Below are 57,671 nucleotides of genomic sequence, written 5' to 3' on the forward strand. Positions count from 1 at the left end.
ATTGATAGTGTTTTCTTTTTTAACATAATATTTCCCCTCTCATTTAATAGATAAAACTTTTCGAAAATTTCATCTAACCCTGTTGTAAAGGGGATACAAAACGAAATAGCTATCCCCATTATTTTCCTCTGCGTTACTTAGATTAAGATTTATTTTTCAATAATAAAAAAAGAAATTTCATTACGAAATGTAAACCTAATTTTAAAAATTATATTTAAATTATGATGAAAAAAGAAAACTTTAAAGAATGTAAGAGAAAGTTTTTTAGAAGTTCAATAAGCATGTTTTAGTAAGTGGAATCCTATGGATAACGTATAAGATATCATTCCTATACTTAAAGGAATTAACAAAATATTTTCAAAAATTAAAAATGTTAATATAATATGTACGTCAAAAATCTGAAAAAGACCTGCAGTATAATTACTGCAGGTCTTTTCTTATAGCTTACTGAGAATATGCAATTTCTAAGAAGTAAGGTGAATTATTATTTACTCAATCCTATCCAAAAATAATATAGAATTTTTTTCATCAGTACATGGTAATCATTAGTTAAATAAATGTGAATTTTTTTCTCTAACGAAGTTGATCTTATCTTCTCCTTTACTTATAGGAGATTAATACGCTTTTATACTTTTAAGTGATACATAAAGTTATAGCAGAGTATTCTTTGATTCATATTTATTCAAGTTATCTTAAGACTTCTACCTGCTATTTTATTCCAACTGCATCAAATGCTTGACCAACTATTTTATACTCACGGCTATCTTTTCCATAAAGGTCTGAAGCTGCTTGAAGAGTAGATATTCTAGCTTGCGCAAAGTTAGTTGTACTTGTAAAATAGTGGTTAGCTCTATAGAAAAGTCTACCCATTTCTCTCATGCCTATTTGAGAGCCTATATTGTAAGCGGCCTTTAGGATTATACCTGAATATTTATGAACTCCACCATAATCATTGTATTGACTTGGATATCTCACATCACCTGGGTATGCACTAAAATGATCAGGTTGTCCACATCTTGTTGGATCCTCCATATCTCTTAAAGCATCTCCAGGAGTATTAGGTGTATACACGTCTTCTCCAATTTGCCAATCACCAGGTTCATTTTCACATGAAACTCCCATTATATCTGCAAGAGCTTCATTTAATGCACCAGATTGATTTTGATACAAAAGCTTTGAACTGGAATCTATTACGCCATGAGTAGTTTCATGAGCTGTAACGTCAAGAGCTTCTGCAAGGGAACTGAAAATTCTGCCATCTCCATCACCAAAAACCATAGCTTTTACGCTTGGATCCCAAAAAGCATTGTTATATTTATTGTCTAGATGAACACCTATCTTTACATCAGAACCACGACCATCAATACCATCACGGTTAAATTCAGTTTTATAGTAATCAACAACCTTCGCAACATTATTATGAGCACTTACTGCAGCTTTCATTCTTTCAGTATTAAATGCATTATTAGCACTTGAAACTACAGTTCCATTAAAATTACCATATCTTGAAGAGTTAAAATAAGAGTTTTCACTTATATTATTTAAGTCAAAGGTTATTATTGAACCATTTGAAAGCCTTGTAGTATCTTTTAGGTAGTATTTTCCATTATCTTCGTAAGTGTTTATTGATACATTTTTACCTTTTAAATCAACACCAGTTCCTTGCGCTGGAGCTGCATTTTGAACAAAGCTTAACTTATTTACAATTTGTCCATTTTCTGCATTAACGAAAACTTGCCAACTGGTTGGTTCATTTTCTAGAGTAAGCAATTGAACAAGATATACAACATGGAATTCTCCTTCATGTTCATAAATATAAAGTTCAGGATTAATATTTGCATCCTTTGGTAGATCTTTAATGTTTAAAAGATCTTTAGCTATTTTAAGAGCATCTTCTTGAGATATTTTTACAAGATCTGACCATTCTATATTCATAACATTTTCATTTATAGTACCATTAACTGCATATACCTTATTATTTTTATCTACGTGAACAACTACGTCAGAACCATATACAGGTATTCCATCTCCAGTCATTACGCTTCTAAAATGTGTATATCCAATTTCATCTTTTTCAGTATCTACAACTTCAAAGGTTCCTGTAGTTTTTCCTAAAAGCTCTTTATTGTTCATAAGAAAAGCTTGAGCTTCTATCTCGTTAGCTACTACTTCTTTAAATTCCTTATTTATAAATGTAAACTTATCTTCAGTAGGATTTTCAATTGTAGTAACCTTGTCATTTGGCCCCTCAACAGGTTTAGCTAGGACTGCTGAAGAAGCAGTATTTAATAACATTGAACTTAATATAATAATTGATAGTGTTTTCTTTTTTAACATAATATTTCCCCTCTCATTTAATAGATAAAATTTTTCGAAAATTTCATCTAACCCTGTTGTAAAGGGGATACAAAGAAAAAATAACTATCCCTATTATTTTCCTCTGCTTTACTTAGGTTAAGATTTAGTTTTCAATAATAAAAAAAGAAATTTCATTGCGAAATGTAAACCTAATTTTAAAAAAATTATGGAGATTTTATATTATATTAATATGTAGATGAATAATCAGATAGCTTTTATATAAAGTCTAAATATTATAATAAAATAAAAAATTTATATTTAAGCTATGATGAAAAGAAAAGAACCTTAAAGAATGTAAATTAAAGTTTTTAAAGGGGCAAAAAGTATTCAAGATTATCCGAATGCTAAAATAGAAATTTCCATCGCTAAAAAGCTTTAATACTTTTAGACAGACCTACATTAGTCTTAGATAACAGAACAGCTTACAGCATAGAAATTTTAAATTTTTTACATTGATGAATTTCACATTATCTAGATAACATATGAGATATCATTGCTATACTTAAAAGAATTAACATAAAAACCCTCTGCTAAAAAACAGAGGGTTTTTATTAAATTGAAGGGTGGACAATTAATTTATACATCCTTCCTTATATAATTTTAAACTTCTAATAAGAATGCTTCATATGCTCTACAAGCTTCATATATATCTGCTTTGCTCGCAATTTCATATGGAGCGTGCATATTGTGCAGAGCAACTCCTGAGTCTATAACTTCCATTCCGTACTCAGCTAAAATATAAGCGATTGTACCACCGCCACCTTGATCTACTTTTCCAAGTTCTGAAGTTTGCCATGAAACGTTATGTTTATCCATTACTTTTCTTAATTCAGCAATAAATTCTGGATTAGCATCATTACATCCACCTTTACCTCTAGCTCCAGTGTATTTGTTAAAAACAACTCCTTTTCCAAAGAATGCATTGTTTTGTTTTTCACTTACAGATGGATAATTTGGATCAAATGCAGCACTTACATCTGAAGATAGCATTTTTGAATTAGCTAACGATCTTCTAACTTTAAGATCACTATAATCCCCCATTAAATTCACTAGTTCTGCAACAGTATTCTCAAAGAATCTTGATTGCATACCTGTAGCACCCATGCTTCCTACTTCTTCTTTATCAACTAAAAGAGTTATACAAGTCTTATCAGTTTCATTTAAATTCATCATAGCTTCAAATGAAGTATAAGCACACACTCTGTCATCATGACCATAAGCCATAACCATTGAGCTATCTAATCCATAACTTCTAGCTCTTCCTGCTGGAACTACTTCAAGTTCAGCTGATACAAAATCTTCTTCTGTAATTCCATACTTATCATTTAATAATCTTAACACATTTAATTTAACTCTATTTTTAGCTTCTTTATCTTCAACTGGTATACTTCCGATAAATACATTTAATTGTTCACCTTCAACAGCTTTAGCTAAAGTTTTTTGCATTTGATCTCCAGCTAAATGAATTAATAAATCAGATATTCCTACTACTGGTTCATTATCATTTTCACCTATTACAACATTAACGGTTGAACCATCTTTTTTGCAAACAACTCCATGAATAGCTAGTGGAATAGTTGTCCATTGATACTTCTTAACTCCACCATAATAATGAGTTTTTAATAATGCTAAATCAGAATCTTCATATAGTGGATTTTGTTTTAAGTCTAATCTTGGTGAATCAACATGTGCTCCTAATATTTTGAAGCCTTTTTCAACTGGTTCTGAACCAATTAAAAACAGTGCTAAAGTTTTTCCCATACAATTTGCATATACTTTATCTCCAGCTTTTAATGTTTTTCCTTCAGCAATGTATGTGTTAATATCTTTATATCCTTTTTTTTCAGCAAGAGCTATAAATTCTGTAACACACTCTCTTTCTGTTTTGCATTTTGACATAAAGTTTATATATCTATCAGATAATGCGAAAACTTTTTCTAAATCTTCTTTAGAATACTTGTCCCAAGCTAGTTCATACTTTTTAACTAAATCTGTCATTGCACGATCCCCTTTCAACACTTTATATACTTATATTCTACATTCTACTAAATAATTCTATAAATTACAAATATATTTTTAGCGGTTTAAAGCAAAATAATCAGCAAATTTTTCTTTGTATATTTTGCTTCAAATAAATAATCGGATTCTAAAGATATTTATGCTATCTTTTAGTTTTTATTATGTATTGTAGTATAAAATATACCCTATATACTTTCATATTAAAAATCCGAATTATTTAATTCATTCATTCTTTTTTCTATAGTATCTACTGCAGTAATATTTGAAGTATAACTATATCTATAGTTGGCAGCTGCGGCTTCAATTATTACTGCTATGTTCCTTCCAGGTCTTACAGGTAAAGTTAATTTTTCTACTTCTGTGTTTAAAATTTCTATATAGTCTTTATCTATCCCTAATCTCTCATAATTTTCATTACTACTCCAATTTTCTATTGAAATTACTAAATTGATTTGTTTCTTAGATTTTACTGAACTCATACCATATATTGCAGGTACATCAATAATTCCCATTCCTCTAACCTCAAGCATACCTTGAGTTATATAAGGACAACTACCATATAAAAATCCATCAATTTCTTTAATATCTACTGCATCATCAGCAATTAACCTATGTCCCCTCTTTATAAGTTCTAATGCTGTTTCACTTTTACCTATACCACTTTCTCCAATAATAAGTATTCCTATACCATATACATCTACTAATACTCCATGAATTCTTGTTTCAGGTGCTAACTCAATATCAAGAAAATTAGTTAACTTACTAACAAATCGCGTAGCCTTCATATCTGTTCTCAATACCCATGAATTATGTTTTTCAGCAGCTTCTAAGACTTCTTTATGAATTTCTAATGAGCGGGTTATAATGGTACAAGGAGCATCATAAGAAAAAAATTTATTCATTCTTTCCTTTCTAATTTCAGGAGATAAAGATTCTAAATAGCTATATTCAGTTTTTCCTATTATCTGAACCCTTTTTTCATCAAAATAATCATAAAAACCAGTTAGTTGAAGTCCCGGTCTATTAATACCTCCTAATATTATATTCTTATTATCCTCCCCCTTTAACATTATCTCTAGATTAAAATTATTTATTAACTTTTCAACGTTTACTATCATAATATTTTACCCTCACTTTATGACAATTTTAATTTGCATTTTTTGGTGGTACTCTCTCTATTCCATCTAATTGGGCTCTAAAATTTCTCTTTACATTATCTATATATCTTTGTCTTAATTCCTGTTGTTCTACTTTTTCTTCATCAGTTAAACCTTCATTTTGACTTTTTTTATATAAAAAATTGATTCTTTCAATGATTTTGTCAATATTCATTTTATTATTCCTTCTTTCTAAATAAATATTTTATAATTTGACATTTTTGTATTTTACATTTTTTTCCACACATCTATAAATCAACATTTTGTTTTCTTTTCCAAAAAATGTATATATCATTTATTGGAAATTATTTATGATTTTATGTATAATTTGTAATAAAATACATAAAAATGGCAAATTAAAATGATTAACATTTCTTGTCTAATTTGTTAAAATTAAAGTATAAATTAAATGATAGTAATTATAGATTATTTAATTATGTGGGAGATAAAGTATGTTTGTTAAAGTAAAAATTTTAAAACAAAAAATTAATTCTTTCAAGACTTTATTACATTTACTTCTTATGTTTAAAAAGCCTACAGATAAAATTGTTGTAAGTTGTTCTCAACATTTAGACGAATATATAGTTGAATATCAAAAACTAAAAAAATTCGGAGCATAACTTCTTATTAAATTGTACAAGCTTCAGAAACTTAATAAGTTCCTGAAGTCTTGTATGTTTTATTTTTCATCTAAATATAAAATTATATCATCAATATTATTTATTTCATCTTTAGAAAAAACAACTACAAAATTATTAGAATTATATTTCTTCTCTGTAAGTTCATAGGCTATGAACTCATAATTCATATCGTATTCTTCAGCACACTCATCTAGTATATCCTCCACATTATCTAATGCAAAATCACTTAAATAAGGTAAAAAATATTCATAGTACCAATTTTCATCCTTTATTTTTCCTTCATATTCTTCATTGGCATATTCATTAGCGGCTTCAATCTCAATATCATCAAAATAATATTTAAAAGCTATAATCAATTCTTTACTTTCATAAGATACTTCATTTACATCCGATAATTCGTTTTCTTCTAAAAAATTAAGTATTTCTTTCTTGTTCAATATATTACCTCCTTAAAGTATTATAACTATTTATTATTCTACATACAAATAATAAATCCTTTAATATAGTATTGACTTAAAATTCTATATTTTATTAATAATTTTAATAATACACTTTTTGAAAAAAGACTTATATTTTGTTGAAATTTGTTATATAATTTAAAATCGCAAAGGATACAATGCAAAGGAGGAATTAATTATGAATATTAACTTAATTGGAGTACCAATATTTTTTGGCTGCGACAAAAAAGGTGTTGATTTAGCACCAAATAAACTAAGAGAGAAAAACATAGCTCAAATTATTAGAAATAATAATCACACTGTATATGATTTGGGAAACTTATATGTTCCAGAAAAAAAAGAGTGTGATAAGTTCTCAGCTCATAAAAACATGAAGTATGTTGACTGTATCATAGATGTAAATACAAATTTAGCTCATACTGTTTACAGTTCATTAAAGTCTGAAAGTTTTCCATTAACTATAGGAGGAGACCACTCCTTAGGATTAGGTAGTATTTCAGGTGCTAGTAAATATTACAATAATCTTGCAGTTATTTGGGTAGATGCTCATGGTGATATTAATACCCATGAAACATCACCGTCTGGCAATGTGCATGGAATGCCTTTAGCCGCTGCCATGGGGATAGGTCACGATACTTTAACAAAGCTTTATTTTGAAGATAGAAAAGTAAATCCTAAGAATGTATTTATAATAGGTGCTAGAGATTTAGATACTGGAGAACTTCAATTAATAGAAAATCATAAATTAAATGTTTATACTACTGAAGAAGTTCAAAAAAGAGGGGTAGAGGATATTTTAAATGATATTAAAGAGATTTTAATTCAAAATAACGTTGATGCAGTGCATTTAAGCTTTGATATTGACTCTATAGACCCTAAGTTTCTTCCTGGAACTGGAACTCCAGTTGAGAATGGATTAACTGTTAACGAGGCTAAATTTATATTAAAATATCTACTAGAAACTAGATTAATAAAATCTATGGATTTTGTAGAGCTGAATACAGAACTTGATAAAGGCAATGATACCATTGAATTTTGTGTTGAAATCATTGATTATATATCTAAATATTTGTAAAAGTAAAACCGTGATTAAATCACGGTTTTTTAATACGCTTTTCATACTTTAGTTTTTCATCCTAATTGTAAATAAAACAATTATATATATTTTTTTACTAAATATAAAGGAATTAAAACTAATTTTCCAAATTAGAATAGTAATCTCTAATACTATGATAAAAAATATTAAAATAATTTAATTGTGATAAATCTAAATTTCTTTTTAATTCATTGTGTTTTATCTTATTATTTAACTAATTGTAAGAAATTCTCCACGAAAGATTCTGCTGCTGTGAAATCTTCTTTACTTGGAACAAAATTAAACTTTAATCCTTCTGGTAACGTTTTAAATTTAAGTTCCTTTAATCTACTATTTAGCATTGGAACTGCTTCTCCACTCCATCCATAGGATCCAAATGCTGAAGCAACTTTTCCCCTATTTACTATAGCACTTACATGAGCTAATAAGTTCCATGTTGGTTCTACCGCATCTTGATTAATGGTTGGAGAACCTATAATAATGCCACTTGACTTATCTACAAGTTCAATCATTTTATTAAAATCAGTAGTAGTTATTTCATGAGCTTCTGCTTTAATTTGCTTATCTTCAATAGTCTTAGCTAAAAATTTCGCCATTGACTCAGTATTTCCATAAGCTGAAACATAAAATATTTGAATATTCTTTTCATCTACAGTAGTTTCTTTAGCCCATTCTCTATATAATTTTGTAAATTTCTCTATGTCATCAATGTGAACTGGACCATGACTTGGTGCAATCATATTTTTTTCAAGATTTTCTATTTTATCTAACCCTGCATTAACAAATTTTTTAAATGGGCCCATTATCACATCAAAATAATATTTCATTTCTTCAGTATAATCTCCACTACAACTATCTGTTATACAATTCGCAGGACAATAATGGCATCCCATAACGTCACAAGTAAATAGAACTTTATTAATTTTATCATATGTGAATATTGTATCTGGCCAATGTAAGTTTGGTGCAGAAATAAATTCTAAAACTCTACTACCTATATTTAACTCGCCTTCAGCAACTTGATTATAGAAATTTGAATTCAATATTCCACCTAAATATTTTATAGCAGCTCTAGATCCAACTATTTTAGCATTAGGATAATATTCTAACAACTTTATTAAGGAACCACTATGATCGAGTTCAGTATGTTGTACAATTATGTAATCGATATCTCTATTTCCTATAACACTTCTTATATTCTTTAAATATTGATCGAAAAACTTATCTTTAACAGTATCTACAATCACAACCTTTTCATCATCAATTAAATAAGAATTATAGGTTGTCCCTTTTTTGGTTTCCATTATAATATCAAATACTCTTAATTCTGGGTCATTAACACCTATCCAATATAATTTATCTTTTAATTCAACTGGTTTCATATACAAGACCTCCACTATAAGATATTTTCCCTTAAATAATACCCTTTATATGGTAACATATAAAATGGCCATTTTCAAGTAATAACAGTTATCAATATATAAAATTATAACAATTTTGATAGACTTTTTTTATACATTATATACTCTCTATGCAATGCCCTTGTTAAATTGACATAGAGTAATTTTTTATCAAGATTATTCTCACCATAATTCTCTTTATCACAATTATAAACTATCGTAGCGTCAAACTCTAACCCCTTTGTCATATAACTAGGAATTATTATTCTATTCCCTTTAATGCCACTATCATTTTCATCAACCATACTCCACTGATAGTTACTTTGCTTTTTTAACTCCTTTAAAACATCTGTACATTGTTTATAAGTCTTACATATAATTGCAACAGTTTTTTTATTTATATCTTCAACTTCTTCAACAATTTTATCTATTTTATTTATTCCATCTAAAGTATTTTCAATTTTTATAATCTTAGGCTTATGCCCATGTCTTAAAACTGGTTTTGCAGGAATTAAATTTAATTCTTGTTTATCTAGTACTATATTAGCAAAATCTATAATTTCCACCGTGGATCTATAACTTTGTGTTAGAGAAACATAAGTTGCATCATTTTCAAATACAGTTGCTATAAGCTTTTCCCATGAATCGATACCTTTATGACTATAAATTCCTTGCCCTAAGTCTCCTACTATGGTCAAAGAGTTTTGTTTTGATAATAGCTTCAATATAAGCATTTCAAAGTAACTATAGTCTTGAGCTTCATCTACAATTACATGTATATATTTACTATGTATGCCCTCTAAGGCCATTTTCAAATAAACTATATGTGGTAAATCTTCACTATCGATAATTTTGTCTCTAATATTTTTTTCAGCACTATTAACTATGTATTTTACAAGCTTTAAAGGAATTTTATTATCAGTAATCTCATTAAAAATCTCTTCATTTGAATATAAATTATAATAAGTAGATATCAATTTTTCATTCTGCCAACTATTAAAAAAGTCTTTTAAAGCTTTATTTCCCTTTTGCTTTAATTCTTTAATAAACTTATCTCGTTCATCATAAAGTTCTATAATGATTTTTCTTTTCTCTTCATCGTTTAAATTTTCTTTAGATTTAATGTCTTTTATCTTAAAACTATAGTTATCTTCAATCTGATTTTGCACATTTTCAAGTTTATCTTTTAATTTTTGTTTAAAATATCGGTTAATTTCATCTTTACGTTTTACAATTGGTAGATGCTTTAAATCTCTTATATATAGTTTTTTAATTTCCTTTGCACTATATAAAACATACCCATCTATCTTTATATCATCAACTTCAACATCTTTTCTTTCTAGATATTTTATATATCTATCTAATATAACTTTAAAACTTAAAGAACCTTTTATTTTACTTACAGCGGTTAAATATTTTTTATCTTCCTCATCACTATCTTCCATTAAATAAGATAATTTTTTATCTTTAGTATAAATTCTACCTTTGTAATTTATTAGTGATGCACATAAACTTTCAAAAGTACTTTGAGTAACTGTATACACACCTAAATTAGGTAATACTTCAGAAATATAATCTAAAAATATTTCATTAGGCGCTACCACAAGTATTTCTTCATGTTCTAAAACTTCATTGTATGTATACACTAAATAAGCTAATCTATGTAGTGCAACAGTAGTTTTTCCAGAACCAGCAGATCCTTGTATTATCATAGCTTTATTTTTATATGCTCTTATTATCTCATTTTGTTCCTTTTGTATAGTGGCAACTACATCTTTAAGCTTGCTACTTATACTTTGTTCAAGATTTATCTTTAAAAATTCATCTATTAATTCATTACCTTCTACACTACTCTTTAATATGATTTCATTTATTCCTTCATCAAAAGCATCTATAAGCTTCTCATCTCTAACTAAAAATTTTCTTTTAAGCTTTAATTCTCCTTCGATTATCCCCTCTGGAGATATATAATGTGATTCGCCGTAGGTTCCACTATAATATAAGTTAGCAATAGGTGCTCTCCAATCGATTACAATTTCTTCATTTTTTAATTCGTCATTTAATCCGAATTTTCCAATATAAAAAGTTTCTGTATCATATCGTTTTTCTCTAAAATCGATTCTCGCAAAATAAGGTTGCTTACTTGCTTCCTTATATTTATTTAAATTCTTTTCTGTAAATTGAAAAATTCTCTCTGCTAATATTAAATCATTACTAAAACTTCCACCACTAGACTTTTTCAAAGCAGAAATCTTTTCTTCATACTCTTTATATTTCTTTGAGGTCTTATTTTCTTCTATAATAACCCAATCTCTAACTTCTTCAAATTTTTTAAGTTCTAAGTTCAGTTCACTTTTTTCTATGGCCATATTAACACCTCAATTTCTTATAAACCTTATAATAGTAAAAATATTATAAATTTTTTCTGCATCTTATATGGTATAATGTTATCATTAATTATTGGAGTTGATAATATGATTTATATTGAAGATAATGCATACAATTACGCATTAAAAAATAATTATTCTTTTGTTATTAAAATCATCAATGTAAATTTATGTTGAGGAAATACCCCCTCTAAAGCACTTTGGGTAGAGTGTAAAAATTTTTATGATGATATTACTAATTATACATCATTTGAATATAAAAATGTTAAAATCTATGTAGAAAAATCACTAAAACTTTCCTCTAATATAAAAATATACAAAAATAAAAAAAGCTATTTTAGAAATAATAGTTTTGGAGTATATGGGGTTGGGATTTCTAAAAATAAAAGTTAATTATTTTAGCTTTAAAATATTTCGTATGCATTAAAAAGACGTGAAATAATCACGTCTTTACTCTTCGTCAACAAGTTCATACATCTCAGTAGCCTTTGACATATATAATATTCCATCTAAATGATCGATTTCATGACAAAATGCTCTAGCTAAAAAATCTACTGCTTCATATTGAACTTTCTGTCCATCTACATTCATACCTTCTACAATTACTCTAGTAGGTCTTACTACTAAGCCTTCATGCTCTTCGTAGCTTAAGCATCCTTCATAATCTTCTTCGCTTCCTGAGCTTTCAATTATTTTAGGATTCAATAGCACTATTGAATCAGATCCATCTCTCAGATCTATTAATATAGCTCTTTTTAATATACCTATTTGTGGTGCTGCTAAACCAACTCCACTACAATTGTACAAAGTATCCTTTAAATCCTGTACTAACGCTAGTACTTCTTCATCAATTTTAGTAATAGGTTCACATACTTTATTCAGTTTTTTATCACCATACTGAAGTATCTTTCTTATCGTCATAAATATATATTAAGACATATCTTTGCCTTAAATCCTCCTTTCACAAGGTATTATTCCTTTTAAATTATATAATAGTTAACTATATTACTCAAATATTTTTTAATAAAAATCATTTATTAATTTCTTTCTAACAGAATCTCATCTTTTTAACTAAATCAGCTAAATTTTATAAAGATAAATGTTGTATTCTTTAAACATTAAAAAACTGAGACAAATAAGTCTCAGTTTTGTTATTGTGCTCTTTGTGCTTCTTCCATCATACTTTTAACTTTCATTAATCTAGTTAAAGCGCCTCTTTCATTCTCATCAAGCTTCATCTTTATATATTTTATAGTTTCTTGAAGCTGAGGTATTGTCATATATTCAAGGGCATTAACTCTTCTTCTAGTCTTTTCAATCTCATCAGCCATCAATTGACAAGCTTTTTCTACTTCTGCTAATTCTAAAAGCTTAGGTAATATTAAATATAACTTTTCAATTGCTTCATCTAATTCTATAGTAGTAGATGCAAATCCATAAGGATAGATACTTCCCGGATCACTTTCAAGCTTCCTAATGAAATTCATTACTGGAACATTAACACTCATCACATTTTTAGTTTCAACTTCTACAGATATACTTTCTTTAGGACAGGATAATGCAGCCTCTAAGAATTGAGGCGGCATAGCAGCACTGGCCATAAAGAAATTTTTAAAAACTTCTTGGAGCTTTTCTTCAACTTCACTTCTTAATTTATTATTATATTTAATTAAATCAATGAATCTCCTCATAAGCTCATCTTGCTTATCTTTTAATAATTTATGCCCTCTAGTAGCAGTGGCTAATCTTTTTTTAAGCTTGGTGAGCTCCATTCTGGTAGGATTAACATTTAGTTTTGCCATAGTTAATCATCCTCTCTTAGAGGTAGATACTTCTCTAAATATTCGTCTCTAATTCTTTTAAGCTCCGTTCTAGGTAATATAGTTAGTAAATCCCAGCCTAATTTTAATGTTTCTTCTACAGTTCTATTTGCTTCAAAACCTTGAGAAACATATTTTTTTTCAAAAGCCTCTGCAAATTTAGCATACTTTTTATCTGCTTCAGAAAGAGCAGATTCTCCTAATATTGCTGCAAGTTCTTTTGCTTGTTTACCTTGTGCATAAGCTGAGAATAATTGGTTCATAGTATCTGCATGGTCTTCTCTTGTTTTACCCTTTCCTATACCTTTATCTTTAAGTCTTGATAATGATGGTAAAACATCTATTGGAGGCATTATTCCTTTCTTATATAGCTCTCTTGAAAGGATTATTTGTCCCTCTGTTATATACCCAGTAAGGTCTGGAATTGGATGCGTTTTATCATCTTCTGGCATTGTTAAAATAGGAATTTGAGTAATAGAGCCCTCTTTTCCTCTTAATCTTCCAGCTCTTTCATATAGTGTTGAAAGGTCAGTATATAAATAACCTGGATATCCTCTTCTACCTGGAACTTCTTTTCTAGCTGCAGAAACTTCACGTAATGCTTCAGCATAGTTAGTTATATCTGTCATTATAACTAACACGTGCATTCCTTTTTCATAGGCAAGAAATTCAGCTGTTGTTAATGCCATTCTTGGAGTAGCTATTCTCTCTATAGCGGGATCATTAGCTAGGTTCATAAATAGAACTGATCTATCTATAGCTCCTGTTTTTGTAAATTCATCAACAAAGAATTCTGCTTCTTCAAATGTAATACCTATAGCTGCAAAAACAACAGCAAATTTTGAATCAGAATTTAAAACTTTTGCCTGCCTTGCTATCTGTGCAGCAAGTTGAGCATGTGGAAGACCTGATCCTGAAAACACGGGAAGTTTTTGTCCTCTAACTAAAGTATTAAGTCCATCTATAGCAGAAATACCTGTCTGAATAAATTCTGATGGATAATTTCTTGCTACAGGATTTATAGCTTCTCCATTTATATCTAGTCTCTTCTCTGGTATAATTTTAGGACCATTATCTTTTGGTCTACCCATACCATCAAAGACTCTTCCTAGCATATCTTCTGATACTCCAAGTTCTAGAGGTCTTCCTAGGAACTTAACTTTAGTTCCTTTTAGATTTATTCCAGTTGAACCTTCGAAAAGCTGAACCATGGCATTGCTTCCATTAATCTCAAGAACCTTACCTCTTCTCTTTTCTCCAGTCTGTAATTCTATATCAACTAACTCGTCGAATTTTACACCTTCAACACCTTCAACAACCATCAAAGGCCCAACTACTTCTGCAACTGTTCTATATTCTTTAAGCATCTAGAACACCTCCTTCGATGATTAGTTTTTGAATTTCACTCTCTAATTCTTCTTCAATTTCTTTCATTTTATCTATTTCAGTTTCTGGTATATACTTACTTCTTGCAATCTTATCTCTTACTGATACGTTAAGTATTTTTTCTAAATAAACTCCAGCATCAAGAGCTTTATTGGCTTCTTTCATAAATTTTAAAACAAGCTTTAACATCTTGTATTGTTTATCTAATGAAGCATAAGTATCAACTTCATGGAAAGCATTTTGTTGTAAATAGTCTTCTCTTATAGATTTAGAAACTTCTAGTTTTAACCTGTCTCTTTCAGATAGTGCGTCTATACCAACAAGTCTCACTATTTCTTCTAAGTTTGCTTCCTCTTGAAGAAGTGCCATTGCTTCTATTCTTAAATCAGACCAGTCTGAAGATATATTTTCATTCATCCAACTTCCCATCTTATCTAGATATAAGGAATATGAATCCAGCCAATTAATTGATGGGAAATGTCTTCTATAAGCAAGATTTGCATCTAATCCCCAGAATACCTTAACTATTCTTAAGGTAGCCTGTGTAACTGGTTCTGATAAGTCTCCTCCTGGTGGTGAAACAGCTCCTATTGCAGTTACTGCACCTTCCCTACCATCTGAACCTAATGCTATAACTTTACCAGCTCTTTCATAATAATCAGCAAGTCTTGAACCTAAGTATGCTGGATATCCTTCATCCCCTGGCATCTCTTCAAGTCTTCCTGACATTTCTCTTAGAGCTTCAGCCCAACGTGAAGTAGAGTCTGCCATTATTGAAACAGAATATCCCATATCTCTAAAATACTCTGCAATTGTTATACCAGTATAAATTGAAGCTTCTCTCGCTGCAACTGGCATATTGGAAGTATTAGCTATAAGTACTGTTCTTTTCATTAGACTTTCCCCTGTTTTTGGATCTTTAAGTTCAGGGAATTCGTTTAGAACGTCAGTCATTTCATTTCCACGCTCTCCACATCCAACATAAACAACTATTTCTGCATCTCCCCATTTTGCTATTTGATGTTGAACAACAGTTTTACCGGCTCCGAATGGTCCTGGAACTGCTGCTGCTCCACCTTTTGCTACTGGGAAGAAAGTATCAATAACTCTTTGTCCTGTTATCATTGGCTCTACAGGATTCAATTTTCTAGAGTATGGTCTACCACGTCTTACAGGCCATTTTTGAATTAAATTTAATTCTTTATCACCTTTTTCTGAAGAAACTATACAAACAGTTTCTTCAATAGTAAATTCTCCTGATTTTATATCCTTAACTGTCCCTTCTACTCCATACGGTACCATTATTTTATGAAGTACCACTGGTGTTTCTTGAACAGTTCCTATTATATCTCCTGCTACAATTGCATCTCCAACTTTAACAGTAGGTTTAAATTCCCATTTTCTATCTCTGTTTAGAGATTTTACAGATACACCCTTTGATAAAAAGGATGATTTTGCAGCCTCCATGAATGCATCTAAAGGTCTTTGTATTCCGTCAAACATTGACTCTATAAGTCCAGGTCCAAGCTCAACACTTAAAGGTTCTCCTGTAGTTGTAACAGGATCTCCTGGTCCTAAACCTGAAGTTTCTTCATAAACTTGTATAGAAGCTTTATCGCCTCTCATCTCAATTATTTCACCGATAAGACCTTTTTCCCCAACTTTTACAACGTCATATATATTGGCTTCATCCATGTCCTTAGCAACAACTAGCGGACCTGAAACCTTAACAATTTTACCGTTCTTCAAGTTACATACCTACCTTTCTATAAGATATTCACACCTACAGCCTTCTCAACATTATCACTAATTCTTTTCTTACCAATGTTTAGAGTTCCTTGATTACTTGGAATTAATATAATGGAAGGAAGCAACTTTTTATTATATCTTTCTATAGTTTCATCTAAGTGCTGTGCTAATTGCTCAGTTACAAATATTACCGCATAATCGTTATAGGCCATTTTATCTATTGCTCTTCTAGCTTCTTCTGCTTCTACCACTGGAAAAACATCTATTCCTATAGCTTTAAATGCCAATACAGAATCCTTATCCCCTACAACTCCAATTTTATGCATATATATCACGCAACCTTTCTCTAATAATATTACTGTCAACTTTATTAAGCTTACCAGCTAATATTATTCTGATTATTTTTATTTCAGTTTCTTTAGCCATTATATATGCAATTATAGGTTCTGGACCAAAATTAATTCTCTTAGCATTTTTTATAAAACTCATTAAATAATTATCTGAATAAACTTCAAGAGAATTATATTTGCCACTGCTTAAATATTCTTCCATCAGAGCTTTTAAAACAGTCTCATATCCATATTTAGATATCCTATTGCTAAAACTTTCTAAACTATCATTTAGTCCTTGTATAAAAAACTCTTTAGGTATATTGCCATTATCTAACAATACACTTTCTAAAAATCTAATATCTTTGTTTTGCATTTTAACTCTTATCATTGTTTTTATATTAGTCAAATCTATTGATTTTCTTATAAAATCTACAATGAAATCAAAGTTGGATTCCTTAGCTTTTTCAATTGTAGCTTTATACATATAATTATCTAAAATTATATCTACACTTTGAGAATCCTTATTTTCTTCGTAGTTCTTTTGAACTTCTACAATAGCTTCTCTCATTATAGGTTCCAACTCTTTTAACTCATTAGTAACCATAGAATTTTTTAACTTATCAATTTCCACAGTACCAATAGGAATTAATAAAGAAGATAAATCTCCTCCTAAAATTTCAGACTTCTTTAAAACTTTANNAAACTTTAATATTATGATAATCATATTTAATACTCATAATATCAACAATTAATTTTTCAGGAGAAATTTCATACATAAGAGAGTAAAGCCTTTTTAACTCCTCATTTAACAATAGCTCATAGTCCTCATTTCTTTTCAATATGGATATATTATCTCCATATTGAGTTTCTTGAAGAATTTTAATAGCTTCTTCCAAAGAACTACTTTCTATCATTCTTTCTATTTTCATTTTATCAAGGAGCCTTTTTTCTATAACTCTTAGCCTAGCCACAGCATGAGTAAAGTTCATTCTATCCATATGGCTATCCTCCTTAAAAATTAATCAAATAACATCATTGCTACTTCATTCTCTATTTCATATCTTAAAGAATTTACTAAAGCATCATAGGAATAGTTAAATTCTATACCATTTTTAGCTACAATAAATCCTCCATTCATTTGTCTAGTCTTTTTACTTAATATGATGTTCGCTTTTTCAACATCTTTAGCAATTGTTCTATTTAATTCCTTTATAAATTCTTCACCTATTTTATCTTTATCATTTTCGGAAACTATTATTTCTTCATGTCCTTGAAGTTTAATTGATTTAAGATTATTTCTTATATAATTTAAATAATCCTCAGAGCTCATATTATTAAGCTCTTTTATAGCTTCATCAAAAACTCTATCAATTATTTGTTGCTTTGCAACTAATTTTTCATTTCTTACTTTTAATTCACTTTTTGATATAGCTCTATCAAAAAGATTCTTACCTTCCATATTTGCTTTTTCTATTATATTCTTTGCAAGTTTCTCAGCTTCTTCTTTCTTTTTAGCTATTAGCTCTTTTTCTTTTACTTTAGCATCATTGATTATACCAGTAGCCTTTTCATTAGCATCACTTATAATCTTTGAAGTTAAATTTTCTAAATTTGACATTGTCATCACTCCCTTAATTAAAAGTTAGCGTTGATTATTAATAATAGTGACATAACAAAGCCTAATAACGCATATGTCTCAACCATAACTGTTAAGATAATACCTTTTGTGTTATGTTCTGGTCTTTTAGCTAATATTTGAATTGCTGCTGCTGCTGTTCTTGCTTGTGCTATTGCTGATTTCCATCCTGCAAAAGCTATTGGTAAACAAGCTGCGAATAAATATAAACCATTTGCTAAAGTAATATCTGGTTTTATTTGGAATAATACCATAAGAGCTATAACGAAACCATAAAGCCCTTGCGTACCTGGTAATAATTCTAATATAAGTGCCTTACCGAACTTTTCTGGTTCCTCTGTAATTAATCCTGAAGCGGCTTCACCAACCATTCCTACACCTCTAGCTGAACCTATCCCTGGCATAATTGCAGCTAATGCAACACCCATTGCTGCAAAAACTATTCCTCCATTGTCTACTAAAAATCCCATTAAGTTTGTCATGAAAATTCCTCCTTAATCCTTAACAACTTTTACATATTTTGAACTAAATTTTAATGGTCTAAATGTTTTACCTCCGCCTTCATAAAACTTATTAAAATACTCAAGATATTGTAATCTACAAGTATGAACATAAGCTCCTAAGGCATTTATGAATAAATTAAATAAGTGACCTACTACAAATATTAGTGATCCAGCTAAAATTTTCGCTATTGGATTTCCTAGCATTCCAATCATTAAGTTAAATGCTGATCCAATAAATCCTGTTGCAAGTCCAAGTGCTGCAAGCCTAGTATAAGATACTAAATCTCCTACATAACCTGTTATTCCATATAATGAATACAAACCTGCACCAAGTTTTGCGCCTATTCCCTTTTCACTTCTTCCGTGAGTTAATAAAATTAATATCATGCCACCAAATGTAGCATATTTTGCAATTGTAGGAATATTCCCACTTGAAGATAAACTACTTAATGCACCTGAAGCTGATAATAACCACAGAATGCTTCCTGTTAAAGTTAAATACCATAACCCTACATCTAATAGTGCGTCTAATGGTTTTCCATCTCTAACCAGCATATATGCTTTAATTCCTAAGCCAACATATATTTGAATTAATCCCAAAGCCACTGAAACTATCATCAATAAAATTACATTACTATCTGGCTTCATCCATATTGGACTAATTTTAATTGCATCTCCGAAGTAACTACCATACATTACTCCCCAAAAAATTGTGGATATACTTAAATAGAAGAACATTTTGACGGATTTTCTTTTATCTTCATCTAGATTGAAGAATTTTAACGCTACCAAAGAACCTATGAACATAAGAAATCCATATCCAGCATCTGATAGCATCATACCAAAGAAGATAAAATAGAAAGGCATAAATAATGGTGTTGGATCTATCTCATTGTATCTAGGCATACTATACATTTCTGTAATTGGTTCAAAAGCCTCTGATACTGTTCCATTTTTTAATAGTATAGGAACCTCTTCACCCTTTGCATCTTCTAATTCTAAATAATATTCACTATTTAGACTTTTACTTATTGTTTCTTCAAATTCATCTATAGCTTCTTCTGGTAACCATCCTTCTATTGTTAGAATATTTTTGCTTCTTAAAAAATTATTACAACTCTCTAATCTCAGTAAATGATTTTCGTTATACTCATATATAAGCTTAAAATCACTTATATATTTCACATGTTCTTCAATCTCTTTTTTTATATTTTCTAACTCATTTTTTAATTCTTTTATTTTGGTTTTAAAATTTCTAATAACTTCCTTTGGCGGTACTTCATAATCATAATTTACCTTACTAAAACTATATCTCTTTAGTAAAGTTTCTATTTCACTTTGTAACTCTTTATGGAAAATTATTAGAATATTACCGTCTCTATTATCTTCATTTACAACCTCAATATAACAATTATTATATTGAAAACTTATATCTTCCCTTAAATTTTCTATGAAATTCTTAGGAACTACCCCTAAATAGGCAATGCAATTTTTAAAATTATTTACTTCATTCATGGATATATCTAAATTGCTCCATTTACCTATTTCTTCAATCTCACTAGATAGTTTTGAGATATGCTGTTTTTTCTTGTTGATAGTGTTTTCTTTTTCTTTTAAATAATTATATTGTTTTTCCCATTGTAAATCTTCAACTGCTTTTTCAAGTTCATAATAGGTAACAGTGTTTTTTCCCTCTTTTAAGCTCTGAATCGTCCCTTTTTTTTCTTCATACTGGCTTAAAAAATCAATAGCAAACTTGATCTTTGCTTGCTCTTCTTCAATTTCTGATATTTCAATATGAGCAGAGTCTTTTTGTAAATATTCTTCAAGTTCTTCTTGTATTAAAACCTCAGAAAATTGAACACTTTCTAACCTTTGTAGATCTTTCAATAGCTTTTGCTTTTGTGACTCAAAGGCTAAAAGCGTAAACTTCTTCATTTTAACTATTGCCATTGAAATTCACTATCCTCTCAATTACTAATTTAACAGCACTATTAAATTTATTAGCATCTACATTCAGTATATGATCTACTTCTTCCTTACCTTTTTTCATTATAGGTTCAGACTCAACTTCACTTTCACTTATAAATTTAGATTTTATTTGCTCTGCTTCTTTATAAGCTTCAGTAAGTCTAGCTTCATACTGCTTATCTGCCTCTCTTTCTGCATTTTTAATTATATCTTTACTTTCTTTCAATGCTTTTTCTAATGCTTGTGCTGCTTGATCTTCTGCTGTTTTAACTTTGTTTATAGCTTCTAATGCCAAAATATCACCACCTTTTAAAATATAATTATATGGAAAGAGAGGAATAATCTCCTCCCCAACACAATATCATATACTTTATAAAACATCACAAAATACTTATAAAAGGTTTATGTTTACCACTTATTATATATAGCTAAAATTTATTGTACAAGATGTGAAAACGTACTAAGTGGTAAAGTTAACTAATTATTAACCATTTGTTCATTATTTGTTCATTATTTAGGATTTTTTTTCTATTTTTTTAAGTATATTCCTAGATCTATTAAAACATTATTGCTATTATTAAAGAAACCTACATAGAAATCCTTCTTCGTTATCAATTTATTTACAAAATATTGATTTAAGTCATAATTGAATTTTTCAATATGTACATCATTAACAGAACTTATTAAATTATTATCAATGAGATTCTCTTTAATTTGTTTTTCTATGTTTTTACCACTTTCTCTATAAATAAAATCTGGAATTCCTCTTTTTTTATTATAGGTTAAATAGTCAAACTTAATTATGTCACATAATAATTCACTATTCCTTCTTAATATTTCATTATTGAAGTCAAAAAATACCTTATAATATTCACTTGAAGAAATATTTCTTTTAAAATATCCCTTTTCTTTGTAAAACAGTGATAGCTGTTCATAAAAATCAAATGGAGTATCAAAAAGATCACTTTCTACAAAATACTTTAATATATTATTAAATTTTCCGCTGTTTAAATATTTATCGACCATATGTTCAATATGCTTTAGTCTAATTAATTCATTATAACTTATATTTTTGGTTTTCAATATTTCATAGGGAGGGTATGGACTATAATGCATATCCCACTTTTCTGCTTCTTCTCTCATACTTGATCCTTTTAAAAGTTTTAGAAAACCTAATTGAAGTTCATCTGGTCCTATTGCATATACATCATTAAAAGATTTTTTAAAAGAATTAAAATCCTCTCCTGGAAGTCCTGCTATAAGATCTAAATGCTGCATGATATTTTTTAAACATTTTAATTCTTCCACTTTTTCTTTTATTGTAGAAAAATTAACATTTCTATTTATATTCTTAAGAATTTTATCATTAGTAGTTTGTACACCTACTTCAAATTGAAACAATCCTTTTTTTGCTTTGGATAGTGTTTCTATAGATTTACTGCTTAATAAGTCAGCAGATATCTCAAAGTGAAATCTAGTCTCTCCATCTAATTCAATTAAATAATTCCAAATTTTATTTGCAAAACTTTCGTTACAGTTAAATGTCCTATCAACAAATTTTACTAATCTAACTTTATTATCAACAAAATATTTTAAATCTTTCTTCACCTTTTCAATATCTATAAATCTAACTCCATGAAAAGTTGAAGATAAGCAATATTTACAGTTGAATGGACATCCCCTAGAGGCTTCATAATATACTATTTTATGAGCTAGGTCTTCACTTTCTTCATAAGGAAAGACTATTTTATTCATGTCCATTAAGGAACGATTTCCACCATAGTAAATCTGTCCACTCTTTTTAGAGTAAAGCCCTCTAATATTACTATAATCTACTTCTTCATTTTTATATTCTTTTATTTTAGTATAAATAAACTCTCTATAAGTTTCTTCCCCTTCGCCCTCTATAACATATTCACCACAGTTAGCTTTTAGAAAATTCTCTGAATCATAACTTACTTCAGGTCCACCATAAAATATTTGTATACTATCATCTATTGACTTTATTAAGGTTGTTATTCTTGTTATATATTCAATATTCCATATATAACAGGAAAAACCTAGTAATCTAGGTTTTCTCTCCATTATTTCCTCTACAATTCTCTCAACCCTATCATTTACAGAAAACTCCATAATATCACAATTATAATCCATATCTTTAGTATAAGCCTTTAAATACCTTACTGCTAAATTACTGTGAATATATTTAGCATTTACCCCAACTAATAAAACATTCATCCATTATTTCTCCTCTTTCTACAAATTATATTGTATACTCCATTATTGCTTTTAAAGTTCATAACCTCAAATCGTTTATCAACTAGATCTAATATTTTTTCTTTAGAATTATCTTTTAAAATATTATAATCTTTAATCTGAAATTCCTTTAAACTTTTATCTGGCATATATACTTTTATATTATTTTCATAAGTTTTTAAAAATTTTTTATCTATATCCCATATATATAAAATTCCATCATTTTTCAGATAGTCTCCAACTTCATCAATAAGTCTCCTTTTTTCAATATTTTTAAATATTGAATTCAAACTAAAAAAAAGTATACAACTATCATAACTCTGTTTTTCAATATTCCTTCGTGCTCTTTTTTCAAAATATTGAATATCACATTCTTCATCATAATGCTTGAACAGATTATATATTACTCCATAATTGTCATGACCTATATCCAACAAATTTCCATATAAAATATTGTTTTCTAAATTAATAAATACAGAACTATTCATAAATTCTTCACCTCATTTAATATCTATATAAGATTATTATAGATACTATTCAACGAGGTTTTTACATTTCCTTCCATATGCTTTTAATTAATTATTTACATCATTATAAAACATTAATAAAAACCCTGCTGTACTTTGGTTTGCTTTTAATAATACCTTATCTAGAACTTTAGCATATCTTTGATTTTTATTTCTAATATTCCTATACGTACTATCAATTCTATTAGAGTATTTAGTATTTTCTTTAATATACTCCTCAACTGTATTATAATTTATAGCTCCTTGTTTAATAGGATGAGTATATCCATTTTGGATAAGTCTAATAGCCCATGTTTCAAAACTCTTATGATTCCTCAAATTTACATTGGCATGTGCAGGCACCGTTGTATCTTGAATTAAATGGCATGCTGCTCCTAAATAAAATATAGCTTTAGGAATATTATTGCAATGGATATTCTTTAAAGCTTTATTATAATAGATTTCACATTCAATTAATGCATTAGAACAACCATATAAACCTCTTCCATCTTCATGATGATAAAAATGATTAGCACTTTTAAAGTCTGCATCTGCCCATATTACACCTTTGTTTAAAATTTCGATATACTTTTTAAAAAATTTGTACTGTTTTTCATATCCATCATTTCTTAAAATTTCTAAGGCCTCTTTATTTATAAATTGATGAACAATGCACTCTGTCTTTTTAACCTTTTTCTTTATGGGATTAAAAGCATATAATAGAAATTTTAATGTGTAACCATAAGTATTTTCAATCTTCCGTTTAATTATATTATCACCTTCTACTGTAAAAATTAATACAGTATTATTATAAACAAAGTTATCAAAAAAGATAGCTAGATTTTAAATTTAATTTATTTATTTCTAGAAAATAAATTTTAAGCTTAATATTCCGTCTTTTTCTTTGAAAAATTTTAAGGCTTTAAGATAATTTAAGAACTTCTAATTTAAATTCAAATAAGTTTTATTTTTTTAACTTCTTACTATATAAATAATATAATGATCATAATAATGAGAGTTAGTGCAATAAACAATAAATATCTAAACAATTCCTTTAATGATATTACATTATTTTTATTTTCGCAAGTCTTTAACTCATATAATACTCCTTGATTATTTTCTAAAATATTAAGTTTATTATCTAATATCTTTATACTTTCAACTTGTGATTTATCTCCAAAAGTTATATATTCTTTGGATGTTTTAAATTTATTGTAGTTATATATTTTTTTATCTAGCTGATCATAAAAATATATACTATCTCTGCCCCCCAATTTTCCTTGTGAATCAATTGCGATGGTTCCTAATGCTGATACCTTGTTATGTTGATATAATGGACCTGGTGGGGTTTGGCTTGGATGTTTTTCTAAAATAAATTCTATGGGTTTGTTCTCTTTATCTAAAAATCTTAAAGAAGTTACAGGGTCTCCTCCGGAAAAATCTGGGAAACCATGCCATACTCCCTTTTGAATTTCGTATATATAATCACTATCATTACTTATTGGCCTTAATCCTCTCTGCTCCATTCCCCCTACTGTAGCAACCAATTTTCCCTCACTTGAAAAATCCATCCCCATTATATTCCTAATCCCCCAAGCAAATGTTTCATAAGCCTTTGTGTTTATATTATAAATAACTACTGTGGAATTGCCTATTTCGTTTTTTTCTATTATTTGTCCATCTAAATTGGATTTTCCATATTCTACGAATGCACCAGTATTTATCTCTCCGAAATTATATCCTTTTAAAGTTATAGAGTTAGGGCTATAATCGTGTTCTGTAGGATAATTTTTCTTCCAAAGATTATCTTCACCTACTACACCTGAATTAGTAGCTGATCCTATAGCAACAAATAGATACTCTCCACTTAACTTTAACAATATCTTATTATAATCTCCTATATTAGGTATTCCTTTAATACATTCACTATGTTCTTTAGTTTTTAAATCATAGCAAAAAATCGAAGAATCTGAAGCATAATAAATTTTTTCTTTATCATACTCAATGCTAGTGATATTTAGTGAATTTTTCGAGAATAAATTGTAACTTTTGCCGTTATCTTCTATTATTATAATTCTATCTTTAAAAGCTATATAATAATTTCCTTCTTCATCTTTGTCAAAATCTCTTGAATTAGATAGCCCTTTATATTTAATCTCTAAACCAACATTTCTTTCTTTACAAGATATTCCATAGTCATTTTTGCTTGTACTAACAAAAATAAAGATTGAAATTGAAAATATTATCAATAAAGCCCACCCACAAATCTTCTTCATAACCTCACTCCATTATTTATATATTTATTAATATATATTTTTACAAATTACATTAAATTACTAATCATTTTCTTTATTTACTAAATTGAAAAATGGTTGTTAAAAATAACACATAAAAATCTGTAAAGTGTTAATTAGTATATATAAAATTGTTATTATATTCACTATCTTAACTATAAGTATATTTGTTAAAGCTTAGATTAAAAAGTAAGTTATAGATAAGCTATCCAAAAAGTTACTATATAGATAATAAGCACGCTATTAAATATTTCAATTCACAACTTAGAATAATGCACAATTTACAATTCACAATTGAGGAAGAAGTTATAGAAATTTCAATGACTAAATCACAAAAATTTTAAATAATAAAATGAGAATATAAGTCTGCTCGTCTACATATAAGTATTAATATATTACTTTAGTGGGGGTTTTTATGGGTAATGATACGTTTTATAGAGATACCTTTGTCTTAACTATATCTAATTTAGCTATGGCTATAATAAGATTTGTTTTTTCTATTATCCTTTCGGACAAACTAGGCCCAGAAGGAGTTGGATTATATGGACTTATAATGCCTATATATGATTTGTTTTGTTGCCTAGTATGTGGCGGTCTAGTTGCTGCCATATCTAAAGAAGTTTCTTCTTATTATGGGACAAGTCATTATAAAAATTTAAATAAAAGCATCCATGTAGTACTTACGTTCTCATTAATTTGGTCTGTTTTTGTTACAATAATAATATTTATACTATCACCAATTATTAGTACTCATATAATAAAAGATAGTAGAACATTATATTCATTGTGGGTATTATGTCCTGCATTGATTTTTATTGCTATTTCCTCTGTATATAAAGGTTATTTTTATGGCGTATTAGAAGTTAAGACACCGGCAATTATTGATATCGCTGAAAAAGCAATAAGAATGTTTATTACATTATCTGTAATAAATTATTTTTTGTTAGAAGATATAACCTCTACAGTCACTGCTACTTACACCTCCTTTGCCATAGGTGAATTTGTAAGCTTTGTACTTTTATATTTATTTTATAAAAGAAGTAGTCTTAAATTTATGGACATACATTTAAATGAAGAACGGGTAGAAAACAGTGCTCAATTATTATTTAATGTGCTAGTAGTGGCAGCACCTTTAGCTATCAATGGCTTATTAACTACAGCTATTTCAAGTTTTTCTACATTATTAGTGCCTAGAAGATTAGTATTAGCTGGATTAGAATATACTGCTGCACTAGAAATTATAGGAAAGTTCAGTGGTATGTCTTTAACCATCATATATTTTCCAATTGTAATTGTAGTATCTATGGCTACAATATTAGTACCTGATATATCAAAAAATTTAACTAGAAAAGATTTTACTGGATTAGAAATAAGAATTAATGAAGTGATTAAAATGTGTTTTTTATTGGGTGTTTCTACTATGATAATATGCCTTACAATCCCAAATAATCTTGGAATGTTATTCTACAAAAGAAATGATCTTTCCTTATATATTAAAGTTGTATCTATTTGTGCACCTTTTCTATATGCCTCATCTTGTACTTATGGTATTTTAAATGGTTTAGGAAAGCAAAAGACTATATTGATAAGTTCATTAATTACATCTTTAATCCAATTACTACTAATATATATACTAATAGTAATTCCTAAAATTAATATATTAGGATATGCTATTGCATTAGTTGTATCTTCTATTATTGGTTTAATAATTAATATGGTTGAAATTAATAAAGTGGTATCTATATCTATGAATTTAGGTGAGTTTTTAATAATTATATGCTTAACCATCTTAACAGCTTTAACTTTAAAGATATTGAACATAATAATTCCAAATAATATATTTATTATTAAAAATATTATTTTAATAATAATTGGATTTTCACTATTCATAACCTCTACCTTTATGATAAGAAGATCATCATAAAAAATCGTGACTATCAGTCACGATTTTTTATATTATACTTTACAGTTTACAATGAAAAATAGTTTAAATAAATTTCACCTTATTTTTCATATATTTTATTATAAATAAATACAATAATTAAATATTGTTCCTACCTTATCTTTAGTAATAATTTCTTAGGAATAAATCTTATTAATTTTCTAGGTATCACTTGAAGATCTCTTTTTCTAATTCCACCTATATATATTAATGATACAAAATACACTACAATAGCAACAAATATAGTAGTAGCTATAGATAATGCATTTGCTATATATCCTTTTGATAACATTAAAAATACTTTATATACTAAGTTGTACCATATTAAGCCTACAGTAGCCATAGCTGCTGATGCAATAAAAGGTTTAATTATTGGCCTTACAATACTGACTCTAATTTTAAGACTTTGATTTATTAATAACTGGTTTAATATAAGCATTATTAAAAATGAAATAGCATTTCCTATTATTGCTCCTAATATATTGATTTCTGGGATAGCAACAAATACATAGTTAGCAATAATTTTTCCTATAAGTCCTATTACTGAAAATATTGTTACTGCCTTAACCTTTCCTAGTCCCTGTAATATAGATGTTTGTAAATATACTATTGCCATTAATATTATTACATAAGATCCATAAAATAATAGGTTAGATATATTTAAATCAAGTTTTAATAATTGAAGTATCTGTAAACTAAATACAGAAAGTCCTACAGCAGAAGGAACTGTAATTAAATAGGTTGCTTTTACACTAGTATTAACACTATTTCTTAAAGATTTCTTATCTTTAGTTGCACTATGAGCTGAAATTATAGGAACTATTGAAATTGATAGTGAACTTACTAAGGCTAAAGGCACATTTATTAATACAGTATATTGACTTAATATTCCCCATAATATCTCTATGTTTGACTTATCAAAACCAGCTATATCTAATCTGCCTTTCACCAATTTTAAATCTACCAAAGTTCCTGCTTGTTGTATAGCTATACCAATAGTTATAGGGATAGCATAAAATAAAATTTTCTTTGCAATTTCTTCATTAGAAGCTCGTTCTATACCTTTATGACTATAACCTAGGGGTATATTATTAGCTCTATTTTTATTATAAAATCTAAAGAAATATATTGCTGCTACTAGAGCCCCTAAGGTTGTACCAACAGTACCACCTGCTGCCCCATATTCGTTTCCATATCCAATTAATAAATAAGCAAAAATCAAACTAAAACCTGTATTAAATACCTGTTCAATCACCTGAGAAATTGCTGTAGGAGTCATATTTCCTCTACCTTGAAAATATCCCTTATAAGCACATAATATAGTTGTAATTAATATCGTTGGTGATAATGCCATAAGTGCATATGTTGACTGTTCACTATTCATACTTTTCGCTAAAGGTTCCGCAAATAAAAATAGTAACAATGTTAGTACAAGCCCTAATATAAAGGCCATAGCCCTTGCCATTTTAAAAGTTTTAAGTGCATCTTTATAGTTACCGAGGGCTATAAATTCAGAAACTATCTTAGAAATAGCTACTGGTAATCCTGCATTACCTATTATATAAAAGTATTGAAATATTTGATAACAAGAGTAATATACACCTATACCTTCTGACTTTAAAATAGCTCTTAATACTGGAACATACAAAAGAGACATTAGCTTTACAAAAAGCATTGCCATACTTAATATAGCAACACCTTTAGCCGCAGATTGTGTGTTTAACTTCGAACTATTTCCCATAATACACCTCCACTAGATTTTAAAAACATCATTTTTTATCTTCTTAAGTATTGGAGGTAACGATTCTGCAATTGTTTTATTTTCTAAATATGATAATGTATCAGGAGTATTCTTAAATATAACCTTATAAGCATATAAGAATTGATAGTTTAATCCATATCTGTTAACAAAAAAACTATTTAACTTTTTATCACCGTATTTGATATCTCCTACTATTGGATTTCCTAAAAAGGATAAATGTGCTCTAAGTTGATGACTTCTTCCTGTTAATAGATCTATTTCTATTAATGAAAAAGTTCCACAACTTTGTATTGTTTTAACTTTCATAGCTATCTTTTTTGTGTTTGGCATTGGTTTATCATAAACCTTAGATATATTGGTATCTTCATTTTTAGAAATATATGCTTCATACATTCCATCCTTAATTCTATTTTTCACTAATGCCATATAATATTTTTCGATTTTTCTCTCTCTAATCATTTCATTCAATTGCTTTAGTGCATTAAAGTTCTTACCAAATAACACAATACCAGATGTATTTCTATCTAATCTATTACAAGGTGCAGGAGTAAAGGTTACTTCCTTCTCTGGTTGATAATCACCTTTATCATATAGATATGAAAGTACATAATCTGTCAATGTAGCTTCCCCATTTTTCTTATCACTATGTACTAGGACTCCTGGCCATTTTTCTACTAATATCATATTTTCATCTTCATAAGTTATTTTCAGTTTATTATCAATTCTGTCAAATTGTTTATTCTTATTATTACTTGCTTCAGTTTTAATTTCTCTAATTTCAACTATATCCCCTTCTTCTAAGGAATATTTTTCTTTTACCTTTTTACCATTTACTTTAATGTCTCCCTTTCTAAAAGCTTTGTATATTGCACTTAAAGGGACATCCTTTAATAATTTTCTTGCAAATTTATCACATCTTTGTCCTGCTTCATTTGATCCTATATCAATCCTCATACTTTCCTCCTAATGTAAAACTTATTTTTTTGTAATTATTTATTTAAAAAGTCCAAAGCCATTTTACAATGCATAGCTACTCCTATAGCTAAACAATTTTCATCTATATCAAATAAACTACTATGAGCAGGATGTACAACTCCCTTTTCCAAATTGCCACATCCAAGCCAATAAAACATTGAAGGCTTTTCTAAGGAAAAATAAGCAAAACTTTCAACTCCCATAGTGGGTTCATTATAGACTTTAATTTTATCCTGTCCTAATAAGCTTATAGCACTATTTTCAAATATATTATACATATTGTCATCATTTAAAAGACATGGATAGCTTTCATCAATTTTTATTTCACAACGTCCTCTCATAGATGTAACTATGCCATTTACTATTTCTGACAATCGTTCTTTTACATATTTTCTATGACTTATTTCCATAGTTCTAAGAATTCCTGATATTTCAACTTCTTCAGGTATAATATTTTGTGCTGTGCCACCCTTAATTGTCCCTACTGTTACTACCGCTGGAGATGTAGGAGAAATTTCTCTACTTACAATGGTTTGGAGTGCTAAAACTACATGACTTGCAATGACTATTGGGTCTACTCCTTTATGAGGACTCGCACCATGTGTACCTCTTCCATGTATCTTTATAGTAAAAGGATTTGAGGCTGCATAAGCTGTTCCTCTTTTAATTCCAATTTTTCCGCATTCTAAATTTTCATCTACATGAAGACCTATAACTCCATCCACAGGAGGATTTTTAAGTACACCTTCTTCAATCATTAATTGAGCTCCTCCTACAGTTTCTTCTGCAGGCTCAAAGAAAAATTTTATATTACCACTAAATTCATCTTTAATGGAATTCAATATTTTTGCAGCACCTAGAGCTATAGTTGTATGCGCATCATGACCACATGCATGCATTTTTCCCTTTATGTTAGAAGTATATACAGTAGTCTTCTTATCCTCTAGTGGCAAAGCATCCATATCTGCTCTTATAGCTATAGTCTTAAAATTCTTTTCTTCTGGGTGTTTACTTCCCTTTATAGTAGCCACTACTCCCGTTTTAGCCACTTCAGTATAAGAAATATTTTCACTCTTTAAAAAAGCTTTAATCTTTCCTGAAGTTTGAGGCAAATCGAAACCTAACTCGGGATTTCTATGTAAATCTCTTCTAATTTCAATTAATTCATCTTCTATATTCTTTGCCATATTAAGAAAATCCATAACTATGCCTCCATAAAAAAATAATAGACCTTTTTGCCTATTATTTTTAAGCTTAATCTTTTTTTACCGTACTTTAAACTTATTAAGATTATATACTATTATTAAAAATACTTCAACAAATCCTTAATTATTGTTCTTTATTAATTTCATTAAATTCTAATTACATTATATTAAAATAAAGTTTAAATTGCATAATATATATTTGTATAAAATGTTTATTTAAATATATATTATTAAGTTTACTTTAGATATATAAAATCATAATTATAATTATGTTAACTAATTTAATCTTATATTATAGCAATGCTATGAAATAAGGTTATTTTTAGACTTTATTTAAATTATCTACTACATCTATAAGGATTTAAAAGTAAAGACCAACAGAATAAACCTGTTGGTCTTTACTTTTAAATATATTTTATAACTTCATACTTAACTTATATGAGAATAATTTTAACCTTTCATAATAAATCTTTTATAAAAACATACATGCAGCTAAACGTTAACACAATAAAAAAGAATATATTTTGAACAATTATTCTATTCTCCTTTTGATTTCTAGAATTTTTACATTTTAAATAAATTAAGACTAAAAACACTAGAGCTATTCCAGATAAAATAAATCTAAATATATTAACATACAATTTGATGTTTTCAATGTTAATGATAAAAGATAATATAAAAACAAATGCATATAATATATAAATTGCTTTTTTATCTAAAATATCTTCTTGTAACTCATATAAGAATTTATTATTCATAATAATCTAATCCTCTCGAATTTATATACACTATAGGTTGTAAAACTATCTAAATACTTTTCATATGTCTTTAAATTAAGAACCTCTACTATGAGGTATGTCATAGTAGAGGTTCTTTTATGTCATATCCTACTTATGGATATTTTTATAATATATAAGCTTATTATCTTTTTAATAGTTACATGTATGAAATGAATTAAACTATTTATCCACTAATTCTATTAAGTTATAATCACACAATACATTTAAATCAAATCTCTTAGTTATATTAGTAAACTCGATTTCTATTGTATTTTCATCTATATATGTAATTTTACCTCTACCGTGACTTTTATGAACTACAAAATCATTAGATTTAAATGGAAGAGAATTTTTATATTCACATTCTTTTATAAATTGAGAAGGCCTATAGCTTTGACTTTGTATTTTTTTAGGTATAAATAGAAAAAGATTTTCAATACTACGAGTCATAGCTACATAAAATAATCTTCTTTCTTCCTCTATATTATTCTCTATATTGTTTTCATGAGGAATATATCCCTGTACCATATTAATTATGAAAACATTTTTAAATTCCATTCCCTTTACCCCATGTATAGTACTTAATATTACTGCATCTTCTTTTTTATTTTTGTTTATTATATGATTTTTATATTCTTCTATATAGGCCAAAAAAGAAATAATAGTTCTCTGTTCATAGGCTGAAGACTTAAATTCTTCTAAAATATTTTCTAAATCCTTAAGACTACCTTTAAATCTTGAAGAATAATCTTTTAAATAATCATAATAGCCTAAATCCTGAATGATAAAGGCAATTGCAGTATTTAATGACATTTTATTTAAACTATGTATGTCATTTTTTAACTTATCTATATTTTTAATTTGAAAAGCTTTAATATCACTACTTGATTTCAATATTTCAAAACAGTCTTCATCTGAACTACTGTATTTAATTTTCTCCAATAAAACTTTGCTAACATATCTATAAGGTTTATTTATAATTCTTAAAAAGCTTTCTTTATCTTTATTATTAATACTTAATCTCAAATAAGATATTATATCTTGACAAATAAAATGTTCAAAAAAATTATATTCTTTATCTAAAAGCCTAAAGGGTATTCTTTTTCTAATGAAAGTATCAATTATATTTCTACTTTCAATATTAGTTCTATAGATTACAGCAAAGTCACTAAGTTCCTCTTTATTAGTTATTATTTTTTTTTCTATATGTGAAGCAATGTAATCTGCCTCTAAATTTTCATTGTCACTGCTTACAATTTTTATTTCACCATTATATTTTTTATAGGCTATTATATTTTTTTTACTTCTTAAAAAATTCTTTTTTATAACTTTCATAGAAGTTTCTACAATATTATTAGTACATCTATAATTGGTGGAGAGAAATATTTCTTTTGCATTTGGAAAATACTTATTAAAATCTACCATATAATCTGGTCTAGACCCTCTAAAACTATATATACATTGATCTTCATCGCCTACTGCAAAAATTTGATTATTTCCTTTAAGTAATTTTAAGATATCTATTTGAATTTCATCACAATCTTGAAATTCATCAATTAATATATATTTAAACAAATCCTTATAATTCTGAAGTAGCCTAGGATTCTTAATAAATAAATTCTTACACATTATTTGTAAATCATCAAAATCATATATGTTTTTTTCATTTTTATAGCTCTCATATATTTCATAACAGTTTTTAAATAGTTCCTTATCCAACGTTGTTTCAAATTCATTAATTTGTAAGTTGCTACTTTTCAATAAGGATATATTACTTATATATTCTTTTACTTTTTCATCCCCTACCTCATCCATATAGGTTGATAAAAAGCTTCTAATTATTTTATAGGTTTCTTGTGATTCTATGATATCTATTTTCCCATAATAAGAATTTAATATTTTATAAAACAATCCATGAAATGTACCAAAAAAAGGGCTGACTTTTTCTTTACTTAAATACTTGTATCTATTTCTCATATTATTTGCAGCAGCTTTAGTAAATGTTATAACTATAATATTTCTAGGATTAACATTCTTATATTTTATCAAATGATGAACTTTATTAACTATTACAACAGTTTTACCACTGCCTGGTCCAGCACTAACTAATATGTTCTCTTCCTCACAAATTACTGCTTTTAATTGTTCATCACTAAGTTTTTCATATTCCTTACAACACATATTATTACCTCATATTTAAACAGATTTTATTTTTTAGCAAAATTGCATATAATATACTTTATAATCCAATAACTTTATAGATTATATACTATGATTATGTTATAATATAACACACAATTTATAAAACAGTAAGGGGATAAAAAATGAGTACTTCACAAAGTTTTAATGTAAAAAATCATAGAAATTTAACCATGTTAGTAGATTTTTATGAATTTACCATGATTAATGGATATTTAAATAATGATGTTCAAGATACCATTGCTTATTTTGATATGTTCTTTAGAAGAATTCCTGATGGCGGTGGATATTGCATCATGGCCGGTGTACAACAAGTAATAGAATTTCTTTCAAGTTTAGAATTTACAAATGATGATATAGAATATCTTAGAAGTAAAAATATTTTTAGTGAAAGCTTTTTAAAATATTTAGAGGATTTTGAGTTTGCTTGTGATATTTGGGCTATCCCTGAAGGTACACCTGTATTTCCTGGTGAACCTTTACTAACAGTAAGAGGTCCAGTAATGCAAGCACAGTTTATTGAAACAATGATACTTCTTACTATAAACCATCAAACATTAATTGCTACCAAAGCAGCAAGAATCTGCGAAGCAGCAAAGGGCCGTGCTGTCATGGAATTTGGTTCTAGACGTGCACAGGGATATGATGGTGCTATATACGGAGCTAGAGCAGCTGTTATTGGAGGTTGTAGTTCTACAGCCTGTACTATAGCAGAGGAAATGTTTGGTATTCCTGCTGTAGGTACAATGGCTCATTCTTGGATACAATTATTTGACAGTGAATATGAAGCCTTTAAAGCTTGGGCTCTTACTTACCCAAACAACACTGTTTTACTTATAGATACCTATAATGTTTTAAAGTCTGGAGTACCTAATGCAATAAGAGTTTTCGATGAGGTACTAAAGCCAATGGGTAAAAGACCTAAAGCTGTAAGAATTGATAGTGGAGATATAACCTATCTTACAAAAGAAGTAAGAAAAATGCTAGATGATGCTGGTTATGAAGATGTAGGAATTACAGTTTCTAACTCTCTAGATGAATTTATAATTAGAGCTGTGCTAGAAAACGGTGCTGCTATTGATAGCTTTGGAGTGGGAGAAAGATTGATAACTGCTAGAAGTGAACCTGTATTTGGTGGTGTTTATAAGCTTGTTGCAATAGAAAAAGATAATGTAATTATTCCTAGAATTAAAATCAGTGAAAATATCGAAAAAATTACTAATCCTGCTTTTAAAAAATTATATAGAATCTTTGATAAAAAAACAGATATGGCTATAGCTGATTTAATTTGTCTTAATGATGAAGAAATAAATATTGATGAACCCCTAGAAATTTTTAATCCAACTTTTACATGGAAAAGAAAGAGACTAAAAAACTATTATGTAAAAGAACTAATGGTTAAAATTTTTGATAAAGGGAAACCTATATATAATAGTCCTTCTGTAATGGACATAAAAGAATATTCTAAAGTTGAAACTCAAAAACTTTGGCCTGAAGTTTTAAGACTTCAAAATCCACATAATTATTATGTAGATTTATCTAAAAAACTTTGGGAACTTAAAGAGTCATTATTATATGAATATTCTTCTAAATATCATGAATAATATAAAGATTTAGGTGATTGATATGTATGATAAACCTAAAATAAAAATATCCAATAAAGCCTATGAAGGTTTAATTTCCTTATTACAAAATCATACTGAATATGACTTTGTTAGATTTAAGTATGTCAACGGCTGTTGTAGGTCAGCAAAAGTGGAAATTTTATTAGATAGTGAAAATCACAATGATATTAGAGATAGTATAGAAGATCTTAATATAGTTTATGATAATGAGGTTACAAACTATATTAAAGAAATCATTTTAACCTATAAAAACAACTCTTTTATGGTTAAAACTATTCTTAAAGATGGAGTTAAAAATAATTGTAATAAAAAAATCCAAGGAAATTGCAGTGGTTGCAGTAAAGGATGTAACTTAACATTAAAAAAATAGCACCTAACTAGTGCTATTTTTTTATACCCTTTATATCTTTATAAATTTATATAGAAAATCCAATTAAATATATCTGGTTTGCTTAACCTATTTTAAAAATATAATATTTTCAATTTATAAATTTATAATGCTTTTATATTTTACAATTTATATTCAGGCGAAGTAAGTTAATCATGTACCTATAAGTAACTTTCATTATAAAGTATGCTTATAGGAGAAGTTTTATCATCTTTAAACAAATCATACTCATATATATTTTTAATTACCAAAGGCTTAAAATTTTTCAATTCTGCAAAGGGACATTTATTTTCATTTTCCGCCCATCTATATAGTGCACATTCTTTAAAACATTGAACTTCTTCTTCAAAAGTAGTCAATAAAGGACATTTTGACATTATATCACCCCATCCTGAATTATTAAAGTCCTGTCTATATTATAAGGCATAATAGCAATAAGATAAAGTATTTTTAGAAAATTATATTATTTTAGAATATTAAACTTAATTTAATATAAAAAATCGTGACTAAACTATCACGATTTTTTACACTCATATTTAAAATTTTAATTTAAAATCCCATTTCTTCTCCAATAATTATAACGCTTATATCACTTAGCATAGGCTTTTTCTTTAATATGGAATAAGCTCTGCAAATTCTATTTTTACTATCGCAATCCATACAGCTCCCTGTAATAGTGCAGGGATTACTACAAGCTAATCTCTTATTATTTTGAGGTGATGCTATATTTTTAATTCTCTCAAAAGCAGCTTTTTCATCTTTTACTATTTTATTTATCCCTACCACCATTATAACTTTCTTAGGACCAAAAGTTATAGCTGCAACTCTATTTCCAACACCATCAACATTTACTATTTCCCCATTTAATGTAACTGCATTGCTACTGCAAAGAAATAAATCACTCACTAGCTCTTTTCTCATTATATCCATTTTTTCATCTTGAGTAAGCCCCGGCTCTCCATGGTCTATAATAGTTCCTCCAATTTTCGTGATCTTCTTTTTAAGGTCCATAGATTTTATTGTCACTGAGCCCCCAAAAGCAACTACATCCCCGGATTTTATATGATACATTATAAAATTTTCTGCCTGCTCTTTTGTTTCAAAATAAATAGCATGAAATTGGTTTTTTTCTAAGGCTTTCACTACTCTTTCACCTATAGCTTGATTATGCCATTTATATACATGCTCCATATAATCACACCCCTAAAATCATCATTATTTATACCATAATATAAATAAAATTTTAAATAAAATATTATGTTAATTTTGATTAATTATTATATATTCCCTATTATAGCATATTATTACCATTATTCTTAATAATATCTATAAAAGTCTTTATGATTTGCGCTGTAAATCCCCATATTACATAATTATCATATTCATAAAAATATTCATTCAATTTACCATGTCTGAATTTATATTCTTCACCACCATTTATAAGATGAAAAGGAAATCCTTCTTTATTTATTGCTCCAATTTCTAGTTCATATAATAATGGGGTACTTTCTATAAAAAATTTTAATGGCACTGTAAAAATATGATCTACCTCTTCTTTACTTGGTATAATTTTTTCTAAATTAGTCTTTGATATAAATGGATATATAAACATTCCATATGGACTTATGAAATAATCCATATCACCTATATATTCTATATCCTCTTTATTTAAGTTAAGTTCTTCCATAGTTTCTCGAATAGCTGTTTCTTTAGGATTTTCCCCTTCTTCGATCATACCACCAGGTAGACATATATCGCCAGGCTGAGTTTTCAACTTATTAGATCTAACTTCAAATATTATATTTAGATCATTACTTTCCTCATCTTCACAAAGTAAAATCATAACTGCACTGTTTTTATATTTACCAATTGGTTTTATTTCTCTATCTTTAAAAATATCTTTTATATTATCTATCAAAATTCACACCTCTCTAAGTTTATTATATCATAAAAATTATACAAAATAATAATAATCTCCATTTACCTTGTCCATTTAATCTTAAAATGCTATACTAATTTTATGTTTTAACATAAATTATGTAAAGGAGAAGTGTAAAGTGAAAAAAATAACTAAATTTATAGCATCTACACTAATATTTACTTCAGTATTTTCCACCATTGCATTTGCAAAAGCACCAGAGCCAGAGCTTATAGGTACCTCTGCATTAGCTGTGGATTTGGAAACTAATGAAATAATATATGCAAAGAATATTGATAAAAAAATGTATCCTGCAAGTATTACGAAACTTATGACTGCATTACTTTTAGCAGAAAATAAAAGTCCTGGAGATTTGTTAACCTATCCTGAAGCTGCTAAAAATGAGGCTCCTTATTCCTATGGCTTAAATATTCATCCAGTTAATACTGGTGATACTTTTACTGCTTCAAATGCAATGGATATTCTTTTATTATATTCTGGTAACGATATAGCTTATATGATTGCTGAAAATGTAGGTGGAAGTGTAAATAATTTTGTTAAAATGATGAATGAAAAAGCAAAAGAGCTAAAAATGACTAATACTCATTTTGTAACACCTAATGGATTAGACGACAATACTCCAGACCATTTAACTACTGCTTACGACTTAAGTATACTTCTTAAAGCAATAATGTCAAATGATTGGACTAAATCCGTTATAAATAAGAAAGAAGCATCAGTTCAATCTACTAAAGGTCCAATAGCTAAAATTGAAAATAGAAATAAATTGCTTGGAGTTAACGGAAATATAGGTGGAAAAACCGGATACACAGACAAATCTGGTCGTTGTTTAGTTTCCGTTTATGAAAGAGAAAATCGTAAAATAGCTACAGTAGTTTTAAATTCTGAATATGATTTTCCTAAAGATACAAAAGTCTTTGAGGATATGGAGAAATTAGCAGATTATAGTTATAGTGCAGAAAAGGAACTTCTTCTTCAAAAAGACAGTGATCTTAACACTATTACATTAAAATATAACGCTATTCCATTAATAGGTCCAGAAAGGGCAATTAGGGTTCCTGTAACTATTCATGAGGATATTACATATTATGATACAGAAATAAAGCCAGAAATTAACTATAACGTTAATAACTTAAGTGCTTGGAAATTAAACAAAGACAAATCAATTGGACAAGTATCTGTAAAAATTAAAAATTCTGAATCTAAGTATGATTTATATCCTACAATTTCAAAACTTGATATAATTAAAGAAAATATTTTAATATACTCAATTATGTTAATTGTAATAATCTCGTTGATAGTTCTTACAATTTACTTAATTAATAAAAGAAAACATAATAAAAGAAGATATACACGTTATTACTAGTACATAAGCCTATAGGTTTTAACCTATAGGCTTATAATATTTTGTAAATAGCTTAAAGTTATATCTATTTATTAACATATTTTATTTTTAAATTTCCTCATCAACTACTAAGGTTTATTGAGTATTATATAAATTATTGATTTATGTAAAACTCTATAACAGCCCCTCCATTTTCATCATTATGTGCAAAAATCTTACCATTATGTTTTTCAATTATAATTTTACACATATACAGACCTAATCCTGAATGCCCTTTTTCTAAAGATCTAGAACTATCACCTTGATAAAAGCTTTTAAATAAATTATTCATATCTTTTGTAGAAAAGCCTATTCCATCATCTTTAATAGTAAATTTTATTTTGTCATCATACATAGATAGAATTAGATTAATATTTCCACCACTTTCAGTAAAGCGTAGTGAATTTATAATCAAATTATCTAGCACTTGTGAAATCTTATCTTTGTCAAAAATTGCTATATTATTATTTTTCTCATTGTAAATTTCACAAATAAAATTTATATTTTTTTCTTTGCAAAGCAATTTAAGCTCAATTTCTTTTTCAATAATAAAGTCCTTCACATCTACTTCTTCCAAAGNNTTAAGTTAAAATCAGCTCTACTTATTTTAGAAATATAATTCATATTTTTAATCAATTTAGTTGCTCTATCAGTATTTTGTTTTACAACTTTTAAATGCTTTTTTGCTTTTTCTTGATTTTTTAAATCCATTTCTTCTAAAATTTCCACATGACCCCTAATTATAGTAAGAGGAGTTTTTATATCGTGAGCAATAGCTGATGTTATATTATTTCTCTCTTCCTCCATATTCCAGTTTTTAATTAAAGTGTTCTTTAATTCATCTTTCATATTATTAAAAGAGGAAATTAAATCTCCTAACTCATCATCACCTTTATAATTAATAGTAAAATCTAAATTTTTATTTTTAATATTATTAGAAGCTTTTATTAACTCATTTATAGGCTTATTAATCCTTTTATTTAATTTACCTATGAATATTATAGTAAATATTATTAAATAGAAAAATGGACAAATAAGCAAATAAACATTTATAATTTTCATTAAATTATTATTTATAAATAATGATGAAATTCTATAATTATATTTTATAACAGCAACAGCTTTTAATTCTCCATTATATTCCACAGGTATATATTTTATACTTGCATAATTAATAGGTATATTATTTGTATATCCTCGCTCTATATTCCAATCTTTTCTATGATCAATGGTATTAATCTTATATAATATGTCATTAGACTCCATTTTTAAAAAGTGTGACGTGCCGTGAATATAATTTCCTTTCAAATCTAAAATCTCATAATCCATTCCATCTTTATCTATAAGCTTTAATATATCCTCTTTTTTTTCTAACTCCAACACATTATATCCATTATTTTTTATATACTCTTCAAATTGAGGCACCAATTGTTCATAATGATTTTCTGGCTTTATAACTTTTAAATTAATTGCTGTAAAAAGTATTAATACTGTTATAATAGTAGCAGCTATGCTAAAAAATAATATGATGAAAAAATTAAAAACAAACTGTTTTTTTAAAGAACTTCTTTTCATTATCTTGTTTTCTCCCATCTATATCCTACACCCCAAACTGTAGATATATATTCAGTTTTATTATCTATCTCTTTAAATTTAGCTCTAATATTCTTAACATGCTCTGCAATAGTGCTACTATCACCTTCAGCATCATATCCCCATAAAGATTCATATATTCTTTCTTTAGAAAAAATCTGCCCACTATTCATCACTAATAATTCAACAATTTCAAATTCTTTTTTGGTAAGGTTAATTAATGCATCTTTTATAGTTATTTTATGATTAGCTATGTCTAAACATAACTCTCCAAAACTTATTTTACTTTCTTTAATACTATTTTTACTATGTCTTTCTTCTCTTCTTAAATGAGCTGCAACTCTTGCTCTTAATTCTTTTAAACTAAAAGGCTTAGTTATATAATCATCTCCACCAATTGAAAAAGCTTTTATTTTGTCTAATTCATCTTGCTTTGCGCTTAAAAACAAGATAGGGCATTGAATTTCTTCTCTAATTTTTCTACAAAATTCATATCCATCTGTATTCGGCATCATTATATCTAATAATATTAAATCTGGGTTACTTGTTATTCTAGTTAGCGCCTCATTCCCATCATAAGCGGTTATGATATAATATCCTTCCATTTCTAAAGCTTCTTTAATAAAAGAAACTATTTCCTTCTCATCATCTATAACTAATATTTTATACATATCTATCTCTCCATTAGACTCTTAATATTTATAGTAATTATAATATAAAAATATTGACTAAACTAATCCAATATTAATTCTACTAAGTTAATTTATTAATTATTATATACTTATATTAAAATGAAATTATAAAGATTTTATAAAGAAAAAGACATCTTAAAATAAAAGATGCCTCATATGTACAAACTCACTTTTTATTCAATTTATTTAGACTTTGAAGCAATTTCAATATTTTTTTGATGCTCTGGATCAGAAACTGCTTCCACACTACCATCTTCATGTCTAGTACTATTTAAAAAATGGATATCACAAACACCGTCCATATTATTACCTTTAACTACGTCTAAATTCTGTCCTGTACCATATCCATCTGATAAATCAGGAGCCTGTGAAAGTGCAGGGTAATCATCATTTCCAGCATGAGGCATTCCTGCCATAGACGCTGCTATTCTTCTACCATTAATTTTTATAACTACCGGTCTTCTCTCCCAAGAAAACCCTCCCCAGATGCTTTTAATTACTTCTGTATCATTAGTAGTCAGTGCTTCAACATCTGCATGATTTGTACCAAAGGTTCTTTTCATCTTAAAGACCTTACCAGTATAAATATCTTCAACTTCAGCTACTGAACCAATAGGATATAAATATTGTGCTTCACTCCACCAATCCAAATTTTCTATGTTGGGTTTAGAAGGTTTCTGAATCATTTTTTCTGTTGATATAGTAGCACCTTTGGGTATTATTTGATTTTCATCACCATCCATGCTACCACCTCTTGAAAATACTATTCTTTCCTCCTCATTATATGTATTACCACTAGGCTCAATTTTTTTTGTTCCCTTAGGAACTTGCTCTTCTACACTATTATCTTTTACTGGAATGGAATTTTCCAAAGTAGATTGTTCTTCTATCGTTGAATTAATTGCACTATTCATAAATCTATCATATATATTAAAATCCTTATTATTTTCTATTCTTACAAGACTGGTTAAAATTATAGTGCTAATTAATAAACTCGACGATAAAATAATCTTTTTTACTTTGTTCATACTCAATTATTCTCCTTTTGTTCACAAGATACTTACTATTCTTCTTCAGGTCTTATGAATTTTTTAAATATATTTTGCATTAAATTTCTATAATTATTCTTATTAATTATAATGTAATGTTTTTGTAATCAAATCTTAATAAATTTGCTTATGTATTATTATATAATAAAATTGGGTAAATTTTAAGTAGAATTTTATGTAAATTAAGCTAAAAGCACAGAATTTATAAATTTTTATATATTCTGTGCTTTTTTAATTATTGGCGAGTATCGCAAATTAAATCTGCTTTATGATTTTTAATTTTATTTACGCCTTCTTTAGTAAATTTATATATGTAATTCAAAAACTTATCTCTACTAGCATTTCCTTTTTCCATATCAGCCAGTATAGTCAGTATCTAATAATTCTTTTATAGGGAAAATTTCTATAAGTTTTTTGCCTTTTTCAGTAGCATAACTTTTCTTCTATTGTACTTAAACCTTATATAATTTCTTTTACTTTTTTATTATTCTCCATCACTTCTTCTACTATTTCATCTATTCTCCCAATCTCTATTAAACAATTGTAATCTACACTTATTAATTCTAATTCTTCTAGCCTAATTTTCTTTTTACCAGTATCAATACTTCCTTTGCATTTAGAATAATTAGAACATCCCCAAAATGCTCCATATCTTCCTTTTTTCAAAATCATGTCCCTTCCACAATTCGGACAATTTTTAAGTTCCTTATCTTTATTCAATAATAGCACCTACTTTTGCATAAAATATTACATTTGTGTGATTACCATACATTTTAGTCTCCGCTTTCATATAAAATTTATGCATAGTTTATACTAGAATAAGGTGATTTTATGAGTAATAGAAATGTTATTAGAAGCAACGTTAGATTATTAAGAAAAAAATTAGGTATTACACAAGAAGACCTCGCTGCTAGACTTAATATTTTAGAAATAGATATTGATAGACCTATGATTTCTAAAATTGAAAATAACTCAAGAGAAGTACTAGATTATGAAGTTAAGGCTTTAGCAAAAGCTCTTAAAGTTTCAATTAATGATTTATTTAAATGATATTATTTATGTTTAATATAAAAAGCTTTAGTAACATTCTTTGTTACTAAAGCTTTTTCTTAATCAATAAATTCTATACTCCAGTTAAAATATCCCGTTTCCTCATTTCTTTCATACTTAAAGTATGCACTGAAAGTATTTCCTTTTTTACTCTTAAGATTTCTAAACCCTACTTTACCATTTTGAAGTAATATCTTTACCATCTCTTTAGATACTACTTTTCCAAACGAAGCTATATATTTATCATCTTTCCAGATTGTATATCTACACCCATTTTTCCAGTTAGTACATCCAAAGCTTTTTTCAGCTTCTATTATCGCATTCCCACATATAGGACATTTACCAATAATCTCTTTTCCTTCTGGTAATTGAACTTTAAATTTATGTAGAAGTGAATTGTCATTTTTTATTTTATCTACTGATTGTGTCGTGAAATCATATATAAAATCCAAGAAATCCTCTTTTTTATATTTACCTTTTTCTATATCTGATAGTGTCTTTTCTAACTTTCCTGTATATTCCAAATCCAAAAGTTCTTTTGCAGGAAAGATTTCAACTATAGTTCTGCCAAGTTCAGTTGTAATTAAACTCTTACCTTTTGCTTTAATATATCCAATATCTTTAAGCTTATTAATAGTTTCAGCCCTAGTTGCAGGAGTTCCTATACTAAATCCACTTAATATTGCATTCATCATTTCATCTGTATTAGTTTCATCATCTAAACTTTCATCTTTATCCTCTTTATCATTTTTAAAATTTTTACCACAGGTCTCCATAACCCTTAAAAGTGTTTTTTCCGTATGATACTTAGGTGGTTTTTTAGTAACCTTATTAACCTTATTATCAGTAATATCAAGATTTTCATCTTTCTGCACTAATGGCAAAATTGTATCCTTAGTATCTATTTTTTCAACAACTCTCCATCCTTTAATAATTTCAACTTTACCTTTTGCAATAAACTCTCCAGGAACTTTCTCATCATTTACCTTAATAGTTATTTTAGTTTCTTCAAATTCAGCTACAGGCATAAATTGCATAATAAATCTATTCTTTATAGCATTATATACATCTTGTTCATCTGTGCTTAACCCCTTTGGAATTACATAGGTAGGAGTTATAGCACTATGACTTTCTACCTTAGAATTATCAAAAACTCTTTTTGATTTTACAAACTTAACTTGCTCTTCATAAGGCAATCCCTTTTTTAGATTTTCTAAGACTTTCTTCACTTTATCTTCTAAACTTTCTTCCAATACAACGCTAGCTGTTCTCGGATATGTAATAAATTTCTTTTCATAAAGACTTTGAGCAACCTTTAATACTTTATCCGAAGTCCACCCCTTATATTTACTTGTTATGTATCCTTGCAAGTTAGACAAATTAAATAATGGTTGTGGATATTCTCTTTTCTTTTCAATTTCTTTGTCAATAACTACCCCACTTTTATCAACTAATATCCTACTAATCTCATCTAAATATTCTTTTTTCTCAAACTTTTCATTAGAATTTTCATAATAAAGAGTCTCAAACTCAGTATTATCTTTCGATTTATAAGTAGTTGATAACTTATAGTAAGAACTAGCTTGGAAATTTTCTATTTCTTTATCTCTATCATAAATAATTTTTAATGTTGGTAAAAGCACTCTTCCAATATTAATTACTTTTCTATCTTTTCCAGTTCCTCCGTAACGTAATGTTGCGACTGAAGTTAAATTAATTCCAATTACCCAATCTGCTAACTGTCTTCCAATACCTGCATCCTGTAATGGTTTCATTTCTGAATTAAGTTTTAAATTTTTTATTCCTTTTTTTACTTCTTCTTCCGTCCACTCGTTAAGGAGTATTCTATATATAGGTTTGTTTACATTGAAATGTATGAACAATTCATCCGAAATAACCTGTCCTTCCCTATCAAAATCTGTTGCAGATATTATTCCATCAACATCTTCTCTATCTATTAAACTTTTTATTATATTAATTTGCTTTTCTGCACCTTTATCTACAATATTTCTATTGTAACTATCACACTTGATCTTATATCTAAAATCACTAGGTATAAATGGGAACTTTTCCATTCTCCATCCTATCATATTCTCGTCATAATCCTTTGCATCAAACAATTGTAAAAGATGACCAAAAGCCCATGTTATTATATACTCTTCTCCCTCTATATATCCATCTTTTCTAATTTTACACTTTAATGCCTCTGCTATATTTCTAGCTACAGAAGGCTTTTCTGCTAATATAAGACTTTTCATTTAAATCACCACTCGTAAATTTATATTATTTTTTTATTATACCATATTTGGGATTTAATATTTTCTAATATAATGAAATAAACTATAATAGATGTTATAACCATAATATTTAGGGGGAAAACGTATGAAATTTATAGATTTAAGAAGTGATACTGTAACAGAACCTACTGACAAGATGAGAAAAGCTATGTTTAAAGCTATAGTAGGAGATGATGTCTATGAAGATGATCCTACTGTTAAAGAACTAGAACAATATGCTGCTAACCTAGTAAACAAAGATGCTGCATTATTTGTTCCTAGTGGAACCTTTGGAAATCAACTTGCACTTTTTACTCATTGTAATAGAGGTGAAGAAGTAATTTTAGGAGATAATTGTCATATTATAGCTCATGAAGTAGGAGGCGCTTCTGTAATTGCAGGAGTTCAGCTAAGAACTATAGATAATCCTAAAGGTATATTAAGTACATCTGAAATTGAGAAAAGAATTAGAAAAGAAGAGGATATTCATTTTCCTGATACTAGTCTTATTTGTATTGAAAATGCTCATTCTAGTGGTGTAGTTGTACCTTTAGACAATATGAGAGATATTTATACTCTAGCAAAGAAATATAATCTTAAAGTACATTTAGATGGAGCAAGATTATTTAATGCTGCTACTTATTTAAATGTTCATCCTTCAGAAATTACAAAATACACAGACTCGGTAATGTTTTGTTTATCTAAAGCATTATGTGCTCCCATAGGTTCTATATTGGCAGGTTCTAAAGAATTTATTGATAAAGCTAGAAAAAAAAGAAAGCTATTAGGTGGAGGATTAAGGCAAAGTGGATTTTTAGCTGCTGCTGGCTTAGTAGCTTTGAAAGAAATGATAAATCCTTTAAAAATTGATCATGAAAACGCATTGTTATTAGCTAATGAACTTGAAAAAATTCCTGGTATTGAAGTTAATAAAAAAGATATACACATAAATATGGTATTCTTTAGCTTAGAGAATACTGGAATTGATGGACAAACAATCGTAGATGAATTATACAAAAAAGGAATTAAAAGCAATGGCGAAGAAGATGGCTTAATGAGATTTGTTACCCATCATTGGATTACTAAAGAAGATATTTATTATACTTGTAGCATATTAAAAGATATTATTAATAAAAACAAGTAGTTTTCTTAATTGTTAACAAAAAATTAAGAATACGAAAAATTATTTTGGTAACCATATTAGTATACAGAGGATGTAAAGTGGTTGAGCCAAGAGTGTTTGTAGGCTGGAAATGGCTTTATAACATTCGGTCAAAGGTGTATATGGGAGTGAAAATTCTTATATGGGCTGGAGAGAAGACTATTATAGGTGGTGAAGTGCTGTGTATGTGCATAACTGTATATACAGGGTTTTAAACTATGTATAATGGTCGAGCTAAGATAACTTAGGTTGCCGCAGGCATAAGGTATCCTCTTAGAAATGCTAGACCAATACTTTAGTCTATTTTTCATCATACTGCGCTGTCATACTATGCCCATAGATTCACTATGAGTAGAATCTGGCACCTTGTCTGATGAGGCATGTTTTAAGAAATAACTAGTCAGTATGCTCATTTATTTTGTATCATGCCCTGTTGTCAGAACTCCATTGTAGCTAGACTACCGTGAAAACCTGTCTACCTGTCTGATACAAAATATATGTCTTATCTTTAACTAGATATTTTATTCCATGTGCCTAAAATATACTAATATCTTTGGTTTATTATTTTCTTTTAGATGCCTAATTAAAAGCTAAGGGTGTTACTTAGTCGAAAGATTAATTAATGCTCTACAGGTATTCTATTTTGTCGAGTAAAGATGTATGTAGGTTGTGTAATGTTTATATGTAGTCGAAGGATTATATATGGATGTGTAATGATGTACATATGTTGTAGCGTAGACTACTTTGGGTTCTCAAAAATCCCTAGGGTAAAGACAGGCACCTGTTAATAGCCTGTCTTTTAAATTTTTATAATAATCTTAACTTAAATATAATTGCTATCGCTTTATTACTAATTAAAGTATATTTAATAATTCCCTCATATCATCAATAGCATAATCAGGTTCATGTTTTAAGACCTCTTCTAAAGGAATAAATGTATATTTAACTAAACAAGTTTTTGTATTAGCAGCTTTTCCAGATAAAATATCATTATGACTATCTCCTATCATTATCGCTTCCTCTGGTTCTATATTTAAAAGCTCTAGCGCCTTTAGCACTGGTTCTGGATCAGGCTTATGCTTCTTAGTATCTTCTGGTGTTACTATTGCATCAAAATACTTTTCCAAGTTAAATAGTCTTAATCCTCTTAAGGCAGTGTTACGTCTTTTTGATGTTACTATCGCTAATTTATATCCTCTGTTTTTTAATTCTATAAGCGCTTCTTCTACACCATCATAACCCTCTGTATAATCATCATGTATAGTTGCACAGTATTCTATGTATGCATTTACAAGTTCTTCAGTTCTTTCTTCACAGTATTTAGACATAGTGTAAGACAGTGGCTCCCCAAAATATCTAATGAGCTCGTCATCCCCTACTTTTAAACCTAAGTTATTATTTAAAACATATTTAAAACTTTCTAATATTAATGTATTTGTATTAATTAAAGTTCCATCTAAATCAAACAATATAGCTTTAATCATAAAATTTCTCCTCCTTCTAAATCAATTTTTCATCTTATCCAATGGCACATAATACTTAGAATATCTATTATTATATTTATCACTGTACATGCCTTTATCATCCCTAACCATTACTACAGCATTCTTATTTATTTTATAAAGTATTCCTTTTAATAAAACTCCATTATACTTAAAGGTCACAGTACTCCCTAAAGTAATATTAGAATTTTCCATAAATATCTCACTGTCAGTAGGTAATCTATGATAAATATCGCTATGACCAAAAAGATTTACACTTAAAGATTTAAATCTTGTAGTTTTGCAACTTGATTTTTTATATTTATAAAACTCGATTAAGTGGCATATTTCATGCTCAAAGATTATCATCATTGCTTCAATTACATCTTTCGTTACAATTCCTGAAACTATTTTTTCTCTATTGGTTTTATTATAGTTTTTTAGAAAGTTTAAACTTAGTTTTATCTCAAAGCTTTCACTTATTGAATTTCTTTTATATATGGTTTTTCCTGCTGCTTTTGTCATTTTATTTGATAATGAAAAACTAATATTTTTAATAAAATCCTCACTAAAATAACCTGATAAGAAATTACTATTATAAAGCTCAAATAAAACTCTTAAATGTAACGGCTTTATACTTGCAATATTACTACTATTTAAACCTGTAACTTCTTTAAATGTAATATATATTTTATATCTTATATCATTAATTTCTTCTTTCTTCATTTTAATTACCCAAATATATTCTCTCTTAAATAAGTTATAATTGATAGTATATCACAGTATACACTTATTAGTCTAATAAGGCATCTTCAAAAAATAAAAAGTCAGCATGCTAGAATATTTTGTGACATACTGCGTTGTCAGACACAAAATATTCTTACATCCTTGACTAATTATTTTATTTCAGATACCTAAAATAAAACTGCTGAATTTTCAGCAGTTTCATTTACTAACTTTTTAATATTGCTTTATCAATTAATGAACTTAAAGAATGATCTTTATTTTCAGCTTTTTCTATAAAGCTTGTAAAGTGACTTTCTATATCTTCTATATCAATATCTCTAAGCTTAATGACTTCTTCTAAAGATTTAATTTTTCTTTCGAAATCCTCTTTCTTTTCAGATTTTATGATCCCCCTATTTAATGAGGACTTTAATGCTAAATATAAAAAGCATATAGTATTATCATCATAATTATTCTTTGATTCTTCAAAATCACCTACAATAAAATTTAGAGATTTATTTAATAGATTTTTATATATAGAAATATCCTCTTTACCTAATGTAAAAGCTAATATACCTTTTATTGTAGACATTACTTTATCAATTTGATCTTCTTGTAAGGAGTTTGCAAAGGCTCCACTAGCAAATTGATGTGATGCTAGAATTCTTAGTAGTTCTCCCCTTAATGCTTTTGATAATTCTGCTTCATCAAATTGCGGTTCATCAAAATAATGTCTATAATAAAAATTAGATGCTAATTGTGTACCTTCTCCCTCATCATACTTAATTTTTACTGGTAAAAATTTTTTAAATCCTATTCCTAACACAGGATCATAAAGTTGCTCCATCAATATAAATGATGTTTCACTGCTCAGCACTCCTATACGTTTTGATATCTCTATAAGCTTATTTTTCATAGCATTATAAGTTTCTCCACGTTCAAATCTTATCCTATTTTGTAAAGACTGTATCCTCTTTTTATACCATACTTTTTCAATTAAATTCATATTTTCTTCAAGTTCTAAATTACTTAAACTTATTCGTCTTTGTACTCTTCTATTTCCAACTTTTCCTCTTAAAGTTACAATTCCTTCTACCTGTCCTTGCACTTTAGCAAAAATAGAAAATAGTTCCCCATCATACATATATTCAATAGTTCTTGGATAAGTTCTTTCAACTTCAACCAAACCCCAATCAATTTCAATATCCGTAATTTGTAATCCTCTAATTCTATTAAATTGCTTTAAAATACTATCTTCAATTCTTTCATTATTATTAATAAATTCAGCTTTACCATAAGTAATTTGAGCTAATTTATTAATAAAATAAGTATTAACGGAGGCATCTATGCCAAATGGGAAAATTCTGCTTTCAATACAATGTTCATCTACATAATCTAATATTTCTTTCTCATTATCTACAATATCATCAGTAAATAATAAAATAGTATTTTCTTCTCCTAAAGCTTCATTTTTTAAAGCATATTTAATTCCTTCAAAAATAACTGCATCATCTTCACACTGTAGTTCATCTATCCACATAGAAGCTTTGATTAAATTTTCTTCGTTATATTCTACTCTTCTGTCTTCTGAGAAATAATTAAGCCTATCTCCCATTGCAATTATATTAAAAGTATCTTCTTTAGATAAATTTCTTAAGCAAAGCTGAAGTGCATTTTTAGCTTCTAAAAGCTTTTTTCCTTCCATTGAACTTGATATATCTACCATAAATATATAATTATCAATTTTATTTTCCTTAGAAGGTTCTATATCAGGTATGAATCTTAGATAAATTATACTATTATTTTCCTTAGAATTTTCATATATCATCCCAGTAGTTTCTTCAAAAGTTTTTTCCTTTAAATAAATTATCATATCTTTATCTAGATTTTCCTTAGCTGAAGCTAAAGTAATTTTATATAAATAATCATTACCTTCTTCCACTTTTATTTTATGAGTGGTACTTATAAATTCCATATCAGTAAAAGATTCAACTAATAAATTTAAGTATAATTTATAATTATTCTTTTTAACTAAATTTTCATTTGAGTCTATATTGGTTGGTGGTATTATTCTAGGAATAGTTAGCTTTAATTGCTCATTATCATAAGCTAATTCTTCAATATATGATATCTTTATATTAATACTTTCTCCAGCTAATATTTTTCCCATAGAAATTCTAAAATCATTAGCATTAAATTCTTCTAATAAAAAATTAGAATTGTCATCCTTTATATTATTATAGATTTTATCAACTTCCTTTTTGTCTTCTATAATACCTTTTATACTTCTTCCCCCAATATTTGCTTCAAAGCCTGACAATACTGATGTTTCTGGTATAGGAAAAGTGTATATTGCCTCTACATCACTCTTGCCTTTATTTTCATATATATGATCTATAGTAAATTCTACAAACTCGCCACATACATTACCAGTAATGTTTACCTTTTTAAGTACTATATTGCTTTCAACTCTGTCATATGAAAATTTTGGATATTCCATTCAAACCTCTCCTTTTTTAAACTGGAAACTCTATTAAAAATAATTATATATATTTAATTCTACCAAATAAATAATGAATTGCATTAAGACTTTTGTGAATTTTCTTTGAATTTTAATAAAAATAGAGCAAAGTTTCTTGCTCTATTCGTATCTATTATATATTATACTAATTTTTCATATAAATATGCTATTTCATTACTTCTTTAATAACCCTAAGAGCATTTTTATAAAAGATCTTTTCTATTATAACGTCACTAAATCCTTCATTATTTAGTGCAACCAATAGTTTATCCATATCACCAATATTATCTATCTCTAGCCCTTTATCATCTATTCCATCAAAATCCGTACCTAGAGCTACAACTTCACTTCCACCTATATTAATTATATGCTTTATGTGCTTTACTATATCCTGAGTAAAGCTCCTGCCTTTAGTATTTAAAAAACTTTTTTCGAAATTTATTCCTGTAACTCCGCCTTTTTCCGCAAGCACTCTAATCATATCATCATTTAAATTTCTAGGATGATGACATATCTGCCTAGAATTAGAGTGAGATGCTACAAATGGTTTATTAGAGTATTTAGCAACATCGTAAAATCCCCCATCAGATAGATGAGAAACATCTATTATCATTCCTAAATTGTTCATTTCTCTTACACAATCTATACCAAATTCAGTTAATCCTTTGTTTTGTAATTCACTTTTGCAATTTGGAAATCCTATTTCATTAGTATAGTTCCAAGTTAATGTCATAAGCCTAACACCTAATCTATAGAAATTTCTTAAATTGCTAAGTTTACCTTGTATTACTCCGCCTTCTTCAATTGTTAAAAAAGCTGATATCTTATTATTATTAGTATTTTCTATAAGTTCTTGATAATTAGTTGCTAATCTTAACTTATCACTATTAGCTTGGATTTCATTATAAAATCTATCTAACATATCTAAAGCATATTTTAAAGGGTCATCTACCTCTTGTGCTTCTACAAACAAAGCAAAAAATTGAGCTATTGAATCACTTTTAACTAGTTTTTCAACATCTACAGAAAAATTATTTTTTCTTAAATTAACTTTATCCCCAGTATACATAAGCCTTCCTATAGTATCGCAATGTAGATCAATCATCTTCATATCATTCATCTCCCATTATAATCATTTATTTAATTGTATCATAAAAACTATTTTCACAGTATTATCCAAATTATATTGATTACAAATTTAAAGACTATTATTCTTAAAGTATACTTCCATCTTTTCTAATATACTGAGGTACTTCATTAACTATAATTTTAGCAATTCCATTGTAGAAGTTTTCGACTTCATCAAAAATAGGTTCTATAACAATATGATTGTTCATATCTATATAGCCCCATTTTTCATGAATTTGAACAGAGAATAATCCTTCACTATAGTCAAAAACATTGTCATATTCTATGGGAATTATAACATTTCCACTTTTATTTATAAATCCATATTTTTCCCCAATTGAGACTACTGCGTATTCTCCAGTGAAATTATCACTCCAATCATATTCAGGCTCTATGATAAAATTCCCACTTTTATCTATAAATCCATATTGATCTTTGAAACAAACAGCTGACAACTCTTCATTAAAACTATTGGCAAATTCAAAGTCTTTATCAAAAATCTTTTCTCCATTTTTATCTATGTAAAAAAACTTATCACCCATAGCTACTGCTGCTAAACCTTCATCGAAATCACTACCGTAATCAAAGTCAAAATCTATGGCTACATTACCATCTTTATCAATATATCCAAATTTTTCACCTTTTTTAACTAGTGCTAATCCATTTTCAAATTCATTTGCATCGTCAAAAGATGGACTTATTATCATTTTTCCTTCGTTATTTATATATCCAAATTTCCCTAGAATTTTAACAGCTGCTATCCCTTCAGTAAAGCCTTTTGCCTCTTCAAATTTTGTTTTAATAACCAAATCCCCATTTTTATTTATGTATCCATATTTATGATTTATTTCAACTACTGCCATGTCTTCATTAAAATAGTTTACATCATTATATTTAGGCTCAATAACTAATTTTCCATCCTTATTTATAAAACCGCATTTACCATCCAATTCTACTAGAGCTATGTCATCTTCAAACTCATCTGCAAAATCGAACTTAAAATCTATAATTGTTTTACCATTTCCATCTACATATCCATACATATCATTATTTTCTTTAGGATATAATTCATTTTCCATAACCTACACTCCTTCTATAACTATATATAGATGTACTATCTATATACTTATATACTTATTTTATTAATTATTTAGATTTCTACTCTACATAATTGAGAATTGACTATTGACAATGGAGAATCAAGGATACTTTTCTTTTATAAGAGAAGTTTTAAATTGATTTCTTCTTGAAGTTACACAGTAGCTTCTTAGTAACGGACTATATATCTAGTATTTTCATAGTATTAGTTAGACTTATTTGTATTGTTCAAAACTATACTGCACCTCAGGGGAACCCTAAAGGGTTTCACTACTGTTCCCAGAGGTAGGAAACTAACAATTATAATTATATTACTAGTAAAAAGTCTATTAAAGAAATTAATTTGTAAAAATTAATTTCAACCATAATTGTCAATTGTCCATTTTCAACTCTCAATTAAATAAAATAGTATATCTATATACATATTAAACTATTGTTATCATAATACAATATTCGTTATTTTACTACACAATATGATAATGCAATTGTAGCTACCACTATTATATATTATAATAAAATATGGTGTATATAATAGTGAGGGGAGATAATTAATATGAAAAATTGTTTAGTGGCCCAGTCCGGTGGTCCTACTTCTGTTATCAATTCAAGTGCTATCGGAATATTCGAAAAAAATTTAGAGTGTAAATATTATGATAATGTTTACGCCGGATTAAATGGTATTGAAGGTATTTTAAATAAAAATTTACTCAACTTATCAGAAATGCCAAAGGAAGTGGTAAGCGGGCTTAAGTACACTCCTTCTTCTGGACTTGGTTCTTGTAGGTACAAGCTTAAAAATTATGAAAACCATAAGGATGAATATGTAAAATTATTTGAGATATTAGAAGAATATAAAATTAGCACTTTTTTCTATATAGGTGGAAATGATTCAATGGACACAGTACATAAACTTAGTAATTATGCTAAAGAGTATAATATCAATATTAAATTTATAGGTGTTCCAAAAACTATTGATAATGATTTACCTATTATGGACCATACCCCTGGATTTGGTAGCGCTGCTAAGTTTATTGCTACTATAGCTTTAGAAAACAGCATAGACGCTAATGTCTATAATTCTAAAAATGTATTTATAATAGAAACAATGGGAAGAGATACTGGTTGGTTAGCTGCTAGTTCTTGTGTTGCCACTATAAATGGAAAATCTGTAGTGGACTTTATATACCTTCCTGAAATTCCTTTTAATATTGAAAAATTTGTAAAAGATGTTAATAGAAAACTTGAAGAAAAAAATACCGCTGTAATAGTTGTCTCTGAAGGTATTAGAACTGCTGATGGATCTTTCTTAGGAGAAATGTCTTCAACTGGATTAGATAAATTTGGTCATGCACAACTTGGTGGAGTATGTAATTATCTTAAAAATTTATTAAAAGAAAATGGAGTAAAAAAAGTAAGAGCTATAGAACTTTCTACAATGCAAAGGTCAGCTATGCACTTTGCATCAGAAACTGACATTCAAGAGGCCTATGATATTGGTTCCTTTGCACTAGAGTATTCTAAAGAAGGCGAAAGTGGCAATATGGTTGCTATAAAAAGAATTTCTAACACTCCTTATAAGTCAGAACCTTTTGCACTTCACACATCAGAAGTTGCAAATAAAATTAAATATTTCCCTAAGGAATGGATAAATCTAGAAGGTAATAACGTTACTGTAGAAGCTTATAATTATACCTTACCACTTATTCTAGGAGAGTCAAAAATTGAATATGAAAATGGACTTCCAAAATATTATACTGTAAGATAATACTGAAAAGTTTAAATATATAATAGATGTGCTATTTAAAAATTTAAATTGAAAACATATAACCGCTTTTGATTATTTAAACATAAAATAATCAAAAGCGGTTTATTCTTAGCTTTCATATTACTAATTTATATTATTATAAATTAAAAATTTATTTAATTTTAACCTCTTTAATAAATTAAAGTTTTGCTGTTTCTTTTTGATTTTTTAGCTTTAAGTAAACATAAATTGGCATTCCTGCTACCGCTAATAAAACTACATAAAATGCTACTTTCAATCCTGATCCATAAATTGCCCATACTGCATATATTAATCCTATTATTGGTATTATACTCTTTTTTACTATTTGTTTTTTCGTTAAAGTTCCCTGTTTTCTCATAATAACCATGTCTGACATTATTGTGATTGCGTATATAGGCAAATATGTTAATGTTGCAATTAAAGTTATTATATTTAACGCTCCTACAAATCCATTAGAAAAGTTAAGAAGTAAAACTAAATTTGTAATTACTGAACTCAATATTAATGCTTTATATGGAGTTCCATACTTCTCATGACTAGCTGAAAATACTTTAGGGAATATTCCATCGCTACCAGCAGCATAAGCAATTCTCGCTGAAGAGAATATCCATCCTATGGCTGTTCCTGTTATTGATATAACTATTGATATATTAATAAAATTTATAATTCCTTTTCCAAAATATTGAGTTAATATGTCTGATATTGGAGCTGTACTTTTAGCTATTTCACTTTGTGGCATTGCACCCATTGCAAAAAAGCTTAGTGCTAAATAAAATAAACAGGCTAATAATATTCCAAAAATTGTACTCTTTGCTACATTTTTTCCTGGATTTTCAATATCCCCTGCTGCAATACTTGAAGATTCAAGTCCTATAAATGCCCATAATGTTACTGTTGCTGCTGTTGATATTGTATTTACCCCTTCACCACTTGGAAACATTG

The 57,671-nt window shown here is 27.8% G+C and carries 51 protein-coding genes (1 of these 51 running past the window's edge); 10 read left to right on the top strand and 41 right to left on the bottom strand.

Annotated features, from left to right (window positions below):
- Positions 1-708: 708 nt before the first annotated feature.
- The 4 genes from B3603_RS05605 to B3603_RS05620 all read right to left on the bottom strand — a co-directional run bounded on the left by B3603_RS05605 (position 709) and on the right by B3603_RS05620 (position 5,709).
- Positions 709-2,337 carry a M4 family metallopeptidase gene (locus B3603_RS05605; protein WP_291561766.1) on the bottom strand — a complete coding sequence of 543 codons (1,629 nt, stop codon included), beginning with the start codon at positions 2,335-2,337 and terminating at the stop codon, positions 709-711.
- Between the two features lie 621 nt (positions 2,338-2,958).
- Complete coding sequence (locus tag B3603_RS05610; protein WP_291561767.1) at positions 2,959-4,356, bottom strand: aminopeptidase; 1,398 nt, start codon at positions 4,354-4,356, stop codon at positions 2,959-2,961.
- A gap of 221 nt (positions 4,357-4,577) precedes the next feature.
- Positions 4,578-5,495 (bottom strand): HPr(Ser) kinase/phosphatase, encoded by a 918-nt coding sequence (hprK, locus tag B3603_RS05615; RefSeq protein WP_291561769.1) that lies wholly within the window; start codon positions 5,493-5,495, stop codon positions 4,578-4,580.
- Between the two features lie 28 nt (positions 5,496-5,523).
- Complete coding sequence (locus tag B3603_RS05620) at positions 5,524-5,709, bottom strand: DUF896 domain-containing protein (protein WP_039630434.1); 186 nt, start codon at positions 5,707-5,709, stop codon at positions 5,524-5,526.
- A 277-nt stretch (positions 5,710-5,986) separates the two neighbouring features.
- Here B3603_RS05620 and B3603_RS05625 point away from each other — a divergent pair, with 277 nt between their 5' ends.
- Positions 5,987-6,154: an aspartyl-phosphate phosphatase Spo0E family protein gene (locus B3603_RS05625; protein WP_082024850.1), complete on the top strand. Its 168-nt coding sequence runs from the start codon at positions 5,987-5,989 to the stop codon at positions 6,152-6,154.
- 59 nt (positions 6,155-6,213) lie between these two features.
- Here the strand turns inward: B3603_RS05625 and B3603_RS05630 are convergent, their stop codons facing one another.
- Positions 6,214-6,612, bottom strand: a complete 399-nt coding sequence (locus B3603_RS05630; RefSeq protein WP_291561775.1) for a hypothetical protein — start codon at positions 6,610-6,612, stop codon at positions 6,214-6,216.
- A 199-nt stretch (positions 6,613-6,811) separates the two neighbouring features.
- On the opposite strand from B3603_RS05630, the gene rocF reads away from it, so the two are divergent.
- On the top strand, positions 6,812-7,708 hold the full coding sequence (rocF, locus tag B3603_RS05635) for an arginase (protein ID WP_291561777.1): 897 nt from the start codon (positions 6,812-6,814) through the stop codon (positions 7,706-7,708).
- 227 nt (positions 7,709-7,935) lie between these two features.
- Here rocF and B3603_RS05640 read toward each other — a convergent pair whose 3' ends face one another.
- The 17 genes from B3603_RS05640 to B3603_RS05715 form a co-directional block, all read right to left on the bottom strand.
- The gene (locus tag B3603_RS05640) at positions 7,936-9,111 is read right to left on the bottom strand and encodes an FprA family A-type flavoprotein (protein ID WP_291561779.1); all 1,176 of its coding nucleotides are present in this window, start codon (positions 9,109-9,111) and stop codon (positions 7,936-7,938) included.
- 104 nt (positions 9,112-9,215) lie between these two features.
- Positions 9,216-11,498 carry an RNA polymerase recycling motor HelD gene (gene helD, locus B3603_RS05645; protein WP_291561782.1) on the bottom strand — a complete coding sequence of 761 codons (2,283 nt, stop codon included), beginning with the start codon at positions 11,496-11,498 and terminating at the stop codon, positions 9,216-9,218.
- A gap of 468 nt (positions 11,499-11,966) precedes the next feature.
- On the bottom strand, positions 11,967-12,437 hold the full coding sequence (gene def / locus B3603_RS05650; RefSeq protein WP_291561784.1) for a peptide deformylase: 471 nt from the start codon (positions 12,435-12,437) through the stop codon (positions 11,967-11,969).
- A gap of 230 nt (positions 12,438-12,667) precedes the next feature.
- Complete coding sequence (locus B3603_RS05655) at positions 12,668-13,318, bottom strand: V-type ATP synthase subunit D (protein WP_291561786.1); 651 nt, start codon at positions 13,316-13,318, stop codon at positions 12,668-12,670.
- Between the two features lie 2 nt (positions 13,319-13,320).
- A complete protein-coding gene (locus B3603_RS05660; protein WP_291561788.1) occupies positions 13,321-14,703 on the bottom strand; it encodes a V-type ATP synthase subunit B in 1,383 nt (460 codons plus the stop codon).
- The gene (locus B3603_RS05665; RefSeq protein ID WP_291561790.1) at positions 14,696-16,471 is read right to left on the bottom strand and encodes a V-type ATP synthase subunit A; all 1,776 of its coding nucleotides are present in this window, start codon (positions 16,469-16,471) and stop codon (positions 14,696-14,698) included. The genes B3603_RS05660 and B3603_RS05665 overlap by 8 nt, the downstream gene beginning before the upstream one ends.
- A 17-nt stretch (positions 16,472-16,488) precedes the next feature.
- Positions 16,489-16,797, bottom strand: coding sequence for a V-type ATP synthase subunit F (locus B3603_RS05670; protein ID WP_291561792.1), 309 nt, complete (start codon positions 16,795-16,797; stop codon positions 16,489-16,491).
- Positions 16,790-17,527, bottom strand: a complete 738-nt coding sequence (locus B3603_RS05675; protein WP_349676788.1) for a V-type ATPase subunit — start codon at positions 17,525-17,527, stop codon at positions 16,790-16,792. The genes B3603_RS05670 and B3603_RS05675 overlap by 8 nt, the downstream gene beginning before the upstream one ends.
- The gene (locus B3603_RS23095) at positions 17,499-17,801 is read right to left on the bottom strand and encodes a V-type ATPase subunit (protein WP_349676789.1); all 303 of its coding nucleotides are present in this window, start codon (positions 17,799-17,801) and stop codon (positions 17,499-17,501) included. The genes B3603_RS05675 and B3603_RS23095 overlap by 29 nt, the downstream gene beginning before the upstream one ends.
- 20 nt (positions 17,802-17,821) lie before the next feature.
- Positions 17,822-18,421 (bottom strand): V-type ATP synthase subunit E, encoded by a 600-nt coding sequence (locus tag B3603_RS05680; RefSeq protein ID WP_291561795.1) that lies wholly within the window; start codon positions 18,419-18,421, stop codon positions 17,822-17,824.
- 17 nt (positions 18,422-18,438) lie between these two features.
- A complete protein-coding gene (locus B3603_RS05685) occupies positions 18,439-18,921 on the bottom strand; it encodes a V-type ATP synthase subunit K (protein WP_039630411.1) in 483 nt (160 codons plus the stop codon).
- A 12-nt stretch (positions 18,922-18,933) separates the two neighbouring features.
- A complete protein-coding gene (locus B3603_RS05690; protein WP_291561800.1) occupies positions 18,934-20,880 on the bottom strand; it encodes a V-type ATP synthase subunit I in 1,947 nt (648 codons plus the stop codon).
- Position 20,881: 1 nt separating this feature from the next.
- Positions 20,882-21,208, bottom strand: a complete 327-nt coding sequence (locus B3603_RS05695; RefSeq protein ID WP_291561802.1) for an ATPase — start codon at positions 21,206-21,208, stop codon at positions 20,882-20,884.
- Between the two features lie 233 nt (positions 21,209-21,441).
- On the bottom strand, positions 21,442-23,151 hold the full coding sequence (locus B3603_RS05700) for a B12-binding domain-containing radical SAM protein (RefSeq protein WP_291561804.1): 1,710 nt from the start codon (positions 23,149-23,151) through the stop codon (positions 21,442-21,444).
- On the bottom strand, positions 23,148-23,657 hold the full coding sequence (locus tag B3603_RS05705; RefSeq protein WP_291561805.1) for a class I SAM-dependent methyltransferase: 510 nt from the start codon (positions 23,655-23,657) through the stop codon (positions 23,148-23,150). Before B3603_RS05705 ends, B3603_RS05700 begins: the two co-directional genes overlap by 4 nt.
- A gap of 87 nt (positions 23,658-23,744) precedes the next feature.
- Positions 23,745-24,509, bottom strand: coding sequence for a zinc dependent phospholipase C family protein (locus B3603_RS05710; RefSeq protein WP_349676790.1), 765 nt, complete (start codon positions 24,507-24,509; stop codon positions 23,745-23,747).
- Between the two features lie 149 nt (positions 24,510-24,658).
- Positions 24,659-25,951 (bottom strand): hypothetical protein, encoded by a 1,293-nt coding sequence (locus tag B3603_RS05715; protein ID WP_291561807.1) that lies wholly within the window; start codon positions 25,949-25,951, stop codon positions 24,659-24,661.
- Between the two features lie 433 nt (positions 25,952-26,384).
- Here B3603_RS05715 and spoVB point away from each other — a divergent pair, with 433 nt between their 5' ends.
- The gene (gene spoVB, locus B3603_RS05720; RefSeq protein ID WP_291561809.1) at positions 26,385-27,893 is read left to right on the top strand and encodes a stage V sporulation protein B; all 1,509 of its coding nucleotides are present in this window, start codon (positions 26,385-26,387) and stop codon (positions 27,891-27,893) included.
- A 130-nt stretch (positions 27,894-28,023) separates the two neighbouring features.
- On the opposite strand, the gene B3603_RS05725 is transcribed toward spoVB, so the two are convergent.
- The 4 genes from B3603_RS05725 to B3603_RS05740 all read right to left on the bottom strand — a co-directional run bounded on the left by B3603_RS05725 (position 28,024) and on the right by B3603_RS05740 (position 34,813).
- Positions 28,024-29,652, bottom strand: a complete 1,629-nt coding sequence (locus B3603_RS05725; protein ID WP_291561811.1) for a putative polysaccharide biosynthesis protein — start codon at positions 29,650-29,652, stop codon at positions 28,024-28,026.
- Between the two features lie 12 nt (positions 29,653-29,664).
- Entirely contained in the window at positions 29,665-30,627 is a 963-nt protein-coding gene (locus B3603_RS05730) for an RluA family pseudouridine synthase (protein ID WP_291561813.1), read from the bottom strand.
- A 35-nt stretch (positions 30,628-30,662) separates the two neighbouring features.
- Positions 30,663-31,850 (bottom strand): M20 metallopeptidase family protein, encoded by a 1,188-nt coding sequence (locus B3603_RS05735; RefSeq protein ID WP_291561815.1) that lies wholly within the window; start codon positions 31,848-31,850, stop codon positions 30,663-30,665.
- A gap of 962 nt (positions 31,851-32,812) precedes the next feature.
- Entirely contained in the window at positions 32,813-34,813 is a 2,001-nt protein-coding gene (locus B3603_RS05740) for an ATP-dependent helicase (RefSeq protein WP_291561817.1), read from the bottom strand.
- Positions 34,814-34,956: 143 nt separating this feature from the next.
- Between B3603_RS05740 and B3603_RS05745 the strand changes: the two genes are divergently transcribed.
- Entirely contained in the window at positions 34,957-36,435 is a 1,479-nt protein-coding gene (locus tag B3603_RS05745; RefSeq protein ID WP_291561819.1) for a nicotinate phosphoribosyltransferase, read from the top strand.
- Positions 36,436-36,457: 22 nt separating this feature from the next.
- Positions 36,458-36,826: a hypothetical protein gene (locus B3603_RS05750; RefSeq protein WP_291561821.1), complete on the top strand. Its 369-nt coding sequence runs from the start codon at positions 36,458-36,460 to the stop codon at positions 36,824-36,826.
- A 179-nt stretch (positions 36,827-37,005) separates the two neighbouring features.
- On the opposite strand, the gene B3603_RS05755 is transcribed toward B3603_RS05750, so the two are convergent.
- The 3 genes from B3603_RS05755 to B3603_RS05765 form a co-directional block, all read right to left on the bottom strand.
- The gene (locus B3603_RS05755) at positions 37,006-37,221 is read right to left on the bottom strand and encodes a hypothetical protein (RefSeq protein WP_291561823.1); all 216 of its coding nucleotides are present in this window, start codon (positions 37,219-37,221) and stop codon (positions 37,006-37,008) included.
- Between the two features lie 172 nt (positions 37,222-37,393).
- Positions 37,394-38,035 carry a lactate utilization protein gene (locus B3603_RS05760; RefSeq protein WP_291561825.1) on the bottom strand — a complete coding sequence of 214 codons (642 nt, stop codon included), beginning with the start codon at positions 38,033-38,035 and terminating at the stop codon, positions 37,394-37,396.
- A 100-nt stretch (positions 38,036-38,135) separates the two neighbouring features.
- Positions 38,136-38,762 (bottom strand): NUDIX hydrolase, encoded by a 627-nt coding sequence (locus B3603_RS05765; protein ID WP_291561827.1) that lies wholly within the window; start codon positions 38,760-38,762, stop codon positions 38,136-38,138.
- Positions 38,763-38,901: 139 nt separating this feature from the next.
- Here B3603_RS05765 and B3603_RS05770 point away from each other — a divergent pair, with 139 nt between their 5' ends.
- On the top strand, positions 38,902-40,149 hold the full coding sequence (locus B3603_RS05770; RefSeq protein WP_291561829.1) for a D-alanyl-D-alanine carboxypeptidase family protein: 1,248 nt from the start codon (positions 38,902-38,904) through the stop codon (positions 40,147-40,149).
- A 133-nt stretch (positions 40,150-40,282) separates the two neighbouring features.
- On the opposite strand, the gene B3603_RS05775 is transcribed toward B3603_RS05770, so the two are convergent.
- The 5 genes from B3603_RS05775 to B3603_RS05795 form a co-directional block, all read right to left on the bottom strand.
- Positions 40,283-40,729: a sensor histidine kinase gene (locus tag B3603_RS05775; RefSeq protein WP_291561831.1), complete on the bottom strand. Its 447-nt coding sequence runs from the start codon at positions 40,727-40,729 to the stop codon at positions 40,283-40,285.
- 2 nt (positions 40,730-40,731) lie between these two features.
- Positions 40,732-41,760 carry a HAMP domain-containing protein gene (locus B3603_RS05780; RefSeq protein WP_291561833.1) on the bottom strand — a complete coding sequence of 343 codons (1,029 nt, stop codon included), beginning with the start codon at positions 41,758-41,760 and terminating at the stop codon, positions 40,732-40,734.
- Positions 41,742-42,431: a response regulator transcription factor gene (locus B3603_RS05785; protein ID WP_291561835.1), complete on the bottom strand. Its 690-nt coding sequence runs from the start codon at positions 42,429-42,431 to the stop codon at positions 41,742-41,744. Before B3603_RS05785 ends, B3603_RS05780 begins: the two co-directional genes overlap by 19 nt.
- A gap of 203 nt (positions 42,432-42,634) precedes the next feature.
- On the bottom strand, positions 42,635-43,480 hold the full coding sequence (locus B3603_RS05790) for a hypothetical protein (RefSeq protein ID WP_291561837.1): 846 nt from the start codon (positions 43,478-43,480) through the stop codon (positions 42,635-42,637).
- A 480-nt stretch (positions 43,481-43,960) separates the two neighbouring features.
- On the bottom strand, positions 43,961-44,221 hold the full coding sequence (locus tag B3603_RS05795) for a topoisomerase DNA-binding C4 zinc finger domain-containing protein (protein WP_291561840.1): 261 nt from the start codon (positions 44,219-44,221) through the stop codon (positions 43,961-43,963).
- A 111-nt stretch (positions 44,222-44,332) separates the two neighbouring features.
- On the opposite strand from B3603_RS05795, the gene B3603_RS05800 reads away from it, so the two are divergent.
- Positions 44,333-44,551, top strand: a complete 219-nt coding sequence (locus B3603_RS05800; RefSeq protein WP_291561842.1) for a helix-turn-helix domain-containing protein — start codon at positions 44,333-44,335, stop codon at positions 44,549-44,551.
- A gap of 59 nt (positions 44,552-44,610) precedes the next feature.
- On the opposite strand, the gene B3603_RS05805 is transcribed toward B3603_RS05800, so the two are convergent.
- Positions 44,611-46,809, bottom strand: a complete 2,199-nt coding sequence (locus tag B3603_RS05805) for a type IA DNA topoisomerase (RefSeq protein WP_291561844.1) — start codon at positions 46,807-46,809, stop codon at positions 44,611-44,613.
- A gap of 124 nt (positions 46,810-46,933) precedes the next feature.
- Between B3603_RS05805 and ltaE the strand changes: the two genes are divergently transcribed.
- Complete coding sequence (gene ltaE, locus B3603_RS05810) at positions 46,934-47,971, top strand: low-specificity L-threonine aldolase (protein ID WP_291561846.1); 1,038 nt, start codon at positions 46,934-46,936, stop codon at positions 47,969-47,971.
- A 77-nt stretch (positions 47,972-48,048) separates the two neighbouring features.
- The gene (locus B3603_RS05815) at positions 48,049-48,204 is read left to right on the top strand and encodes a hypothetical protein (RefSeq protein WP_291561848.1); all 156 of its coding nucleotides are present in this window, start codon (positions 48,049-48,051) and stop codon (positions 48,202-48,204) included.
- Positions 48,205-48,843: 639 nt separating this feature from the next.
- Here the strand turns inward: B3603_RS05815 and ppaX are convergent.
- The 5 genes from ppaX to B3603_RS05840 all read right to left on the bottom strand — a co-directional run bounded on the left by ppaX (position 48,844) and on the right by B3603_RS05840 (position 54,924).
- A complete protein-coding gene (gene ppaX, locus B3603_RS05820; RefSeq protein WP_291561850.1) occupies positions 48,844-49,473 on the bottom strand; it encodes a pyrophosphatase PpaX in 630 nt (209 codons plus the stop codon).
- 21 nt (positions 49,474-49,494) lie between these two features.
- The gene (locus B3603_RS05825) at positions 49,495-50,196 is read right to left on the bottom strand and encodes a hypothetical protein (RefSeq protein ID WP_291561852.1); all 702 of its coding nucleotides are present in this window, start codon (positions 50,194-50,196) and stop codon (positions 49,495-49,497) included.
- Positions 50,197-50,422: 226 nt separating this feature from the next.
- Positions 50,423-52,696 (bottom strand): VIT and vWA domain-containing protein, encoded by a 2,274-nt coding sequence (locus tag B3603_RS05830; RefSeq protein ID WP_291561855.1) that lies wholly within the window; start codon positions 52,694-52,696, stop codon positions 50,423-50,425.
- Positions 52,697-52,883: 187 nt separating this feature from the next.
- Positions 52,884-53,828 (bottom strand): dipeptidase, encoded by a 945-nt coding sequence (locus tag B3603_RS05835; RefSeq protein ID WP_291561857.1) that lies wholly within the window; start codon positions 53,826-53,828, stop codon positions 52,884-52,886.
- 103 nt (positions 53,829-53,931) lie between these two features.
- The gene (locus B3603_RS05840; RefSeq protein WP_291561859.1) at positions 53,932-54,924 is read right to left on the bottom strand and encodes a WG repeat-containing protein; all 993 of its coding nucleotides are present in this window, start codon (positions 54,922-54,924) and stop codon (positions 53,932-53,934) included.
- A gap of 572 nt (positions 54,925-55,496) precedes the next feature.
- Between B3603_RS05840 and B3603_RS05845 the strand changes: the two genes are divergently transcribed.
- The gene (locus B3603_RS05845; protein WP_291561861.1) at positions 55,497-56,708 is read left to right on the top strand and encodes a 6-phosphofructokinase; all 1,212 of its coding nucleotides are present in this window, start codon (positions 55,497-55,499) and stop codon (positions 56,706-56,708) included.
- Between the two features lie 178 nt (positions 56,709-56,886).
- Here B3603_RS05845 and B3603_RS05850 read toward each other — a convergent pair whose 3' ends face one another.
- A protein-coding gene (locus tag B3603_RS05850) for an APC family permease (RefSeq protein ID WP_291561863.1) crosses the window boundary here: on the bottom strand, positions 56,887-57,671 show its 3' portion. 553 nt of this gene lie beyond the right edge of the window; only the last 785 of its 1,338 coding nucleotides appear in the window; its start codon lies off the right edge, out of view; it ends in the stop codon at positions 56,887-56,889.

Source organism: Clostridium sp. UBA2485 (genome assembly GCF_002341865.1).
Classification (GTDB): Bacteria; Bacillota; Clostridia; order Clostridiales; family Clostridiaceae; genus Clostridium_J.

What these genes read in the sequence shown, in the direction of transcription:
- B3603_RS05605 (WP_291561766.1), bottom strand. Translation starts at nt 2,337, where the DNA reads ATGTTAAAAAAGAAAACACTATCAATTATTATATTAAGTTCAATGTTA.
- B3603_RS05610 (WP_291561767.1), bottom strand. Translation starts at nt 4,356, where the DNA reads ATGACAGATTTAGTTAAAAAGTATGAACTAGCTTGGGACAAGTATTCT.
- hprK (WP_291561769.1), bottom strand. Translation starts at nt 5,495, where the DNA reads ATGATAGTAAACGTTGAAAAGTTAATAAATAATTTTAATCTAGAGATA.
- B3603_RS05620 (WP_039630434.1), bottom strand. Translation starts at nt 5,709, where the DNA reads ATGAATATTGACAAAATCATTGAAAGAATCAATTTTTTATATAAAAAA.
- B3603_RS05625 (WP_082024850.1), top strand. Translation starts at nt 5,987, where the DNA reads ATGTTTGTTAAAGTAAAAATTTTAAAACAAAAAATTAATTCTTTCAAG.
- rocF (WP_291561777.1), top strand. Translation starts at nt 6,812, where the DNA reads ATGAATATTAACTTAATTGGAGTACCAATATTTTTTGGCTGCGACAAA.
- B3603_RS05640 (WP_291561779.1), bottom strand. Translation starts at nt 9,111, where the DNA reads ATGAAACCAGTTGAATTAAAAGATAAATTATATTGGATAGGTGTTAAT.
- helD (WP_291561782.1), bottom strand. Translation starts at nt 11,498, where the DNA reads ATGGCCATAGAAAAAAGTGAACTGAACTTAGAACTTAAAAAATTTGAA.
- def (WP_291561784.1), bottom strand. Translation starts at nt 12,437, where the DNA reads ATGACGATAAGAAAGATACTTCAGTATGGTGATAAAAAACTGAATAAA.
- B3603_RS05655 (WP_291561786.1), bottom strand. Translation starts at nt 13,318, where the DNA reads ATGGCAAAACTAAATGTTAATCCTACCAGAATGGAGCTCACCAAGCTT.
- B3603_RS05660 (WP_291561788.1), bottom strand. Translation starts at nt 14,703, where the DNA reads ATGCTTAAAGAATATAGAACAGTTGCAGAAGTAGTTGGGCCTTTGATG.
- B3603_RS05670 (WP_291561792.1), bottom strand. Translation starts at nt 16,797, where the DNA reads ATGCATAAAATTGGAGTTGTAGGGGATAAGGATTCTGTATTGGCATTT.
- B3603_RS05680 (WP_291561795.1), bottom strand. Translation starts at nt 18,421, where the DNA reads ATGTCAAATTTAGAAAATTTAACTTCAAAGATTATAAGTGATGCTAAT.
- B3603_RS05685 (WP_039630411.1), bottom strand. Translation starts at nt 18,921, where the DNA reads ATGACAAACTTAATGGGATTTTTAGTAGACAATGGAGGAATAGTTTTT.
- B3603_RS05690 (WP_291561800.1), bottom strand. Translation starts at nt 20,880, where the DNA reads ATGAAGAAGTTTACGCTTTTAGCCTTTGAGTCACAAAAGCAAAAGCTA.
- B3603_RS05700 (WP_291561804.1), bottom strand. Translation starts at nt 23,151, where the DNA reads ATGAATGTTTTATTAGTTGGGGTAAATGCTAAATATATTCACAGTAAT.
- B3603_RS05705 (WP_291561805.1), bottom strand. Translation starts at nt 23,657, where the DNA reads ATGAATAGTTCTGTATTTATTAATTTAGAAAACAATATTTTATATGGA.
- B3603_RS05715 (WP_291561807.1), bottom strand. Translation starts at nt 25,951, where the DNA reads ATGAAGAAGATTTGTGGGTGGGCTTTATTGATAATATTTTCAATTTCA.
- spoVB (WP_291561809.1), top strand. Translation starts at nt 26,385, where the DNA reads ATGGGTAATGATACGTTTTATAGAGATACCTTTGTCTTAACTATATCT.
- B3603_RS05725 (WP_291561811.1), bottom strand. Translation starts at nt 29,652, where the DNA reads ATGGGAAATAGTTCGAAGTTAAACACACAATCTGCGGCTAAAGGTGTT.
- B3603_RS05730 (WP_291561813.1), bottom strand. Translation starts at nt 30,627, where the DNA reads ATGAGGATTGATATAGGATCAAATGAAGCAGGACAAAGATGTGATAAA.
- B3603_RS05735 (WP_291561815.1), bottom strand. Translation starts at nt 31,850, where the DNA reads ATGGATTTTCTTAATATGGCAAAGAATATAGAAGATGAATTAATTGAA.
- B3603_RS05740 (WP_291561817.1), bottom strand. Translation starts at nt 34,813, where the DNA reads ATGTGTTGTAAGGAATATGAAAAACTTAGTGATGAACAATTAAAAGCA.
- B3603_RS05745 (WP_291561819.1), top strand. Translation starts at nt 34,957, where the DNA reads ATGAGTACTTCACAAAGTTTTAATGTAAAAAATCATAGAAATTTAACC.
- B3603_RS05750 (WP_291561821.1), top strand. Translation starts at nt 36,458, where the DNA reads ATGTATGATAAACCTAAAATAAAAATATCCAATAAAGCCTATGAAGGT.
- B3603_RS05755 (WP_291561823.1), bottom strand. Translation starts at nt 37,221, where the DNA reads ATGTCAAAATGTCCTTTATTGACTACTTTTGAAGAAGAAGTTCAATGT.
- B3603_RS05760 (WP_291561825.1), bottom strand. Translation starts at nt 38,035, where the DNA reads ATGGAGCATGTATATAAATGGCATAATCAAGCTATAGGTGAAAGAGTA.
- B3603_RS05785 (WP_291561835.1), bottom strand. Translation starts at nt 42,431, where the DNA reads ATGTATAAAATATTAGTTATAGATGATGAGAAGGAAATAGTTTCTTTT.
- B3603_RS05790 (WP_291561837.1), bottom strand. Translation starts at nt 43,480, where the DNA reads ATGAACAAAGTAAAAAAGATTATTTTATCGTCGAGTTTATTAATTAGC.
- B3603_RS05800 (WP_291561842.1), top strand. Translation starts at nt 44,333, where the DNA reads ATGAGTAATAGAAATGTTATTAGAAGCAACGTTAGATTATTAAGAAAA.
- B3603_RS05805 (WP_291561844.1), bottom strand. Translation starts at nt 46,809, where the DNA reads ATGAAAAGTCTTATATTAGCAGAAAAGCCTTCTGTAGCTAGAAATATA.
- ltaE (WP_291561846.1), top strand. Translation starts at nt 46,934, where the DNA reads ATGAAATTTATAGATTTAAGAAGTGATACTGTAACAGAACCTACTGAC.
- ppaX (WP_291561850.1), bottom strand. Translation starts at nt 49,473, where the DNA reads ATGATTAAAGCTATATTGTTTGATTTAGATGGAACTTTAATTAATACA.
- B3603_RS05825 (WP_291561852.1), bottom strand. Translation starts at nt 50,196, where the DNA reads ATGAAGAAAGAAGAAATTAATGATATAAGATATAAAATATATATTACA.
- B3603_RS05830 (WP_291561855.1), bottom strand. Translation starts at nt 52,696, where the DNA reads ATGGAATATCCAAAATTTTCATATGACAGAGTTGAAAGCAATATAGTA.
- B3603_RS05835 (WP_291561857.1), bottom strand. Translation starts at nt 53,828, where the DNA reads ATGAAGATGATTGATCTACATTGCGATACTATAGGAAGGCTTATGTAT.
- B3603_RS05840 (WP_291561859.1), bottom strand. Translation starts at nt 54,924, where the DNA reads ATGGAAAATGAATTATATCCTAAAGAAAATAATGATATGTATGGATAT.
- B3603_RS05845 (WP_291561861.1), top strand. Translation starts at nt 55,497, where the DNA reads ATGAAAAATTGTTTAGTGGCCCAGTCCGGTGGTCCTACTTCTGTTATC.